The organism is Promicromonospora sp. NPDC052451, assembly GCF_044547525.1.
Lineage (GTDB): Bacteria > Actinomycetota > Actinomycetes > Actinomycetales > Cellulomonadaceae > Promicromonospora.
Map to the genome: position 1 here is coordinate 1 of NZ_JBIUAP010000008.1, position 55,163 is coordinate 55,163.

Annotated in this window: 55 protein-coding genes, 3 tRNA genes, 1 pseudogene and 1 riboswitch (1 of these 60 running past the window's edge); of the genes and pseudogenes, 28 read left to right on the forward strand and 31 right to left on the reverse strand. The window is 73.4% G+C overall.

The annotated features are described in order from the left end of the window. Together ACIG47_RS15265 and ACIG47_RS15270 are read left to right on the forward strand one after the other, a co-directional pair. Positions 1–693, forward strand: a 693-nt coding sequence (locus ACIG47_RS15265) for an HNH endonuclease (RefSeq protein WP_397431794.1), incomplete at its 5' end; no start/stop codon positions are given. Between the two features lie 22 nt (positions 694–715). After that, positions 716–1,303 carry an AAA family ATPase gene (locus ACIG47_RS15270; RefSeq protein ID WP_397431796.1) on the forward strand — a complete coding sequence of 196 codons (588 nt, stop codon included), beginning with the start codon at positions 716–718 and terminating at the stop codon, positions 1,301–1,303. 135 nt (positions 1,304–1,438) lie between these two features. Here ACIG47_RS15270 and ACIG47_RS15275 read toward each other — a convergent pair whose 3' ends face one another. Further along, a complete protein-coding gene (locus tag ACIG47_RS15275; protein WP_397431798.1) occupies positions 1,439–2,398 on the reverse strand; it encodes a zinc-binding dehydrogenase in 960 nt (319 codons plus the stop codon). 75 nt (positions 2,399–2,473) lie between these two features. On the opposite strand from ACIG47_RS15275, the gene ACIG47_RS15280 reads away from it, so the two are divergent. Continuing rightward, a complete protein-coding gene (locus tag ACIG47_RS15280) occupies positions 2,474–3,130 on the forward strand; it encodes a TetR/AcrR family transcriptional regulator (RefSeq protein WP_397431799.1) in 657 nt (218 codons plus the stop codon). 57 nt (positions 3,131–3,187) lie between these two features. Continuing rightward, on the forward strand, positions 3,188–3,955 hold the full coding sequence (locus ACIG47_RS15285; RefSeq protein WP_397431801.1) for a DUF899 family protein: 768 nt from the start codon (positions 3,188–3,190) through the stop codon (positions 3,953–3,955). A gap of 7 nt (positions 3,956–3,962) precedes the next feature. Here the strand turns inward: ACIG47_RS15285 and ACIG47_RS15290 are convergent, their stop codons facing one another. After that, on the reverse strand, positions 3,963–5,123 hold the full coding sequence (locus ACIG47_RS15290) for an ROK family protein (protein ID WP_397431802.1): 1,161 nt from the start codon (positions 5,121–5,123) through the stop codon (positions 3,963–3,965). A 43-nt stretch (positions 5,124–5,166) separates the two neighbouring features. Then, positions 5,167–6,375, reverse strand: a complete 1,209-nt coding sequence (locus tag ACIG47_RS15295; protein ID WP_397431804.1) for an MFS transporter — start codon at positions 6,373–6,375, stop codon at positions 5,167–5,169. A 59-nt stretch (positions 6,376–6,434) separates the two neighbouring features. Between ACIG47_RS15295 and ACIG47_RS15300 the strand changes: the two genes are divergently transcribed. From ACIG47_RS15300 to ACIG47_RS15310, 3 genes are read left to right on the forward strand one after another with little or no spacing between them, the layout of a single operon-like run. After that, complete coding sequence (locus tag ACIG47_RS15300) at positions 6,435–7,016, forward strand: sugar O-acetyltransferase (protein ID WP_397431805.1); 582 nt, start codon at positions 6,435–6,437, stop codon at positions 7,014–7,016. A 17-nt stretch (positions 7,017–7,033) separates the two neighbouring features. Continuing rightward, positions 7,034–7,585, forward strand: coding sequence for a TetR/AcrR family transcriptional regulator (locus tag ACIG47_RS15305; protein WP_397410893.1), 552 nt, complete (start codon positions 7,034–7,036; stop codon positions 7,583–7,585). A 57-nt stretch (positions 7,586–7,642) separates the two neighbouring features. Then, complete coding sequence (locus tag ACIG47_RS15310) at positions 7,643–8,761, forward strand: NAD(P)-binding domain-containing protein (protein ID WP_397431806.1); 1,119 nt, start codon at positions 7,643–7,645, stop codon at positions 8,759–8,761. A 183-nt stretch (positions 8,762–8,944) separates the two neighbouring features. Here the strand turns inward: ACIG47_RS15310 and ACIG47_RS15315 are convergent, their stop codons facing one another. After that, on the reverse strand, positions 8,945–9,595 hold the full coding sequence (locus tag ACIG47_RS15315; RefSeq protein ID WP_397431808.1) for a DUF1345 domain-containing protein: 651 nt from the start codon (positions 9,593–9,595) through the stop codon (positions 8,945–8,947). Positions 9,596–9,670: 75 nt separating this feature from the next. Beyond that, positions 9,671–9,734, forward strand: a riboswitch (guanidine-III (ykkC-III) riboswitch). An 11-nt stretch (positions 9,735–9,745) separates the two neighbouring features. Here ACIG47_RS15315 and ACIG47_RS15320 point away from each other — a divergent pair. Then, on the forward strand, positions 9,746–10,060 hold the full coding sequence (locus ACIG47_RS15320) for a DMT family transporter (protein ID WP_397410887.1): 315 nt from the start codon (positions 9,746–9,748) through the stop codon (positions 10,058–10,060). A gap of 40 nt (positions 10,061–10,100) precedes the next feature. Continuing rightward, entirely contained in the window at positions 10,101–11,018 is a 918-nt protein-coding gene (locus tag ACIG47_RS15325) for an alpha/beta fold hydrolase (protein ID WP_397431810.1), read from the forward strand. On the opposite strand, the gene ACIG47_RS15330 is transcribed toward ACIG47_RS15325, so the two are convergent. Genes ACIG47_RS15330 through ACIG47_RS15345 form a run of 4 tightly spaced genes read right to left on the reverse strand, consistent with a single transcriptional unit; the run spans position 11,000 to position 15,115 of the window. After that, positions 11,000–11,875 carry a GntR family transcriptional regulator gene (locus ACIG47_RS15330; RefSeq protein ID WP_397431811.1) on the reverse strand — a complete coding sequence of 292 codons (876 nt, stop codon included), beginning with the start codon at positions 11,873–11,875 and terminating at the stop codon, positions 11,000–11,002. The two genes, ACIG47_RS15325 and ACIG47_RS15330, sit on opposite strands and share 19 nt — an antisense overlap. A 2-nt stretch (positions 11,876–11,877) precedes the next feature. Continuing rightward, entirely contained in the window at positions 11,878–12,909 is a 1,032-nt protein-coding gene (pdxA, locus tag ACIG47_RS15335; protein WP_397431812.1) for a 4-hydroxythreonine-4-phosphate dehydrogenase PdxA, read from the reverse strand. Beyond that, positions 12,906–14,123 (reverse strand): four-carbon acid sugar kinase family protein, encoded by a 1,218-nt coding sequence (locus ACIG47_RS15340; protein WP_397431813.1) that lies wholly within the window; start codon positions 14,121–14,123, stop codon positions 12,906–12,908. The genes pdxA and ACIG47_RS15340 overlap by 4 nt, the downstream gene beginning before the upstream one ends. Next, positions 14,120–15,115: a 2-keto-3-deoxygluconate permease gene (locus tag ACIG47_RS15345; protein ID WP_397410877.1), complete on the reverse strand. Its 996-nt coding sequence runs from the start codon at positions 15,113–15,115 to the stop codon at positions 14,120–14,122. Before ACIG47_RS15345 ends, ACIG47_RS15340 begins: the two co-directional genes overlap by 4 nt. Before the next feature lie 167 nt (positions 15,116–15,282). Between ACIG47_RS15345 and ACIG47_RS15350 the strand changes: the two genes are divergently transcribed. Beyond that, positions 15,283–16,434: a VanZ family protein gene (locus ACIG47_RS15350; protein ID WP_397431814.1), complete on the forward strand. Its 1,152-nt coding sequence runs from the start codon at positions 15,283–15,285 to the stop codon at positions 16,432–16,434. Between the two features lie 4 nt (positions 16,435–16,438). Here ACIG47_RS15350 and ACIG47_RS15355 read toward each other — a convergent pair whose 3' ends face one another. The 8 genes from ACIG47_RS15355 to idi are packed head-to-tail and all read right to left on the reverse strand — an operon-like array spanning position 16,439 to position 23,282. Then, on the reverse strand, positions 16,439–17,785 hold the full coding sequence (locus tag ACIG47_RS15355) for a TIGR01777 family oxidoreductase (RefSeq protein WP_397431815.1): 1,347 nt from the start codon (positions 17,783–17,785) through the stop codon (positions 16,439–16,441). Beyond that, positions 17,782–18,651, reverse strand: coding sequence for a prenyltransferase (locus ACIG47_RS15360; protein WP_397431817.1), 870 nt, complete (start codon positions 18,649–18,651; stop codon positions 17,782–17,784). The genes ACIG47_RS15355 and ACIG47_RS15360 overlap by 4 nt, the downstream gene beginning before the upstream one ends. Continuing rightward, the gene (locus ACIG47_RS15365) at positions 18,641–18,946 is read right to left on the reverse strand and encodes a lycopene cyclase domain-containing protein (protein ID WP_397431818.1); all 306 of its coding nucleotides are present in this window, start codon (positions 18,944–18,946) and stop codon (positions 18,641–18,643) included. The genes ACIG47_RS15360 and ACIG47_RS15365 overlap by 11 nt, the downstream gene beginning before the upstream one ends. After that, positions 18,943–19,269, reverse strand: a complete 327-nt coding sequence (locus tag ACIG47_RS15370) for a lycopene cyclase domain-containing protein (protein ID WP_397431819.1) — start codon at positions 19,267–19,269, stop codon at positions 18,943–18,945. Before ACIG47_RS15370 ends, ACIG47_RS15365 begins: the two co-directional genes overlap by 4 nt. Continuing rightward, entirely contained in the window at positions 19,266–20,816 is a 1,551-nt protein-coding gene (gene crtI, locus ACIG47_RS15375; RefSeq protein ID WP_397431820.1) for a phytoene desaturase family protein, read from the reverse strand. The genes ACIG47_RS15370 and crtI overlap by 4 nt, the downstream gene beginning before the upstream one ends. Next, on the reverse strand, positions 20,813–21,694 hold the full coding sequence (locus tag ACIG47_RS15380) for a phytoene/squalene synthase family protein (protein WP_397431822.1): 882 nt from the start codon (positions 21,692–21,694) through the stop codon (positions 20,813–20,815). The genes crtI and ACIG47_RS15380 overlap by 4 nt, the downstream gene beginning before the upstream one ends. Further along, positions 21,691–22,740 carry a polyprenyl synthetase family protein gene (locus ACIG47_RS15385; protein WP_397431824.1) on the reverse strand — a complete coding sequence of 350 codons (1,050 nt, stop codon included), beginning with the start codon at positions 22,738–22,740 and terminating at the stop codon, positions 21,691–21,693. The genes ACIG47_RS15380 and ACIG47_RS15385 overlap by 4 nt, the downstream gene beginning before the upstream one ends. Beyond that, positions 22,737–23,282: an isopentenyl-diphosphate Delta-isomerase gene (idi, locus tag ACIG47_RS15390; protein ID WP_397431825.1), complete on the reverse strand. Its 546-nt coding sequence runs from the start codon at positions 23,280–23,282 to the stop codon at positions 22,737–22,739. Before idi ends, ACIG47_RS15385 begins: the two co-directional genes overlap by 4 nt. Before the next feature lie 77 nt (positions 23,283–23,359). Here idi and ACIG47_RS15395 point away from each other — a divergent pair, with 77 nt between their 5' ends. Beyond that, positions 23,360–23,911: a MarR family winged helix-turn-helix transcriptional regulator gene (locus tag ACIG47_RS15395; RefSeq protein ID WP_397431826.1), complete on the forward strand. Its 552-nt coding sequence runs from the start codon at positions 23,360–23,362 to the stop codon at positions 23,909–23,911. A 132-nt stretch (positions 23,912–24,043) separates the two neighbouring features. Here ACIG47_RS15395 and ACIG47_RS15400 read toward each other — a convergent pair whose 3' ends face one another. Beyond that, the gene (locus ACIG47_RS15400; protein WP_397431827.1) at positions 24,044–24,421 is read right to left on the reverse strand and encodes a VOC family protein; all 378 of its coding nucleotides are present in this window, start codon (positions 24,419–24,421) and stop codon (positions 24,044–24,046) included. 134 nt (positions 24,422–24,555) lie between these two features. Here ACIG47_RS15400 and ACIG47_RS15405 point away from each other — a divergent pair, with 134 nt between their 5' ends. Further along, positions 24,556–25,134 (forward strand): DapH/DapD/GlmU-related protein, encoded by a 579-nt coding sequence (locus ACIG47_RS15405; protein WP_397431828.1) that lies wholly within the window; start codon positions 24,556–24,558, stop codon positions 25,132–25,134. Positions 25,135–25,142: 8 nt separating this feature from the next. On the opposite strand, the pseudogene ACIG47_RS15410 reads toward ACIG47_RS15405, so the two are convergent. Continuing rightward, positions 25,143–25,392, reverse strand: a pseudogene (locus ACIG47_RS15410) (hypothetical protein). A 74-nt stretch (positions 25,393–25,466) separates the two neighbouring features. Here ACIG47_RS15410 and ACIG47_RS15415 point away from each other — a divergent pair. Further along, entirely contained in the window at positions 25,467–26,378 is a 912-nt protein-coding gene (locus ACIG47_RS15415; RefSeq protein WP_397431830.1) for an ATP-grasp domain-containing protein, read from the forward strand. Between the two features lie 44 nt (positions 26,379–26,422). Here the strand turns inward: ACIG47_RS15415 and ACIG47_RS15420 are convergent. Together ACIG47_RS15420 and ACIG47_RS15425 are read right to left on the reverse strand one after the other, a co-directional pair. After that, positions 26,423–26,498: transfer RNA gene (locus ACIG47_RS15420), tRNA-Asn, on the reverse strand. Positions 26,499–26,626: 128 nt separating this feature from the next. Beyond that, entirely contained in the window at positions 26,627–27,613 is a 987-nt protein-coding gene (locus tag ACIG47_RS15425; protein WP_397431831.1) for an aldo/keto reductase, read from the reverse strand. Between the two features lie 162 nt (positions 27,614–27,775). On the opposite strand from ACIG47_RS15425, the gene ACIG47_RS15430 reads away from it, so the two are divergent. Beyond that, positions 27,776–28,150 (forward strand): DUF2255 family protein, encoded by a 375-nt coding sequence (locus ACIG47_RS15430; RefSeq protein WP_397431832.1) that lies wholly within the window; start codon positions 27,776–27,778, stop codon positions 28,148–28,150. Between the two features lie 10 nt (positions 28,151–28,160). On the opposite strand, the gene ACIG47_RS15435 is transcribed toward ACIG47_RS15430, so the two are convergent. After that, complete coding sequence (locus tag ACIG47_RS15435) at positions 28,161–28,721, reverse strand: hypothetical protein (protein ID WP_397431834.1); 561 nt, start codon at positions 28,719–28,721, stop codon at positions 28,161–28,163. Between the two features lie 117 nt (positions 28,722–28,838). Between ACIG47_RS15435 and ACIG47_RS15440 the strand changes: the two genes are divergently transcribed. Together ACIG47_RS15440 and ACIG47_RS15445 are read left to right on the forward strand one after the other, a co-directional pair. Beyond that, complete coding sequence (locus ACIG47_RS15440) at positions 28,839–29,963, forward strand: M15 family metallopeptidase (RefSeq protein ID WP_397431835.1); 1,125 nt, start codon at positions 28,839–28,841, stop codon at positions 29,961–29,963. Positions 29,964–30,094: 131 nt separating this feature from the next. Continuing rightward, positions 30,095–32,782, forward strand: coding sequence for a polysaccharide lyase family 1 protein (locus ACIG47_RS15445; RefSeq protein ID WP_397431836.1), 2,688 nt, complete (start codon positions 30,095–30,097; stop codon positions 32,780–32,782). 49 nt (positions 32,783–32,831) lie between these two features. On the opposite strand, the gene ACIG47_RS15450 is transcribed toward ACIG47_RS15445, so the two are convergent. Further along, positions 32,832–32,905, reverse strand: a tRNA-Ile gene (locus tag ACIG47_RS15450). A gap of 185 nt (positions 32,906–33,090) precedes the next feature. On the opposite strand from ACIG47_RS15450, the gene ACIG47_RS15455 reads away from it, so the two are divergent. From ACIG47_RS15455 to ACIG47_RS15470, 4 genes are all read left to right on the forward strand, one after another. Next, positions 33,091–34,314, forward strand: a complete 1,224-nt coding sequence (locus tag ACIG47_RS15455; protein WP_397431837.1) for an RtcB family protein — start codon at positions 33,091–33,093, stop codon at positions 34,312–34,314. A gap of 116 nt (positions 34,315–34,430) precedes the next feature. Continuing rightward, entirely contained in the window at positions 34,431–34,964 is a 534-nt protein-coding gene (locus ACIG47_RS15460) for a potassium channel family protein (protein WP_397431838.1), read from the forward strand. Between the two features lie 46 nt (positions 34,965–35,010). Continuing rightward, positions 35,011–35,859, forward strand: a complete 849-nt coding sequence (locus tag ACIG47_RS15465; protein WP_397431840.1) for a DUF5819 family protein — start codon at positions 35,011–35,013, stop codon at positions 35,857–35,859. Next, positions 35,856–36,749: an HTTM domain-containing protein gene (locus tag ACIG47_RS15470; protein ID WP_397431841.1), complete on the forward strand. Its 894-nt coding sequence runs from the start codon at positions 35,856–35,858 to the stop codon at positions 36,747–36,749. The genes ACIG47_RS15465 and ACIG47_RS15470 overlap by 4 nt, the downstream gene beginning before the upstream one ends. 37 nt (positions 36,750–36,786) lie before the next feature. Here ACIG47_RS15470 and ACIG47_RS15475 read toward each other — a convergent pair whose 3' ends face one another. From ACIG47_RS15475 to ACIG47_RS15505, 7 genes are all read right to left on the reverse strand, one after another. Further along, positions 36,787–37,284 carry a DUF3145 domain-containing protein gene (locus ACIG47_RS15475; RefSeq protein WP_397410832.1) on the reverse strand — a complete coding sequence of 166 codons (498 nt, stop codon included), beginning with the start codon at positions 37,282–37,284 and terminating at the stop codon, positions 36,787–36,789. A gap of 277 nt (positions 37,285–37,561) precedes the next feature. Continuing rightward, entirely contained in the window at positions 37,562–38,047 is a 486-nt protein-coding gene (gene def, locus ACIG47_RS15480; protein ID WP_397410830.1) for a peptide deformylase, read from the reverse strand. 106 nt (positions 38,048–38,153) lie between these two features. Further along, positions 38,154–39,398 carry a beta-ketoacyl-ACP synthase II gene (gene fabF / locus ACIG47_RS15485; protein WP_397431842.1) on the reverse strand — a complete coding sequence of 415 codons (1,245 nt, stop codon included), beginning with the start codon at positions 39,396–39,398 and terminating at the stop codon, positions 38,154–38,156. Positions 39,399–39,484: 86 nt separating this feature from the next. After that, a complete protein-coding gene (locus tag ACIG47_RS15490) occupies positions 39,485–39,733 on the reverse strand; it encodes an acyl carrier protein (protein WP_119143615.1) in 249 nt (82 codons plus the stop codon). Between the two features lie 125 nt (positions 39,734–39,858). Further along, positions 39,859–40,860, reverse strand: coding sequence for a beta-ketoacyl-ACP synthase III (locus ACIG47_RS15495; protein ID WP_397410826.1), 1,002 nt, complete (start codon positions 40,858–40,860; stop codon positions 39,859–39,861). Next, the gene (locus ACIG47_RS15500; RefSeq protein ID WP_397431843.1) at positions 40,857–41,825 is read right to left on the reverse strand and encodes an ACP S-malonyltransferase; all 969 of its coding nucleotides are present in this window, start codon (positions 41,823–41,825) and stop codon (positions 40,857–40,859) included. The genes ACIG47_RS15495 and ACIG47_RS15500 overlap by 4 nt, the downstream gene beginning before the upstream one ends. A gap of 119 nt (positions 41,826–41,944) precedes the next feature. Beyond that, positions 41,945–43,201, reverse strand: coding sequence for a PucR family transcriptional regulator (locus tag ACIG47_RS15505; RefSeq protein WP_397410823.1), 1,257 nt, complete (start codon positions 43,199–43,201; stop codon positions 41,945–41,947). A 99-nt stretch (positions 43,202–43,300) separates the two neighbouring features. Here ACIG47_RS15505 and ACIG47_RS15510 point away from each other — a divergent pair, with 99 nt between their 5' ends. Further along, positions 43,301–43,975, forward strand: coding sequence for a hypothetical protein (locus tag ACIG47_RS15510; protein ID WP_397410821.1), 675 nt, complete (start codon positions 43,301–43,303; stop codon positions 43,973–43,975). A 94-nt stretch (positions 43,976–44,069) separates the two neighbouring features. On the opposite strand, the gene aceE is transcribed toward ACIG47_RS15510, so the two are convergent. Then, positions 44,070–46,820: a pyruvate dehydrogenase (acetyl-transferring), homodimeric type gene (gene aceE, locus ACIG47_RS15515; RefSeq protein ID WP_397431845.1), complete on the reverse strand. Its 2,751-nt coding sequence runs from the start codon at positions 46,818–46,820 to the stop codon at positions 44,070–44,072. A 436-nt stretch (positions 46,821–47,256) separates the two neighbouring features. Between aceE and ACIG47_RS15520 the strand changes: the two genes are divergently transcribed. The 6 genes from ACIG47_RS15520 to ACIG47_RS15545 all read left to right on the forward strand — a co-directional run bounded on the left by ACIG47_RS15520 (position 47,257) and on the right by ACIG47_RS15545 (position 51,540). Continuing rightward, positions 47,257–47,664 carry a DUF3052 domain-containing protein gene (locus ACIG47_RS15520; protein ID WP_397410817.1) on the forward strand — a complete coding sequence of 136 codons (408 nt, stop codon included), beginning with the start codon at positions 47,257–47,259 and terminating at the stop codon, positions 47,662–47,664. Continuing rightward, positions 47,661–48,119 carry a peroxiredoxin gene (locus ACIG47_RS15525; RefSeq protein WP_397431846.1) on the forward strand — a complete coding sequence of 153 codons (459 nt, stop codon included), beginning with the start codon at positions 47,661–47,663 and terminating at the stop codon, positions 48,117–48,119. Before ACIG47_RS15520 ends, ACIG47_RS15525 begins: the two co-directional genes overlap by 4 nt. Before the next feature lie 64 nt (positions 48,120–48,183). Next, positions 48,184–48,257: transfer RNA gene (locus ACIG47_RS15530), tRNA-Val, on the forward strand. A 69-nt stretch (positions 48,258–48,326) separates the two neighbouring features. Beyond that, complete coding sequence (locus ACIG47_RS15535; protein WP_397431847.1) at positions 48,327–49,607, forward strand: sensor histidine kinase; 1,281 nt, start codon at positions 48,327–48,329, stop codon at positions 49,605–49,607. Beyond that, positions 49,604–50,248, forward strand: a complete 645-nt coding sequence (locus ACIG47_RS15540; protein ID WP_397431848.1) for a response regulator — start codon at positions 49,604–49,606, stop codon at positions 50,246–50,248. The genes ACIG47_RS15535 and ACIG47_RS15540 overlap by 4 nt, the downstream gene beginning before the upstream one ends. Positions 50,249–50,379: 131 nt before the next feature. After that, the gene (locus ACIG47_RS15545; protein ID WP_397431849.1) at positions 50,380–51,540 is read left to right on the forward strand and encodes an amidohydrolase family protein; all 1,161 of its coding nucleotides are present in this window, start codon (positions 50,380–50,382) and stop codon (positions 51,538–51,540) included. A 95-nt stretch (positions 51,541–51,635) separates the two neighbouring features. On the opposite strand, the gene ACIG47_RS15550 is transcribed toward ACIG47_RS15545, so the two are convergent. Continuing rightward, positions 51,636–52,574, reverse strand: a complete 939-nt coding sequence (locus ACIG47_RS15550; protein ID WP_397431850.1) for a cation-transporting ATPase — start codon at positions 52,572–52,574, stop codon at positions 51,636–51,638. A 158-nt stretch (positions 52,575–52,732) separates the two neighbouring features. Here ACIG47_RS15550 and treY point away from each other — a divergent pair, with 158 nt between their 5' ends. Further along, positions 52,733–55,163: the 5' portion of a malto-oligosyltrehalose synthase gene (gene treY / locus ACIG47_RS15555; protein ID WP_397431851.1), read on the forward strand. It continues 116 nt past the right edge of the window; only the first 2,431 of its 2,547 coding nucleotides appear in the window; its start codon is at positions 52,733–52,735; the stop codon falls past the right edge of the window.

A 55,163-nucleotide genomic window follows, 5' to 3' on the forward strand; every position in this document is an offset into this window, starting at 1 on the left:
TGTGATGCGCCGATCCGGCACCTGGACCACATCACCCCCCACATTGAGGGTGGTGAGACGAGCCTGGACAACGGGCAAGGCCTGTGCGCGCGGTGTAACCATGCCAAGCAGGCACCCGGCTGGGTGCAGAAGACCACCCAGCACGACGGACGCCACGCCGTGGAGACCACCACCCCGACCGGACACACGCACCTCTCGGTGGCACCCATGCCACCAACACCCCTGCGCGCCGACCGGGCGGGCTCGGCCAGTACTGGGGCATTCACGGACGCGCCGGCCCCGGACAGTGTGCGGGATCGCGGCGGTCAGGGGCCGGTCCACGATCCGTCACCGACCGTCCTGACCGGCACGGCCGGCACAGCCGTCCCGGCGGTCCCGACCGCAGGTACCACCCCGGCCAACGCCCCCTCCACGGCGGGTGGCGGTGGCGCGCGCCCGGGCTGGACTCCCGCGGTCGGCATGACCGGCCCAGCACCCGGCCGCATCCCCCGCAGCCGCTACACGATCGGATGCCACACCACCCACCACCACGGCGCGATCGCCTACCGACCAAGCAAGCAACCCACCACCGGCAGCCGAACCAGCGCCGGCCGAACGAGAAGAGGATCGAAGAGCCCCAAGGGGCGGACAGCCTCTCGGGCCGATCTCTCCTGGGCACACGACCGGACCCTGTTCACCGCACAATCAGCTTGAGCCGTGCTGCCACGCTGGTGGCATGGCTCATCACGAGACCCTGCCGGGCTGCCTGCTGATCACCGGCACCCCCGGCGCGGGCAAGACGACCGTGTCCCGGCTCGTGGCCGAGCGGCTGCCGCGTGCCGCGCAGGTGGACGGCGACGTGTTCGGCCTGATGCTCATGAGTGGCCGGGCGAACATGCTCGACGAGCACGGCCGCTGGAATCCCGGGCCGGAGGGGCAGCGGCAGCTCCGCCTCCGGATGGTGAACCTGTGCTCTGTGGCGGACAACTTCGCCGCGGCAGGCTTCACTCCGGTCGCCGACTCCGTGGTCGAGACCCGGGAGGAGCTCGACTTCATCGCCGGACGCCTGCATGCCCGGCCGCTGATGCTGGTGGTGCTGTGCCCGCCGTTGGAGGTGGCTCGTCACCGGAACGCGACCCGCGCCGTAGAGACCCGTGTGGACTACGACGTCACGCCCCTGGCGCGCAACCAGCGTCGCGAGCTGGGCGGCCTGGGCTGGTGGCTGGACTCGGGTGACCAGACGCCCGAGGAGACCGCGGACCTGATCGTGGCGGAGGCGGCGCGGCGGGCTGTCGTGCACCGCGCGCCACCCTCACCCAGGTGAGCCAGCCACCAGCCCCCGCAGGGGCCGTTGGCTGATGGTGGGCACCTGGATCGTCCTCGGTGTGGTTCTCGTCGTCCTGCGGTAACCGTGGTGGTCGTGCCCCTGGCGGTGAACTGATCCGGACGGGCCCGCCCGTCACGGCACCAGCACCACTCTCCCGAACACCACCCCGTCGTCCATGAGCTGGTGCGCCGTCGAGGCCTGGTCCAGCGGCAGCACGTCGTGCACCACCGCGTGCAGGTCACCGCGGGCCGCCGCGGCGAGCTGCTCCGCCCGGACGGCGTTCCGGGCCGGCACCGGCACGGTGTCCAGGCTGAACGTCGCGAACGAGAGCGAGCGCCGGAACGAGCCGATCAGCCGCTCCCCGAAGTCGGCGGGTGGCATGCCGGCGATCGCACCGACCACGACCATCCGTCCGTTCGGTGCGAGCCGGTCGATGAACTCCGGGATGTCCGGGCCGCCGACGATGTCCACGATCACGTCGTAGGCGGCGGGGGAGTCCGGGCCCGCGCCGGACCGGTCGAGCACATGGGTGGCGCCGAACCCCCGCAGCCGCTCACCCCGATCGGCCGACGACGTCGTCACCGCCACCGCGCTCGCCCCGCCCTGGACGGCGAGCTCCACGGCCGCGACGCCGATGCTCCCGGCCGCACCCCGCACGAGCACCGACTCCCCGGGCGCGAGGTGTGCGTGCGCCAGCGCGAAGTGCGCCACCGGCCCCGAGCTCCCCAGCGTCACCGCGTCGACGGGCGAGAGGCCCGCGGGCAGCGGGGTCACGTCGTCCACCGCCGCCACCGCCTGCTCGGCGTAGCCGCCGCCCAGGCCGGTGAACGCCCAGACGCGGCGGCCCACCCAGGAGTCGTCGACCCCGGCGCCGACGGCCGTGACCGTGCCCGCCACCTCGCTGCCGGGGATCAGGCCGGGCTCGAAGCCCATGCTGCCGATCGTTCCCCGCCGGATGACGGCGTCGACACCGCCCACGCCGATCGCCTCGATCGTCACGGCCATCTGACCGGGTCCGGGGACGGGCTCCGGGGCCTCGCCGACCGCCATGCCGCTCGCGTCGCCGAACCGTTCGATCCGTACTGCTCGCATCGTTCACTCCTTGCTCGTTGCGCTACCGTGGCGACGCTAACGGACGCCTGCGTCCGGTTGGAGAAAGTGAGAGACATGGCTGAGACAGTGCCCCACAAGCTGCGTTCCGACGCTCAGGACAACCGCGACAGGATCCTGGCGGCCGCCCGGTCGCTGTACGCCGAGCACGGGCTCGAGGTGACCATGCGGCAGGTCGCCCGCCGCGCCGGCGTCGGGCCCGCCACCCTGTACCGCCGGTTCCCGGCACGGCAGGTGCTCCTGGAGGCGGTGTTCGCGGACGAGCTGCGAGCGTGCCGCAGCATCGTGGCCGAGGGCAGCGCCGACCCCGACCCGTGGCGCGGGCTGACCTCGGTGGTCGAGCGGATCAGCGTGCTGAACGTCGGGAACCAGGGGTTCGTCGACGCCTTCATGGGGGAGTACCCGCGGGCCGACGCGTTCACCGAGCACCGCACCGAGATGCTGGCGATGCTCGGGGGACTGGCGCGGCGAGCCCAGGCCTCCGGGCAGCTGCGTGCCGACTTCGTGCTCGACGACCTCGTGCTCGTCCTGCTGGCGGGCCGGGGGCTGGCCGCGACGCCGTCGGCCCGCACCGTCGTGGCGGCGCGCCGCTTCGCGGCCCTGGCCGTCGAGGCGTTCCGCGCGTCCGGGGCGAACGAGCCGCTGCCGCGCCCGGCGTCGCTGGCCGGACACCTGGCGCGTACCGGTGAGGACCTCCGGGTCGGGGGCCGATGAGTCCGGCACGGGCTCGTCGTCGGTCAGGGTGACGCAGGAACGAGACAGGAGCCCGACATGACCGAGAACCCCACCGTCACCAGGCCCGCCCGCCCGCGGGTCGTCGACCGGGCCGCGTGGCAGGCGGCGCGCGACGAGCTGCTGGAGCAGGAGAAGGCCCACACCCGCGCGGGCGACGCGCTCGCCGCCGCCCGCCGCCGGCTGCCGATGACCCAGGTCGACGGGACGGCCCGGGTGGTCGGGGCGGACGGCGCCGTGCCGTTCGTCGACCTGTTCCAGGGGCGCGACGAGCTCGTGGTCTACCAGCACATGTGGCACGACGGCGAGCCCGTCGCCGGTCAGTGCCCGGGCTGCACCGTCAACGCCTGGCACATCCAGCGGTCGGCCCCCTACCTGGCGGCGCGCGGTGTCTCGTTCGCGATGCTGACCGAGGGGCCCTGGGCGGAGGTCGCCCCGTTCCTCGAGTTCATGGGCTACACCGAGCCCTGGTACTCGGTCCGCGGCCTGGAGGCGCCGATCGGCGTCGACATGGGGCACATCGCGTGCTTCCTGCGCGACGGCGACCACGTGTACCTCACCTACCGGACCACGGGCCGTGGCAACGAGCCCGCCGCGGGCATCTTCGGGCTGCTCGACATGACGCCGTACGGCCGGGGCGAGGCCTGGGAGGACGTGCCGGACGGATGGCCGCAGGGCCGGGAGTCGTGCTGGTACTGGGCCGCCGACGCCGACGGCAACGCCACCTGGGGGCCGACCCGGCGCCCCGTGCCGCAGTGGGGCCGACCGGGCGCCACGCCGGTCGAGGCCTCGGAGCACCGGCACTGAGGGCCTGTCACGACCGCCCGAAGTGCGTCACGAAGTGCTCGACGGAGCACGCCGCCGCGCCGCGCGCCCAGTCCACGAACCGCAGCGGACGCAGCTCGATGCCCGACTTCGCCGCCGACCCGAAGGCGCGCTCCTCGAACGCCTGACGCACGTGGGGGTCCATGACGTCGTAGTCGCTGCCGAGGGCCTCGCCCGTGATGAGGATGTGCTGGGCGCCCAGCAGGTTCGCGATCGTGGCGATGCCGGTGCCGATGGCGCGGCCGGCGTCGGTGAGCACGCGGACGGCGTCGGGCTGGCCGGCGCGCGCGAGCTCCGCGACCTCGCCGACGCTCGCCGCGCGCAGCCCGGCGTCGGCCACGCGGGACAGGATGGCCGCGGATCCTGCGATCGCCTCGACGCACCCGCGGTTGCCGCAGTGGCACAGCGGACCCTCGGGGTCCACGAGCACGTGCCCCACCTCGCCGGCCACGCCGAAGCTGCCGTGCACCACCTGACCGTTGACCAGCAGCGCGCACCCGATGCCGGTGCCGACCGTGACGAGCGCGAGCGAGGACAGGCCCCGGCCCACGCCGTACCAGCGCTCACCCGTGAGCAGCGCGCGCACGTCGTTCTCCACCGTGGTGGTCAGCCCCGTGCGGCGGGCCACCTGCTCCCCGAGGGACACGTCGCGCCAGCCCAGGAACGGTGAGTAGGCCACGTGGCCCGTCGCGGCGTCGACGTCGCCCGAGACCGCCAGGCCGATGCCGCCCACCTCGGGCCGGCCCTCCCGCAGCCGCGTGGCGAGCTCCGCGACCTGGTCGACGACCGCCTCGGGGCGCAGGTCGGGGACGGGCACCGTGACCTCGGCCAGCACCTGGCAGCGCAGGTCGGCCACGACGCCGAACATCTGGTCGGCCGTGACCTTGACGCCGATCACCTGGTGCGCCCCCGCCCGCACCGTCACCATCGTGGCGGGCCGACCCAGGGCGCCCTCGCTGGACACCCGGTCGCCCGACTCGTCCAGCAGGCCCGCCTCCAGCAGCGGCCGCACGGCGCGGGTGATGGCACCCGGGGTCAGGCCGGTGTCACCGGCCAGGGCGGTGCGCGAGGCGTCTCCGGACATGACGAGCTGCTGGAAGACACGCGTCGCCGCCGGGCTCAGCGCCGGTGCCTGTGGTCTCGCTGGCATGACCCGACCCTAGCCCTCACCACCCACACCGGTGCGGCTGTCGTCAGCGGCGGGGCATCCGGCGAGCCAGGACCGGGGACAGGACCGCGACCAGCACACCCGCGACCGGCACCACGAGCAGGCCGGTGCGCAGCCCGACGGCGTCGGCGACCAGGCCGACCAGCGGCGGGGAGAGCAGGAAGCCGAGCCGCAGCAGCCAGGACACGATGGTCAGGCCGGTGCCGGGGCGCAGGCCGGGCAGCTCGTCGGCCTCGTGCATGGCGGCGGGGATGAGCGTCGCGCAGCCGAGACCCGCGGCGGCGAACCCCGCGATCGTGCCCGGCACCGTGGGCCAGGCCAGCGCCAGCCCCATGCCCAGCGCGATGACGACGCCGCCGGCGCAGGCGACGGTGCGCTGCCCGAACCGGTCGACGAGCCGGTCGCCCAGCAGCCGCCCCACGGTCTGGGCGCCCACCAGTGCCACGTACCCGGTGGCGGCCAGCGCTGCCGGGGCACCGAGCCCGGAGGAGAGGTAGAGGGTCGCCCAGGAGCTGCCCGCGTCCTCCACGAGGGCGCCGCCGATGCCGATGAGGACGAGCGCCGCGAGGATCGCCACGGTGCGCACGCTCAGGCCGACGCCGCGCGCACCGGCGCCCGCGGGACCGTGCGCGTCGTCGGCCGCGTCGTCGTCGGCGCCCCGCAGGCGGAACCGGAACGCCACGAGCGCCACCACGGCGAAGATCGCCAGCGAGATGCCGAGATGCACGTCCAGCGGCAGGCCGGCCGCGATGGCCGCGGCGGCCATGGACCCGCCCAGCACGGCGCCGATGGACCACACGGCGTGGAAGCCGTTGATGATCGACCGCCCGTACCGGCGCTGCACGCGCAGCCCGTGACTGTTCTGCGCGACGTCCGTGACCGAGTCCGACGCCCCGCCGAGGAACAGCGCGGCCACCAGGAGCGCGAACGTCGGCGAGAGCCCCGCCGCCAGCGTGCCCGTGCCCGTCAGGATGGTGCCGACCACGGCGACGCGCGCCGAGCCGAACCGGCGCACCATCCAGCCCGCCGCGAGACCCGAGGCGATCGCCCCGGCCGGGAAGGCGGCGACGGCCAGGCCGTAGGAGGCGTTGTCGAGGTCGAGCGCTGCCTTGATCTCCGGCAGACGGGGCACCAGGTTGGCGTACAGGGCGCCGTTGGTCAGGAACAGGGCGCCGACGGCGGCACGGGCGCGGCGGACGGCGAGCTCTGGACGGTCGCCCGGGGCAAGAGACATGCGCACGAGCGTACCCCGCGATGCGTACGATCGTACACATCGGTGGGTACGCTGTGCCCATGGCTCACGACTACTTCGCGGGCGACCCGCGGACCAACCACGAACGCATGGTCGCCGGGGACCTCTACATCGCCGACGACCCCGAGATCGAGCGCCGCGCCCGGCGCGCCGTGGCGCTCGCGGACGCCTACCACCGCGCCGTGGTGGCGGACGACGCCGGTGCCCGCGGCCTGCTCGCCGAGCTGCTCGGCACCCTGGGGGAGGAGGCCTTCGTGAAGCCGCCCCTGTTCGTGGACTACGGCGAGAACATCCACATCGGCCCGCGCACCTTCGCCAACTACAACCTGACCGCGCTGGACGTCGCGCCCATCACCATCGGCGCAGACTGCCAGATCGGCCCGGGAGTCCAGCTCCTGACGCCCACCCATCCGGTGGAGCCGGGCCCGCGCCGCGACAAGCTGGAGGCCGCGCTGCCGATCACGATCGGCGACAACGTCTGGCTCGGCGGCGGCGTCGTCGTGTGCCCCGGCGTGTCCATCGGGGACAACACCGTGGTGGGCGCGGGGGCGGTCGTGACGCGGGACCTGCCGGCGAACGTCGTCGCCGTGGGGAACCCGGCCCGCGTCGTCCGCGAGATCTGACCGGGCCCGGCCGCGAGATGACGGGACGACGGCACGACCCCGGCCGCAGGGACCACATCATCGACGCCTGCCTGGACCTGGTCGCGGAGGTGGGCGTCGCCGGCGTCTCGCACCGCAAGGTGGCGGCCGCGGCGGACGTGCCGCTCGGCTCGATGACCTACCACTTCACCGGCATGGACGAGCTGCTGCGCGAGGCGTTCGGCCGGTTCGCGCGGAGCGTCAGCGACGGGTTCGAGCAGCGGATGAGCGCTGCCACCGACCTGCCGAGCGCCCGGGCGGCCGTGGTCGCGATCATCACGCGGGACGTCTTCGGCACCCAGCGTGACCTCGTGCTGACCCACGAGCTCTACACGCTCGCGTCCCGCGAACCCGCCTACCGGGAGCTGACCAACGCGTGGATGGCACGCTCCCGGGCGGCCCTGGAACGGCACTTCGACCCGGTCACCGCGCGCATGCTCGACGCGCTGATCGAGGGCCTGACGATCCACCGTGCCCTGGACACCGAGGCGCCCCGCCCGGACACGGTGACGGAGGCGGTGCGCCGCATCACCACGCCGGCGCCCGCCTGATCGGTCACATCGGGTGGCTCGCCGGAACATCTGCCCGGGAGCGGTGTTGGGGCTGGTGTGGGCGAGACGAGACGGGTGACCGTGGTGGTGGTCGGGGGCGGGCAGGCCGGGCTGTCGGCGGCGTACCACCTGCAGCGCCGGGGCTTCGCGAGCGTGCTGGACCAGCCGGACGGCGAGCGCACGTACGTGGTCCTGGACGCCAACCCGGCACCGGGCGGTGCGTGGCAGCACCGCTGGGAGTCGCTGCGGATGGCGACCGTCAACGGCATCTTCGACCTGCCCGGGCTGGCCCAGCCCGCCGTGGACAGCAGCGAGGCCAGCCGGGACGCCGTCCCGCGCTACTTCGCCGGCTACGAGCGGGCGTTCGACCTGCCGGTCCTGCGGCCGGTCCAGGTCGTGGCGGTGCACCGGGCGGACGACGACCCCGACGGCGACCTGGTGGTGACGACCGACCGCGGGTCCTGGACCACGCGGTTCGTCATCAACGCGACCGGCACGTGGACCAACCCGGTGCTGCCGCGCTACCCGGGGCAGGACACGTTCGTCGGGCGCCAGCTCCACACCCGCGACTACGTGCGGGCCGAGGACTTCGCGGGGCAGCGGGTGGCCGTGGTGGGGGGCGGGATCTCGGCGATCCAGCTCCTGGAGGAGATCTCCCGCGTGGCCACCACGCGCTGGTACACCCGGCGGGAGCCGGTGTTCCGGGACGGTGAGTTCACCCCCGAGACGGTGGGCCGCGAGACGATCGCCAAGGTCATGGCCGACGTCGCCGCGGGCCGGCCCACCGGCAGCGTCGTGTCGTACACGGGGTTGATCTGGACGCCGTACGCGGTGGCCGCCAAGGCGCGCGGGGCCCTGGAGCGCCGCCCCATGTTCACGGCGATCGAGCCGATGGGCGTGCGGGAGGCGGACGGTTCGTTCACGCCCGTCGACACCATCCTGTGGGCCACCGGGTTCAAGGCCGACCTGACGCACCTGGACCCGCTCGGGCTGCGGGGCGAGCTGGGCGGCATCGCCCTGGAGGGCACGCAGGTGGCGGCCGAGCCACGGGTCCACCTCATCGGCTTCGGGCCGTCGCAGTCCACCGTCGGCGCCAACCGGGCGGGACGCGACGCGGTGTCGGCGGTGGTGCGCCGGCTCGGGGCGCCGGTGGGCAGCCGGAGCGTGGGTGGGTGATCGTAGGCTCCCGGCCGTGGCCGATGAGCGCGGCTCCGGGGAGCGCTGCGGCCGACGGAGGGTCCGGGGCAACAGAGGTAGGCGCAGGTGTGTTGCGCAGCGTAGACAACGTCTACCGTCGGCAACACAGCTGGGCGGGGCACCTTCCCGGGACACCGTTCGGAGCCGCCCGCCCGGCCGTGCTCAGGCGTTCGCCAGACCCGCGACGAGGTTGATCAGCAGCGCCACCACCACGGTGCCGAACAAGTAGGCCAGCAGCGCGTGCACCTGGGCGATGCGGCGCATCCCCGACGAGGCCAGGTCGGTGTCCGAGACCGCGAAGCTCATCCCGACGGTGACCGCCAGGTAGGTGAAGTCGGTGTACCGGGGCGGCTCGCTCTGGTGGAAGTCGATGCCGCCCGCGGGCTCGGAGTAGTAGGCGCGGGCGTAGTGCAGCGCGAAGACGGTGTGCACGCAGGCCCACGAGACCACGACGGCGGCCAGCACGGCGCCCATGGTGACGGTGCCCTCGCCGAGCCCGCCGCCCACGAGCGCCACCGCCACGCCGCCCAGGCTCGCGACGGCGGCAAGCAGCACGATCAGGTTCGCGATGGTCCGGGTCGGCTCCTCGCGCACGGCGTGCTCGCTGGTCGCGGCGGGGTCCATCGGCACGATCACCAGCACGGTCCAGCCCACGAACACGAGGCCCGCCCCGGCCCAGCCGCCGAGCACGGCGGCGACCGCGGAGTCCCACGCGAGCAGCCCGCCGAGCAGCACGCCCACCAGGAGGGCGACACCGATCCGCAGCCCGTGCGGGCCGTCCAGCACCTGGCTCACCTGCCGTGTCGCCGTCATGCGGACAGTCAACCAGCAGCCCCCGTGGTGAGCAGCGCCACCACCCGCACCGGCACCGGGTGTGCGAACATGGCGGCAGAGCCCCAGAGGGTTCCCGGACGAGGGTTGCCGTACCCGGTGTGCGACAAGACGGCATCGAAGGAGCACACCATGTCCTGGATCGTCCTCGTCGTCTCCGGTCTCCTCGAGGCCGTCTGGGCCACCGCGCTGAGCCGCTCCGAAGGGTTCAGCCACGTCGGCCCCACCATCGTCTTCGGCCTCGCGCTCGTCGCGAGCATGGGCGGGCTCGCGTTCGCGCTGCGGGAGCTGCCGGTGGGCACCGCGTACGCCGTCTGGGTGGGCATCGGCGCGGCCACCACCGTCGTCTGGGCGATGGTCACCGGCGCCGAACCCGTCTCCGTGGTCCGGGTGCTGCTCATCGCCGGGCTCATCGGCTGCGTCATCGGGCTCAAGCTGACGCACTGACCGCGGGCGGTCCGTCTCGGCGGGCGCGACAATGGCTGAGGTGACCGACCTCGACACCTGGACACCGACGACCTTCGCCCGCAACGGCGAGGTCGAGCTCGCCTACGACCGGTTCGGGCAGGGCGGCGACGTGCCCCTCCTGCTCATGATGGGCCTGGCCATCTCCCGGTTCTGGTGGCCGGACGGGCTCTGCCGGGCGTTCGCCGACCAGGGGTTCGACGTGGTCCGCTACGACCAGCGGGACGCGGGGGAGTCCACCCGGTTCGGCACCCCCCGCCGGAGGGGCCCGTGGAGCGGGCTGTTCGCCGGCGAGCCCGCGCCGTACACCGCGGAGGACGTCGTGGACGACGCCGCCGCCGTGCTCGACGCCGTCGGCATGGACCGGGCGGTCGTGCTCGGGCACTCGCTGGGCGGCATCGCGGCGCAGCGGTTGGCGCTGCGTCATCCCGGGCGGGTCCTCGCCCTGGTGTCGTGCGACGCCCCGCCCAGCGACGCCGAGGGGTACGCCGCGCTGCGGTACGTGCGTCCCGGGCTGCTCGCCCGGATGGTGACCCGGCGGTTCCCGCCGGGGCGGGAGGGCGACGTCGCCGCGTCGCTCGCGGTGGCGAAGAGCATGGCCTCACCCGCCAACCCGTGCGACGAGACCGCGGCCCGGGACCGGATCGAGCGGGGTCTGGAGCGGGGCCCGCGGGACACGCGCGCGCTGGGTCGCCAGCTCCGGGCGCGGTGGCGCGGGCCTGCGCTGCGTGACGTCGCCGTGCCGACGCTCGTGCTGCACGGCGAGGACGACCCGCTGATCCGGACGTCCGCCGCACGTGCCGTGGCGCGGGCGGTCCCGGGCGCCAAGCTGGTGCTGCTCGACGGGATCGGGCACGACCTGCCGCCCGCGTGCTGGACGACGGTGGCCCAGGAGACCCGGAGGCTCGTGGAGCCGCGCGGTCAGTCCCGCGTCGCCTGATCGTCGAGCGCCAGCTCCCGCGCGAGGTCCAGCATCTCGCGACCCAGGGCGTCGAGCCGGGCGCGGAGGTCCGGCGTGCCGCCCGCCGGCGCGGGCCGGCCGGCCGGGGCGGGCAGGGTGCCGGGCCCCGGGATGTCGGGCTCGCTGATCACCGCGATGTCGAACACCACCCGGTCGGCCCGGTGCCAGGTGCGGAACACCTCGACGGCCCGGGCGGACCCGTCGGTGCTGGTCCCCTCCAGGAGGAGCACCGGCGCGCCGACCGGGACCCGGAGGGCCTCGGCGGTGTCGGTGTCGGCCCCGACGGCGCGAACCTGGCGCTGCCCGGCCACGACGCGCGTGCCGAACCGGCGCTGGATGGTCGCGTGCAGGGAGGCGTCGGTCAGCTCCTCGGCGCTCAGGTCCCCGAACTCGGCGGGCAGCCAGGTCTCGATGACGGCCAGCGGCTCGCCGTCGGTGCTGCGCAGGCGGCGCATCCGCAGCACGGTGGGAGAGCCGAGCACGCCGGTGGCCTCGGAGGCCGGCTCGGGGCCGAGCTCCAGGACCTGGGTGCTGACGTGCACCCCGCCGTCCTCCACCTGGGTGGAGAGACCCGGGACGCGCTGCACCAGGCGGTGCAGCTCCCCGCGCTCCCGGACGGTGGTGCCGCGCCCGCGGCGGCGCTCCACCAGCCCCTCCTGCTCCAGCGAGGCCAGCGCCTGGCGCACCACGGAGCGCGAGACGCCGTAGCGTTCCTGGAGCTCGGCCTCGGTGGGCACGTGGGCGCCGGGTGCGAGCGCGCGGCCCAGGATCTGGGCGCGCAGCTCGCCCGCGAGCCGCCGGTGCAGGGGCGTGCCGTCGGGGCCGGGGAGGGTCATGGTCAGCTCGCGCTCTTCTGCGCCGTCTGCCAGACGTGGTCCCAGCCGGGCGCGAGCTCGGCGGCCCGCTCGATCGCCAGCACGAGGCTGGCCTCGCGGGCGATGCCCTGGCCGGCGATGTCGAACGCCGTGCCGTGGTCCACCGAGACGCGCACGACGGGCAGGCCCACGGTGATGTTCACGCCGTCGTCGCCGTACACGGCCTTGAACGGGGCGTGGCCCTGGTCGTGGTAGCAGGCGACCACCATGTTCCACTTCCCCTTGACGGCGGCGGGGATGAGCGCGTCGGCCGGGAGCGGGCCGTGGGCGTTGATGCCCCGGGCCCGGGCGGCCTCGACCGCGGGCGCCAGCACGTCGGCGTCCTCGTCGCCGAACAGCCGGTTCTCGCCGGCGTGCGGGTTCAGGCCGGCCAGCCCGATGGGCTCGTCCGGGCGGCCCAGGGCGGCGGTGAACGCGCCGGCCAGGTCGAGCACGTCGCGGGTGCGCTCGGGCGTCACGTCGTCGATCGCCTGCCGCAGCGACACGTGCGTGGTCAGGTGGAAGAAGTAGAGGTCGCCCGCGGAGAGCACGAGGCTGAAGTTCTTGACGCCGAACTCGTGCGCGAGCAGCTCGGTGTGTCCGGGCCACTTGTGCCCACCGGCGTGCATCGCGGCCTTGTTCAGCGGCGGGGTGACGATGCCGTCGACCAGGCCCTCGCGGGCCAGGCGGCACGCCTCGACGACGAACCGGTAGGCGCCGTCGCCGGCCGCGGGGCTGAGCTCCCCGAGGGGCACGTCGCCGAGCGACGGGCCGGTCTGGAGCAGCTCGATGGTGCCCGGCGCGTTGGTGGCCTCGGCCGGGGTGGCGATGACGTGCACCGCGGCCGGGTCGCCGCCGATGGCCGAGACGGCACGGCGCATCGCGTCGGCGTCGCCCACGACCACCGGGACGCAGCGCGCCCGCAGGTCGTCGTGGCCGAGCAGGGCCTTGGCGGTGATCTCCGGGCCGATGCCGGCGACGTCGCCCAGGGTGACGGCGAGGGTGGGGATGCTCAAGGGTTTACCTCCTGGTGGGAAGAGTACGATCTCAGGTTCTCGAGGACGTCGACGACGGTCCGGGCGGTGCCGAAACCACCGGCCTTGGTCACGACCGCGGTGCCGTCGAGGGGTCCGCCCTCGATGTGCCCGAGCGGTACGCCCTCGGCCACCGAGCCGACGACCCGCACGCTGCGGGCACCGAGCCGGGCGAGGACGGCGCGGGCTCCGTCGCCGCCCATGAGGACGAGGGCGTCGGGGCGGGAGCTGGTCGCGACGGCGGCGGTGAGCTCGGCCAGGGCGTGCGCCGCCCGGGCGGCGTGCTCGCGGCCGGTGCCGGTGGGTTCCGGGGTCCGGACCAGGACCGTGCGGGGCTGGCCGACCCCGGGCGCCGCCGTGCGCGGGTCGGCGTCCGCGGTGTGCACCTGCGTGCCCGGTTCGGCGCGGACCAGCTCGTCCGCCTGCCGCAGGGACACCTCGTGCAGCGAGCTGAGCACCACCAGCACCCGCTCGGCGCCGGTCCGGGGCGGTTCGGGTGCCGCGGTGCCGTCGCCCCAGCGCGGGGCGAGCGCCGCCGCGAGGCCCGCCGAGCCGACGGGCACCGCCAGCGGCCCGAGCAGCGCGACCGCCTCGGCCAGCGCGCCCAGGTCCGCGTCCTCGGTGGCGTCCACGACCACGGTGCCCCCGTCCCGGCCGGCGTCGGCCAGGCGGACGGCGAGGTCCTTCGCGTCGCCGTCGGACGGCACCCGGACGGCACCGGGCAGGAGCCTGGTCAGGTCGCTCTCGCGGACCGGCGTGACCGGGTCGCGCCCGGCCGCCGTCCCGGCGACGGGCGTGCCGTCCACGAGCAGCACGCCCTCACGCACGGTGCGTCCCAGCGCGGGATAGCTCGGGCAGACGACGGCGAACGCCGCCGGGTGCTGGGCGCGCCACGCGGTCAGCGCGCCGGCGACCTGCCCGGTCACGCTGCCGCGCATCGTCGAGTCGATCTTCACGTAGAGCCGGCCGGCCCCGGCGGACACCAGCCCGCGCACGGCACCGGCGGTCGCGCGGGCGGCGGCGTCGTCGTCGAGGGGGCGGGCGTCGGTGACGACGGCGACCGCCGTCCGCTCGCCCGCGGGCGGCCGGGTGCCCAGCACGAGGTGGCTGCGCCACCCGGCGCGGGCGAACTGCACCACGCAGTCGCCCGCTCCGGTGAGGTCGTCAGCGACGACCCCGACGGTGTCCTGGCTCATGCGGTGCCCCGCCCCTCGCCGTGCCCGTCGCCGGCCGGGACCGCCACGGGCTCGGCGTCGTCCGCCGGGGCGAGGCCGCCCTGGCGCTTGAGCACGATGGTGGCCAGGAGCGGGGCGAGGATCGCGCTGACCAGGACGGCCGAGGCGACCTGCGCCGTGGCGACCGCCACGTACGGCTCGAACGACGGGTCCACGCCACCGATGATCGCGGGCGTGGCGACGGCGTTGCCGGCCGTGGTCGCGGAGGCGATGGCGATGCCGGACCGCACCCCGCGCCGCAGGATGAACCGGTAGCCCGCGTAGGTCAGGGCGGCGGTCAGCAGCACCGCGAAGACGCCCACGAGGATGCCGCTCGCACCGCCGGTCACCACGTCGCGCAGGTCGATCCCGGTGCCCAGGGCGAACGCGAAGAACGGGATCACGATGTTCGGCACCGGCCGCATGATCTCGGTCCAGCGCGGGTCGAGGTTGCCGACCACGAAGCCGAGCAGCAGCGGGATGATCGCGGCGAGGAACGCCGTCAGGGGGATGTCCGCCAGGCCGGAGGCACCGAGGAACAGCATCGAGATGAACGGGCCGTCGTTCAGGGCCGAGGCCATGTAGGCGCCGCGGTCCCGCTCGTCACCGTACTTGCCGGTGAACGCGAGCCAGAGGCCGCCGTTGCTGTTGTCGACCGTGGCCATGAGCGCCAGGATCGACACCCCGAGGAAGCCCTCGATCCCGAAGAAGTGACCGGCGAGCGCCACCAGCGCCGCCGGGATCAGGGACTTGGTCAGCAGCAGCGTGCCCGTCGCGGCCAGCACGGGGCCCGACGTGCGGGCCGTGATCTGCATGCCCGTGGCGAAGATGAGCACCGCGATGAGCGGCAGCGCCGAGTCCTTGAACAGGGCGGTCGTGAAGGAGCCGAGCTCCAGGAAGCCCGGGAAGAAGGTGCCCACGACCGAGCCGAGCACGAGCGGCACGAGCATCAGCCCGCCCGGGATCCTGTTCATCCAGTCGTAGAGGGGGACGGGTGACTTCGGTGAGTGCCCGGCATCCATGGCGAACCTCTCGTTCGTACGCCGCCCGCGATGGCGGCGTAATTGTTAGGACAAGAAAGTACGGACGAAGTTACGCCACTGCGCGAGCGCGAGCAAGTCCCGGCCCGTAGCGTGACCGGGTGACCGACGTGTGGACCTGGCCGGCCCGAGTGGGCGTACTCCTCGGGACCGGCCTCTTCGTCGCCCTCCTCGTGCCGATCCTCGTGGTCCAGGTACGGCGGTACGGGGCCATCAACCTGGTCCGGCTCGTCGGCGCCGCGGCGCTCGCGGTCTACGGCACCGCGCTGCTGGCCTACACCCTGCTCCCCCTGCCCAGCGGCGACCTGGCCGCATGGTGCGCCCAGTACGGGTACGACGGCGCCCAGCTCCGCCCGCTCCAGATCGTCGCCGACGTCCGCGAGCGCACGGCCGGCATGTCCCTCGGTGCGGCGGTCCGGGACATCTCGGTGCTGCAGGGCGTCCTCAACGTCGTCCTGTTCGTGCCCTGGGGCGTCCTGGTGCGCCGCTACCTGGGCTGGGGACTGCTCGCCTCGGCGGCGTCCGCGCTGGCGGCGTCCCTGCTCATCGAGACGGTGCAGTACACCGGCATCTTCGGCGTCGTCCCCTGCTCCTACCGCCTGGCCGACGTCGACGACCTGCTCACCAACACCCTCGGCGGCGTGCTCGGGGCGCTCGTGGCGCCCTGGGTGCTGCGCTGGATGCCCGGGGCGCGCGCCCTGGCCGCCACCCGCGGCGAACCGCGACCCGTGACGGTCTGGCGGCGCTGGCTCGGCATGCTGGTCGACGCCGCCGCGTACAGCGTGCTGGGCGGCGTCCTGGCCATGGGCTGGGGCCTGGCGTCCTACCTCACGGTGGGCACCGTCCCGGCGGACACGCCCCTGCTGTGGCTGGGCACCAGCGTGCTGGCCTGGGTGCTCGTCTTCGGCCTGCCGCTGGTCACCGGCGGGGGCGAGTCGCTGGGCCAGCGCACCGTCTGGCTCGCCGTCGTCCCACCTGGGCCCGACGGCGCCGCGCGGCTCGGGGCCGGGGCCCGCCTGCGGCGCGGGCTCGCCGGGGGAGCGCTCTGGGGCCTGCTGCAGACCCTCGCCGACGCCGCCACGATGCTCGACGTCAGCGGGCTCACCTGGGCGGACGGCCTCAGCTCGCTGGTCGCCACGGTGCTGGTGGTCGCGGTCCCGTTCAGTGCCGGACGGCGCGGGCTCTCCGGGCGGGCGGCGCCCTACCGGCTCGTGGACGCACGGTCCCCGGAACCGGCCGTCACGGCCCGCTGAGCCGTCAGTCCTGCTCGACCCGGCCCAGCAGGTGCCGCAGGGCGGGCTCCAGCAGCGGGTGCCGGAACCGGTGGCCCGCCGCGAGCAGGGCGGCGGGGTAGACCTGCTGGCTCGCCTCCGCGAGCTCGGCCGCGCCCTGCCGGCCCAGCAGCAGGCGGGGTCCCGCGCCGGGCACGGGCACCAGGGCGGGCCGCCGCAGCACCCGCGCGAGGGTGGCGGCGTAGGCGTCGTCGCGCACCGGGTGCGGCGCGACGGCGTTGACCGGCCCGGACAGCGCGACGTCGTACAGGGCACGGTGGTAGACGTCCACCAGGTCGTCGATGCCGATCCAGGACCGCCAGGCCCGCCCGTCACCCAGCCGGCCGCCCAGCCCGGACGCGAACAGCGGGCGGTACAGGCGCAGCGTGCCGCCGCGCGGGGACTGCACCAGCCCGGTGCGCACGCTGACCACCCGCAGGCCGTCGCCGGCGGCGCTCGCGGCGGCCTGCTCCCAGTCGGCGACCACGTCGGCGAGGAAGCCGTCGCCCCGCGGGCTGCCCTCGGTGAGCTCCTCGTCGCCGCGGTCGGCACCGTAGTACCCGATCGCGGAGGCGGTCACCAGCACGGACGGCCCGTCCGTGGTGCGCGCGGCCAGCTCCGCCAGGGCGCGCGTGGGGCCGATCCGGGAGTCGCGGACGGCGGCGCGGTGCTCGGCCGTGAACCGGCCGGCGATCGACGCGCCGGCCAGGTGGACCACGGCGTCCACGCCGCGCAGCAGGTCCTCGGCGGGAGTGCGCGGGTCCCAGTGCCGTTCGTCCGGGCCGTGCGGGGTGCCGCGCACGAGCCGGACCACCCGGTGGCCCGCGGTGGTGAGGAACGGGGTGAGGGCGCTGCCCACGAGGCCGTGGCTACCCGTCATCGCGACGACCAGCGGCCGGTCGCCCGCCTCCCGGGCCGTGGCCTGCGCCGCCAGGTCCAGCCCGAGCTGCCGGTGCCGGTAGGCGAACATCGGGCGCAGCAGAGTCTCGGGTACGTCGGTGTCCACGGCGTCCGTGACGCGGGTGCGCGCCCCCTCGTCGCGGAAGTCGTGCGTGTGGCGCCACCGCACGGCCCAGCTCAGGGGCGGCGAGACCAGCTCGTCCACGAACCGCCGCGGCGGGTCGTACGCCGAGTGCCGGGCCACCCAGCGCAGGCCGAGCGGCAGGCCGAGCACGGCCTCGCCGTCGGCCAGGGACGTCGCCTCCCGCAGCACGCGCACGGGCTGCCACGGGGGCGTGAGGCGCTCGATGGCCCCCGGTCGCTGGTGCCAGGCGAAGACCTCGGGTCGTGGGTGCCCCACGACGCCGGAGAAGGTGTGCGGTTCCTTGGTCACGAGAACACTCCGTCCCGGAGGGCGTAGCCGATGAGGATCATGGTCACGGCGGTGCCGACGGCGTAGTTGACCCACAGGAAGTGCCGCCAGCCGCCGTTCGCCCGGGCGGAGTCCTCGTCGCCCACCCGCGCGTAGGGGAGTGCCAGGGCGAGGTAGGGGAGCACCAGCAGCCCGGCCAGCGCGCCGGGCAGGCCGACCGTCGCGACCAGCACGCCGGCAGCGCACCAGGCCAGCAGGGCCAGGCGCACCGTGCGGGCCGCGCCCAGCGCCGTCGCCACGGAGGCGATGCCGGCCGCGCGGTCGGGGACGACGTCCTGCACCGCCCCGAAGGCGTGGCTCGCCATGCCCCACAGCAGGAACGCGCCGAGCACCGCGAGCGTCCCGGCGGTGGGGGCGGCGCCGGCCAGCGCGAGGCCGTAGACCGCCGGGCTCACGAAGTGCACGCTGGAGGTGAGCGAGTCCAGCACGGGCACCTCCTTGAACCGGAACGGCGGGGCGGAGTAGGCCACCAGGGCGAAGAGGCTGACGGCGAGCGTCGCCCAGGAGGCCGGCGGGCCGAGCAGCACCAGGGCCGCGACGAACGGCGCGCAGCTCACGACGGAGGCCACCAGCACGGGCCGGTGCCGGCGCGGGGTCAGGAGCGCTCCCTCGACGCCGCCCTTGCGCGGGTTGGTGAGGTCGGAGGCGTAGTCGAAGACGTCGTTGATCCCGTACAGCGCCAGGTTGTACGGCACGAGGAAGAACACGGTGCCCACGACCAGGGCGGCGTCCACCCGGCCGGCGGTCAGCAGGTAGGCCGCGGCGAAGGGGTAGGCGGTGTTGATCCAGCTCAGGGGGCGCGAGGCGCGCACCAGGTCAGCGAGCACGGCCACCTCCCAGCAGCGACCACAGGGCGGGCAGCAGCACCACGGCGGCCAGCGGGTAGGAGAAGTCCTCGACCGGCACGAGCCCGATCCGCAGGCCGGAGACGTGCTCGCCCGCGTAGGTGAACAGTCCGGCGGCGATCATCGCGGCGTCGAACACGGCGGTGAGCACCAGCAGCGCACCCGCGGCGAGCGCGAGCGCACGCCATCCGGCGGCGGGGGCACCCGCGCGGCGGGCCACGACGGCGACCGCGGCGGCCAGGACCAGGAAGCCGGCGGCGAGCAGCACGTAGGTCATCGGGTGCGCTCCGTCCGGGTCAGGAGCCGCTGGGCGCCGAGCACGAGCACCATGGTCAGCTCGCACAGGAACGCGAGGAACACGAGCTCCTCCAGGGGGAGCTGCGGGGCGAGCAGGATGCCGGTCTGGTAGGGCCCCGGGCCGTGGAGGAACACGCCCAGGGCGATGCCCGTCAGGTCCCAGGCCAGGAAGAACGCCGTACCCAGGACGAGGACGGCGGCGGCGCGCAACGGGTCCCGCCAGAGGAAGAGGCCGAACCGCCGGTCGACCGCCAGCACTCCGGCCGCGGACACGAGCAGGGCGACGAGGTAGGCGAGGCTCACGGCACCTCCAGCGGTCCCGCGCTGGTGTCCCCGCGCAGGCGCTTGACCACGAGCTCCGCGCTGATCAGGCACATGGGCAGGCCGATCCCGGGGATGGTGGTGGCGCCCGCGTACAGCAGGTTCGCCACCCGCGGGGACGCGTTCGGACCCCGGAACACCGCGCTCTGGCGCAACGTGTGGCCGGGGCCGAGCGCGCCGCCGCGCCAGGCGCCGAAGTCCCGCTCGAAGTCGGCGGGCCCGATGGTGCGCCGCAGCACCACGCGCTCGGCGAGGTCGGGCGTGCCCGTCCACGACGCGATCTGGGCGATCGCCTGGTCCACGACGCGTTCCACGCCCACGTCGCCGGACCCGTCCACGCCGCCGGCGCCGATCGTGGTGTCCGCCGGTGCGGGCACCAGCACGAACAGGTTCTCGTGCCCCGGCGGGGCCACGTCGTCGGTGGCACTCGGGCGGCACACGTACAGCGACGCCGGCGAGGGCACCCGTGGCGAGTCCCCGAAGATCGCCTCGAAGCCCTGCTGCCAGTCGCGGGCGAACAGGAGCGTGTGGTGGGCCAGGCGGGGCAGCTCGCCGCGCACGCCGAGCAGCGCCAGCACCGCGCCGGGCCCCGGGTCGCGGTGCCGCCACCAGCGGTCGCTGCGGCTGCGGTGCGCCGGGTCGAGCAGGCGGCGCTCGGTGACGTGCAGGTCCGCCGTCGACACCACGACGTCGGCGGCCAGGTGGTAGGTGCCGCCCGTGCCGTCGGCGACCTCGACGCCGGACGCGGCCCCGTCGGCCACCGTGATCCGATCGACGCGGCGCCCGGTGAGCAGCTTGGCGCCCGCGCGCTCGGCCAGCCGGGCGACGGCGTCGATCACCGCGCCGAACCCGCCCCGCGGGTACAGCACGCCCTGGGTCACGTCGAGGTGGCTCATCAGGTGGTACATGCTCGGTGCCGCGGTGGGCGACGTGCCGAGGAAGACCGCGGGGTAGCCGAGCACGCGGCGCACGCGGTGGTCGGCGGTGTGCCGGCCGATGAAGTGGTCCAGCGGTTCGGCGAGCAGGCGCATCAGCCGCGGGGAGCGCTGGACGAGGTCCTGGTCCAGCAGCGGCCGCAGCGAGGCGTACGTCGCATACAGGAACCGTTCGGTGGCGATCCGGTAGGTCTCGCCCGCGGAGTCGAGGTAGGCCCCGAGTCGCGGCGCGGACGCCGGGTCGAGGGCCAGCAGCGCCTCGCGGGCGCCGTCCGCGGGCAGGTCGAAGGGTTCGGCCTCGCCCTCGAACCAGACCCGGTAGGACGGGTCGAGCCGCACGAGGTCGAGCTCGTCGCGGGCGGTGGTGCCCATGAGGCGGAAGAAGTGGTCGAAGACCTCCGGCATGAGGTACCAGGACGGCCCGGTGTCGAACCGGAAGCCGTCGCGCTCCCACCGTCCGGCCCGGCCGCCGAGCTCGTCGCGCGCCTCCAGCAGCGTGACGGACGCGCCCTCGCGGGCCAGCAGGGCCGCGGTGGCCAGCCCGGAGATGCCGCCACCGACCACCACGACGCGCCGGCCGTCCGTGCGGCTCATGCGCGGGCTCCCGCCTGCGCGCCGGCCAGGACGGTCGCCACGATGCGCAGCTTCACCGCGGGCGGCACCGAGACCCGACGGGTCCGCAGCCCCGCGGCGGGAGTGTTCCGCAGCCGTTCGTTGAGCTCGCCGAACAGGCCCGCGGCCAGCGCCGTCGCCCTCCGCGGGCCCGGCGGCAGCAACGGGATGACGGCGCGGGCGGCGGCCAGGTCCGCGTCGATGTCGGCCACGACGGCGGCCTTGCTCGCGTCGTCGAACACCTCGGGTACCCCGGGAAAGTAGGTCCGGCCCAGGCGGTCCTGGTCGTCGCCGAGGTCGCGCAGGAAGTTGATCTTCTGGAAGGCCGCGCCGAGCCGGCGGGCCCCCTCCTCCAGCCGTGCGCGCACCGCGGGGGTGACGGGTGTGCCGTGCAGGAAGGCACGCAGGCACATGAGGCCGACCACCTCGGCCGAGCCGTGCACGTAGGTGCGGTACTCGTGCTCGCTGAGGGCGGCCACGGGGTCCAGGTCGCGGCGCATCGAGGCGAAGAAGGGCCGCAGCAGCGTCTCGTCGATGCCGACGGTGCGGGCGGTCGCCGCGAAGGCGTGCACCACCACGTTCGCGCTGAACCCGGTGTGCAGGGCCGTGCAGGTCTCGGCCTCCAGGGCGTCCAGCGTGGCCCGGCACTGGGCGGGCGCGAGCCCCGCCTCGTGCGCGGGGCCGTCCACGATCTCGTCGGCTACGCGCACCAGCGCGTAGACGTCCTCGATCATGGCGCGCGTGGTGGGCGGCAGCAGCCGCGTGGCCAGGCTGAACGACGTCGAGTAGGCGGGCAGCACGTGAGCCGCGGCCGCGTGCGCGGTGTCGGAGTAGAGGGCGAGCGAGGAGGACGGTCTCATGAGTCGCGGTCCACGATCCGGTCGGCGAGGTCGGTCAGGTGGTGCCGCAGCGCGGTCGGCAGCGCCGTGCCGCCGATCAGGTCGACGACCTCCCGGCGCCGGCTCTCGACCAGCCGCTCGGTGGCGTCCCGGGCACCGCTGGCGACCAGCGCGGCCCGCAGGGCGTCGGCGTCGTCCGCGTCGAGGTCCGGGGCGCCCCAGCGGTGGCGCACCGCGGTCCAGGCCGGGTGCCCCTCGGCGAACGCCACGAGCAGCGTCCGCTTGCCCTCGCGCAGGTCGCCCGTGGTGCTCTTGCCGGTCCGGCGGGCGTCGCCGAAGACACCGAGCAGGTCGTCCCGGAGCTGGTAGAGCACGCCCAGGGCAGTGCCCACGCGTTCCAGCTCCGCGTCGGCCTGCTCGCCGGCGTCCGCGAGCGCCGCGCCGGCCCGCAGCGGGGCGGCGAAGGAGTAGCCGCCGGTCTTGTCCTCCATCATGCGCACCAGGCCCTCGGGCGTGGCCGGGACGGTGCCCAGCGCGAACGCGACGTCCGCGTGCTCGCCGGCCGCGGCGCGGAACAGGCACTCGTCGACGAGGGCGCTCAGTGCCTCGTACGCCGCGGGGCGCACGCGGGCCAGGAGGGCGTGGGCGGCGCTGAGCAGCAGGTCACCGCCGAGGATGCCCGAGGCCTCGCCCCAGGCGTCCGCGGTGCGCGGCGGAAGGTCGGCCTGCGCGTCCTGCGTGAACTCGCCGGTCAGGTTGAGGCGGCCTCGCCGGCTCCGGTCCTGGTCCAGCACGTCGTCGTGCAGCAGCAGGGCGGTGTGGAGCAGCTCGAAGGCGGCGCCCGCCACGGCGGCGTCCTGCGGGTGCGGGTCGCCGAAGGCGCGGTGGGTGTCGAGCAGCAGCCGGGGGCGCAGTCGCTTGCCGCCCTCGGCGGACCGGGCGAGCCGCCGCCACAGCAGGGCGTACTGCTCGCCGTGCCGGGCGGCGCGGCGCACGCGGTCCTCGAACAGCTCCGCCAGGACCACGTCGACGGCGTCGACGGCGTCGCGGGCGAGGGTCCCGGTCATCGCGGTGCCTCCGGGGCGGACGGCGTGTACAGCGGCATCTGCCCGGCCTGGAGCACGAACCACGGCGAGAAGGCCCAGGGTGCCGCCCGCAGCGCGTCGCCGAGGCCGGCGGGGTCCGTCCAGCGGGTCTCCATGACCTCGTCCGGGTGGGGGCGGGGCGCCTGGTCGGTGACCGCGAGGTAGACGGGGCACACCTCGTTCTCGACGATCCCGGACGCGTCCGTGGCGCGGTACCGGAAGTGCGGTAGCACCACGCGGACGTCGCGGACGGTGAGGCCGAGCTCGTCCTGAGCGCGCCGTGCGATCGCGTCCTCGTGGGGCTCGTCCGGCTGCGGGTGGCCGCAGAACGAGTTGGTCCAGACGCCGGGCCAGGTGAGCTTGCCGAGCGCGCGCCGGGTGACCAGCACCTGCCCGGCGGCGTCGAGCACGTGGCAGGAGAACGCCAGGTGCAGGGGTGTGCTCGTGGAGTGCACGAGGCGTTTGAGCTCCGTGCCGACGGGCCTGCCGTCGTCGTCCAGCAGGACGACTCTCTCGGTCACCACGGGTCCTCCTCCGTCGATTTACTAGCCAGGCTATATTCAAGCACAGTAACTATCTATCTAGGGAGGGATATTGTGTCATGAATCCTGAGCCCGGTCCCCAGGACGCGCCCGACCCGTCGATGCTCGACCCCCGGTTCCTCGACCCGCACCAGGAGATCGTCCGGCGTGACGGCCTCGACGACCACGACATCGACCAGGTCGTCCGGGTCATGGACGGGCTCCGGCGCTGGCGGGAGACCGAACGCCGGCTCGGCGAGGCCGCCCGCCGTCACATGCGGCTCAGTTCCACCGACATGCGCGCGCTGCGGTACGTCATCGCGCTCACCCACCGCGGCGAGGTCGCGACACCGGGCACCATCGCCGCGCACCTGGGCATCTCGTCCGCGTCGACCACGAAGATGCTGGACCGGCTGGCCGCCGGGGGACACGTGAGGCGGCTCCCGCACCACACGGACCGGCGCAGCCTCGCCATCGAGGTCACCGAGGAGACCCGCCGGGCCGCGCTGGAGGTCGTCGGCCGTGGTCAGGCGCGGCGGTTCGAGGTGGCCGCGCGCCTTGCGCCCGCGGAGAGGGAGGTGGTGGCCCGGTTCCTGCACGAGCTCGCCGACCTGGGCGAACCGCCGCTCTGACCAGCCGTCAGCCCACGCGGACGAGGGCCTGCGCGCCGGCCGCCCGCACCGGGCGGCGGTCGAACGCAGACCTGGTCGCTCTATGAAGTGTCAGAGTGCGACCAACTCTGCGTTCGCCGGTGGTGCTCGGGGTCAGAGCGGGTCCAGGCGGCGGCGGAGCAGGCAGAACTCGTTGCCCTCCGGGTCGGCCAGCACGTGCCAGGACTCCTCGCCGGTCTGCCCCACGTCGGCCGGGCGCGCCCCGAGGGCCAGCAGCCGCTCCAGCTCGGCGTCCTGGTCGCGGTCCACGGCGTTGATGTCGATGTGCAGGCGCAGCAGCCCGTTGCGCGGCTGGTCGTCGCGGGCCAGGATGATCGTCGGCTGCGCGCCGCCGAACCCCTCGCGCGGCCCGATCTCGATGTCGTCGCCCTCCCGGTCGAGCTCGACGAAGTCCAGCACCTCGCACCAGAACCGCGCGAGAAGCTCGGGGTCACGGCACTTGAGGATGAGCTCGCTGATACGGCTGGCCATGATCGGTTCCTGCTCTCGGGTTGGACGAGCCGGCGCGCGGCCGACGGGATGCCCGGGACGTTACCGAGCCCGGCCGGCGGCAGCGAGGTGATTCGCGGGTGCGACGCCGTCCACCGCTGCGCGACAATCGCGGCGTGACCAGCGACCGATTCATGCGCATCCACGACGAGGAGCTCCTGGCCAGGGGCGAACGGGTGCTCGGACCCGAGTTCCGCGCGATGCACCAGCGGGTCATGGAGGTCACGGCCCTGACGTCACGGCTCAACGTGCTCCCGTTCGAGGACGAGGACGGCAAGGCGGCACTGTTCGAGCAGATCCTGGGCCGCCCGCTCCCCGCCGGGGTGACCATCTACCCGCCCTTCTTCACCGACCACGGCCTGCGGCTGGACCTGGCCGAGCGCGTGTTCGTCAACCAGGGCTGCACGTTCCTGGACTACGCGGGCATCCGGCTGGGCAGGGGAGTGATGGTCGGCCCGAAGGCCACGTTCATCACGATGGGCCATCCTGTGGACCCGGACGAGCGGCGTGCCTGGCTGACCGGCGCACCCATCGACGTCGCCGAGAACGTGTGGATCGGCGCAGGCGCCACGATCCTGCCGGGCGTGAGCATCGGGCGCGACGCCGTCGTCGCGGCCGGGGCGGTCGTGGCGGACGACGTGCCGGAGGCGAGCCTGGTCACCGGGCCGAAGGGGACGGTGCGGCGGCGGTGGTAACCGGACCGTCAGTCGACGACGGCCGCGACCGCCTCGAGCTCGACGAGCTGGTCCTCGTACCCGAGCACCGTCACGCCCAGCAGCGTGCTGGGCACGTCGTGCTCCCCGAACGCGTCGCGCACTCGCCCCGTCCTCGTCCAGCGGGCACGCTCCTGCCAGGAAGACGAGGCGGGCGTCCTTCGGCGCGGTCGCGGCGTACGCGTACTCGGCGACGTCGGAGAGGTCAGGGGCGCGGATCAGCTGCACGGCGCTCGGCATGCCTGCATCCTCTCCGGCTGGCGCCCGCACCCCCAACCATTTCTTCCCGGCCGATGGGCCGGTACGGTCCGGGCATGGCCCTGCCGCTTCTCCTGGTCCCGTCCGACCCGCTCACCCCGCGCCTCCCTGACCCGCACTTCAGGCGCGAGGCCGACGCCGCAGACGGCGCGGGCCTGGATGTCGCGGTGATCGACCACGACGCGATCCTCGCGGGGGACGTCCCGGCCGCGGTGCGCCGGGTCCTGAGGTCCGATGCCCCACGGCCCGCGTGGTACCGCGGCTGGATGCTTCCCGCGGCGGCGTACGCGCTGCTCGCCACCGCGCTGGAGGCCAAGGGAGTCCGGCTGCTCACCAACCCGGACGCGTACCGGACCGCGCACGAGCTGCCCGGCTGGTACGACAGGTTCACGAGCCTCACCCCGGCGACCGTCTGGTCGCCCTGGGGGCCGGGTCGCCTGCCGACGGCGGCCGACGTCGGACCGCTGGTCGAGGCACTCGGCGGGGGACCCGGCGTGGTGAAGGACTACATGAAGTCCCGCAAGCACGAGTGGTACGAGGCGTGCTACATACCGGAGCTCACGGACGTGGCGGGTGCCACCCGGGTGGTCGCGCGGATGGTGGAGCTGCAGGAGGACGCGCTCGCCGGAGGGATCGTCGTGCGGGCCTTCGAGCAGTTCGAGGCCGACGCCGGTGGTCGCAGCCGGGAGGTGCGTGTCTGGTGGGTCGAGGGTGCGGCGGTCCTGACCACGGCGCACCCCGACGCGGTCTCGGCCGATGCCGAACCGGTGCCGGGCGAGGTGTACGACGCCGTCGGCGCGAGCGTGCAGGCGCTCGGGGCACCGTTCGTGACAACCGACGTCGCGCCCCGCACGGACGGCGCGTGGCGTGTGATCGAGGTCGGGGACGGGCAGGTCAGCGAGCTGCCCGCCGGTCAGGATCTGGCGCCGCTGCTGGGGGCGCTGTCCGCAGTGCGGGTGACGCCGTGACCTGGAAACAGCAAGGCCCGGAACCGTTGAGGTTCCGGGCCTGGTGGCTCCCGCGGTTGGACTTGAACCAACGACCGTCCGATTAACAGTCGGATGCTCTGCCAGCTGAGCTACGCGGGATCGCGTTCGCCCGTCCCGTGCACCGGGTGGGCGACCGGTGAAAACTCTAACAGGTTCCGGCGGGTTGTCCTGACGCATTTGCGATCCACCGGACAGGGGCATCGATCACACCCGGCCGCCCGCGGGTGCTACCGCCCCACCAATCCCAGACCCGCCGCGTTGTAGCGGTCGCCCCGCACCCCGACCCGCGCGGCCAAGCCGTTCAGGTCGGCCACGTCGTCCGCCGACAGAGCCACCCGGGTCGCGCCCACGTTCTCCTCCACGCGCTCCAGCCGGCGCGTGCCCGGGATCGGCACGATCCACGGCTGCTGGGCCAGCAGCCAGGCGAGCGCCACCTGGCCCGGCGTCGCGCCCTGGGCCTCGGCGAGGGCACGCACGTGGTCCACCAGCGCCTGGTTGGCCGTGCGGTTCGACGCCGTGAAGCGCGGGATCGAGGCGCGCATGTCGTCGGCGGTGAACGACGTCGACGCGTCCACCGCCCCGGTCAGGAACCCCCGGCCGAGCGGGCTGAACGGGACGAAGCCGATGCCGAGCTCCGCGAGCGTCGGCAGCACCTCCGGCTCCGGGTCGCGGGTCCACAGCGAGTACTCGCTCTGCACGGCCGTGACCGGGTGCACGGCGTGGGCCCGCCGGATGGTGTCCGGGCCCGCTTCCGACAGCCCGAAGTGGCGCACCTTCCCGGCTTCGACCAGCTCCTTGACCGTGCCGGCCACGTCCTCGACCGGCACGTCCGGGTCCACGCGGTGCTGGTAGAACAGGTCGATCACGTCGGTGCGCAGGCGGCGCAGGGCGGCGTCCGCGACCTCCCGGATGTGCTCGGGCCGGCTGTCCAGGCCCACCGAGGTGCCGCCCTCGATGCGCCAGCCGAACTTCGTGGCGATCACCACCTGGTCGCGCACCGGCTCCAGGGCCTCGCCCACCAGCTCCTCGTTGACGTACGGCCCGTAGACCTCCGCGGTGTCCACGAGCGTGACACCCCGTTCGACGGCGCCGCGCAGCACGCCGATCATCTCCTCGCGCGTGCCGGGGTTGGGGCCGTAGCCCTGCGACATGCCCATGGCGCCGAGCCCCACGGCGGAGACCTCGAGGCCCTGACCGAGCGTGCGGGTGTGCATCGTGAATCTCCTTCGTCGCGGGGGCGTCCCACCCCACGCTAGCGCCGCGGGAGCGCACCAGAGGTGTCCTGCCGGTACACGTCACGGCAGGGACTGGCAGGCGCCCGCGTGGCGTTGCACCGTGGGAGCGATCAAGGGCGCCGGGCGCCCGGAGGGAGCACCATGAGCAGCTGGACCGAGCACGAGCTGGAGCAGGCCGAGGTCAGCGACGAGCTGCACGTCTCGTCCTACCGGCAGGACGGCACCCTGCGCCCGTACGTCACGATCTGGGCCGTGCGGCTCGGCGACGCCGTGTACGTGCGCTCCGCGTACGGCCCCGGGAACGGCTGGTTCCGGCGGGCCAGGGCGTCGGGTACGGGACGCGTCCGGGTGGGTGACGTGGAGCGCGACGTCCGCGTCGAGGTCCCGGCCGACGACGTCCACCCGTCCCTGGACGACGTCTACCGTGCCAAGTACGGCAGGTACGGCAAGCGGATGGTCGACACGGTCGCCGGCCCGGAGCTGACCGGTGCGACGCTGCGGGTGGTGCCGGCCTGAGCCGGGCGGCTCAGGCCGGCAGGCCCGCCGCGTTGCGCACCCGCGCCTCGGCCGCGTCGATCGCGCCCGCCACCTCGGGGTCCGTCAGGTCGACGTCGCCGCCACCGATCACCTGCGAGAACAGCTCGCCGTCCACCCGGCGCCGGACGGCGACGCGGGCAGAGCCCCCGCCGGGCAGCCGGACCGGTTCGGCGAGCACCACCGACCACTGCACCCGCTCGCGCAGCACCTGGGGCAGCACGGAGCGGCGGCCGTCGAGCGTCAGCGGCGTCGGCTCGTCGCCGTCGACCCAGTGCACCCGGATGACGTTGGACTCCGTGTCGTAGGTGGCACGGTCGACGTCGGCCCACTCGCGGTGCACCACGACGGCCGGCGCGCCGCGGGACTCCGCCTCGCCCTGGCCCGCGGGCGTCCCGGGCGCGGAGATCATCAGCAGCTCGGCGCGCGTGGCGAACGCCCACGCCTCGCCCGAGGAGGTGACCAGGGGCGCCTGGGCCAGCACCGTGTCGGTGCGGTGCGAGCGCGCGGCGCGCCGGACCGCCGTCGTCGGCCGCGGTGAGAAGAAACCCATGGCCCCACGGTAGTCGCCGGCACCCGGCACGCAGCCCGACCGGTGTCGCGCGAGTCACCACAGTTCACCCGCTGACAGGTCGGCGCCTGGCCGTGCGGTGCCGTAGGTTCTGGCCACGTGACCTCGACAGACATCGCGCCGATCGCGGACCCCTCCGGCCAGCGGACCGGCGGCACGGCGCGTGAGCGGCGCGAGGCGAAGGCCCGCCGCCGTCGCGCCACGCGGACGACGGTCGCGGTCACGGTCGTGGTGGCCGTCACCCTGGGCGGGGGCGGGCTCGCCTGGTACGCGACGTCGACCACGGAGGACCTCGCCGACCAGAACGCCGCCGCGAAGGCGTTGCTGACGGAGTCCGACGGCAAGGTGGCGGAGCAGTCCCCGCGGGACGCGCTCTCGGTGCAGATCGAGGCGACCGAGGCCCTGCTGGACGAGCCGTTCCTCACCCGCCTCGTCAGGGGGACGTCGGGCCGGCGTGACGCCCTGGCGGCGGCGTCGGACGGGGTGCGTGCCTCGATGGTCGAGCTCGCGCGCGCCCAGGTGGTCCAGGCCCGGGCGGGTCTGGAGACGGCCGAGGCCCGGGCGCAGAAGTACTACGACGCGAGCGAGGGCCTGGGCGTCGACGCCGGCGTCCGCGCGCAGCTGCGGGGCGCCCTGGACACGACGGCGAGCGCCGACGAGGCCGCGGACCGCAGCCTGGCCGGCACGGACCTCGCCGAGCTGGAGAAGGCCGCGTACGACCTGAGCGCCAACCGGTCGGTGGTCACCCTGGCGACGGACACGCTGGCCGAGGCGCAGGACGCGATCACCTGCCCCGAGGTGGACCAGGTCTGGCACCCGGACAGCGGCAGGGTGCCGGCCGAGGACCTGGCCCCGATCCCGTGGGCGTCTGACCACATGGTCCGGGCCGACGTGCTGGACGGCCTGATCGAGCTGGACGCCGCGTACCGCGAGGCGTTCGGTGAGCACCTGACCATCAACTCGTCCTACCGGTCGTACGAGGCGCAGGCGTCGCTGTACGACCCCTCGTCGCCGATCGCCGCGGCGCCCGGCTGCTCGAACCACGGTCTCGGTCTCGCCGTCGACATCGGCGGGGGCGTGGAGACGTTCGACACCGAGCAGTACACGTGGCTCAAGGAGAACGCCCGGGCGTTCGGCTGGATGCACCCGGCCTTCGCCGAGCCCGACGGCCGCGTGCCCGAGCCGTGGCACTGGGAGTCGGTGCTCGCCCGCGAGGACGCCTGAGGCGATTTCACCCCGGTCGCCCGAAAGGGTTGCTATCCGAGAAACCGGTTACTAGGATCCGGGAAACCGGTTCCCCGCGCGTACGAACCACGCAATGTCCCGCATTCAACGACGAACGTGAGGCACAGACGATGAGACGACCACGACCAGCTCAGATGCTCTCGGCGGCAGCGGCGGTGACCCTGGCGGTCACCGCGGGGCTGATGGCCCAGGCCCTGCCGGAGGCGGCGGCCGCCACCGGTCCGGCCACGGGTTTCGCCACCCAGAACGGCGGCACCACCGGCGGCGCCGGCGGTCAGACCGTCCGGGCCACGACCGGCACCGCGATCCACGCGGCGCTGTGCGGCCGCACCAGCAGTGACACCCCGATCGTCATCGAGGTCGAGGGCACCATCAACCACGGCAACACCAGCCAGGTCTCCGGGGACAGCTGCAGCACCGCCGACGACGTCATCGAGCTCAAGCAGATCAGCAACGTGACGATCGTCGGCGTCGGCAGCGGTGCGGTGTTCGACCAGATCGGCATCCACATCCGCGAGGCCAGCAACATCATCATCCAGAACGTGACCGTGCAGAACGTCAAGAAGTCGGGCTCGCCGACGTCGAACGGCGGCGACGCGATCGGCATGGAGAGCGGCGTCCGCAACGTGTGGGCCGACCACCTGACCCTGCTGGCCTCGGGCGGCGAGTCGGAAGGCTACGACGGCCTGTTCGACATGAAGAACGACACGAAGTACGTGACGCTGTCGTACAGCATCCTGCGCAACTCGGAGCGCGGCGGGCTGATCGGGTCCAGCGAGAGCGACCTCTCGAACGGCTTCGTCACCTTCCACCACAACCTGTACCAGAACCTCAACTCGCGCACGCCCCTGCTGCGCGGCGGTGTGGCGCACATGTACAACAACCACTACGTGGGGCTGGTCGAGTCGGGGATCAACTCGCGGGCCGGCGCCCGCGCGAAGGTGGACAGCAACTACTTCGAGGACTCCAAGGACGTGCTCGGTACGTTCTACACCGACCAAGCCGGGTACTGGCAGGTCGCCGGGAACGTGTTCGACAACGTGACGTGGTCGAGCCCGGGGGAGGACAACAACCCCGCAGGACCCAACCCGACGTCGAACACCTCGGTGAGCATCCCGTACTCGTACCCGCTGGACGCCGCGAGCTGCGTGCCGGGCGTCGTGGCCGAGACAGCGGGCGCGGACACGGGGCTGCGGGTCTCGGACGGGAGCTGCGCGCCGACGGACCCGACCGACCCCACGGACCCGACCGACCCCACGGACCCGACGGATCCGACTGACCCGCCCACCGGGGCCAACCTGAGCCTCGGCGCCGGCGCCGACGGTTCCAGCAAGGCGAGCGGCACGAGCTACGGCAACGTGCTCGACGGCGACGCCGGCACCTACCGGTCCCCGGCGAGCGCGACGGGCCGGATCTCGGTCAAGTGGGGCAGTGCCACGACGATCTCGTCGGTCAACGTGGTCGAGGCGGCCGGGGCCGCCGGGAACATCGGGTCGTGGCGGCTGGTGAACAACGACAACGGCACCGTGCTGGCCACGGGGAGCGGGGCCGGTGTCATCAGCTTCGCGGCCACCTCGCTGAGCAAGGTCAACTTCGAGATCACGTCGTCGTCGGGCACGCCGCGGGTCGCGGAGCTCGAGACGTACGCGGGCGCCGCGCCCGGTGGGGAGGAACCCGGCGGTGAGGACCCGGGCGAGGAGCCCGGCGAGCAGCCGAGCGCCGACGCGCTCTTCGTGGCGCCGGGCGGTACCGACGGCGCCTCGGGGACCGAGTCCGACCCGACCACGCTGGCCTCGGCGATCGACCGGATCGAGCCCGGCGGCACCATCTCCGTGCGCGGCGGTACCTACAACCTGTCGCAGACGCTCGACATCGCGCCGGGCAACAGCGGCACCTCCGGCAACCGCACCAAGCTGTTCGCCTACCCGGGCGAGACCCCGGTGCTCAACTTCTCGGCCCAGAGCGAGGACCCGGCCAACCGCGGCATCGCGATCGGCGGCGACTGGTGGCACCTGCGCGGGCTCGTCGTCGAGCACGCCGGCGACAACGGCATCCTGCTGGGCGGCGACAACAACGTCATCGAACGGGTCGTGACCCGGTTCAACCACGACTCCGGCCTGCAGGTCTCCCGGTACACCGCCGGGGCGCCGAGCAGCGAGTGGCCCTCGAACAACCTCGTGGTCTCCACGGAGTCGCACGACAACGCCGACTCCGACGGGGAGGACGCCGACGGCTTCGCACCCAAGCTCACCGTCGGTACCGGCAACGTGTTCCGGTACACCGTGTCCCACAACAACATCGACGACGGCTGGGACCTGTACACCAAGGACGACACCGGCCCCATCGGCGCCGTCACCATCGAGGACTCGCTCTCCTACGAGAACGGCACCCTGTCCGACGGCTCGCAGGCCGGCAACGGCGACCGCAACGGCTACAAGCTCGGCGGCGAGGACATCGCCGTCAACCACGTCGTGCGGCGCAACATCGCCTACGACAACGGCAAGCACGGGTTCGGCTACAACCGGAACCTGGGGTCGCTCACGGTGTCGGACAACCTCAGCATCGGCAGCGCCGAGCGGAACTTCAACTTCGACGGCGGCTCGTCGACGTTCCGCGACAACACGTCCTGCGACAGCGGGTCGAACGACCGCATCATCGGCACCGACGCCGGTGGCAACCAGTGGTGGTCCGGCTCGAACGGGTCGCGGTGCGCGCAGTACTCGGGGGCGCTGGACTGGTCCTTCGCGTCCGACGGGAGCCTCGTGGTGACCATCGGGGGTGACGTGGTCGACCTCTGACCCGATACGCGACGAGGCCCGGGATCCGGCGGATCCCGGGCCTCGGCCGTGCCCCGTGCAGGACTTGAACCCGCGACCGAGAGATTATGAGTCTCCTGCTCTGACCAGCTGAGCTAACGGGGCCCACGGCAGCACGCCGCGGGAGGATCTTACTGCCTGGGCCCGCCGATCCCGCTGCGGCACACCTGGCCCCGCCCGCCGCACGACGCCGAAATGCCCTGGCGCGCGTTCGCCGTCGGCCCGTAGGTTCTGCGAGCCCTCCACCGGAGGCGCACCACACCATCCGCACGGAGAACAGGAGCACTCCCATGTCCTCGAACTTCCCGGTCGCCCTCTCGGGTGCCCGGGCCCGGACCCTCATGTGGGCGCACGAGCACGACGTCGACCACGCGGCCCTGAACCAGCTGCGCAACATCTCCGCCCTGCCGTGGGTCGAGGGCGTCCGCGTGATGCCCGACGTCCACCTCGGCAAGGGCGCGACCGTCGGCTCGGTCATCGCCATGCGTGACGCCGTGTCGCCCAACGCCGTCGGCGTCGACATCGGCTGCGGCATGATCGGCGTGCGCACCTCGCTCACCGCGAGCGACCTGCCGGACGACCTCTCCCGTCTGCGGACGCGGATCGAGGCCGCGATCCCGGTGGGGTTCCACGCGCACGACGAGCAGGTGGACCTGCGCCGGCTGCGGCCCGTCAAGGGCTCCGGCGGCCAGGAGCGGCTGCGCGGCGAGCAGGGGTTCTGGGACCGGTTCGAGACGCTCCACCCGAAGGTGCGGCAGCTCGAGACCCGGGCGCGCAAGCAGCTCGGCTCGCTCGGCGGCGGCAACCACTTCGTCGAGGTCTGCCTGGACCAGGACGACCAGGTCTGGCTCCAGCTCCACTCCGGCTCCCGGAACATCGGCAAGGAGCTCGCCGAGCACCACGTCCGCGTCGCCAAGGACCTGGAGCACAACAAGGGGCTCGTCGACCGGGAGCTGGCCGTGTTCCTCGCCGGCACGCCCCAGATGGACGCCTACCTCAACGACCTGTGGTGGGCCCAGGAGTACGCGGCGCGCTCGCGCGCGGTCATGATGGCGCTCGCCGTCCAGGCGGTCCGGGACGAGTTCACCGGCCGGGACATCACCTTCGACGAGGGCGTGAACGTGCACCACAACTACGTGGCGCGCGAGCAGGTCGACGGCGCGGAGCTGATCGTCACCCGCAAGGGCGCGATCCGGGCCGGCCGGGGCGACCTGGGCCTGATCCCGGGCTCGATGGGCACCGGCTCGTACGTGGTGCGCGGCCTGGGCAACCCGGAGTCGTACTGGTCGGCGTCGCACGGCGCGGGCCGGCGGATGTCGCGCACCCGGGCCAAGAAGGAGTTCACGGTCGAGGACCTCGCGGCGCAGACCGCGGGCGTCGAGTGCCGCAAGGACTCCGGCGTGCTCGACGAGATCCCGGGCGCGTACAAGGACCTCGACGCGGTGATCGCCGCGCAGTCCGACCTCGTCGAGGTCGTGGCCCGGCTGCGGACGGTGCTCTGCGTCAAGGGCTGAGCGCGCGGCCGGCCACCGTGGTCCCGACGAGGATCACGGTGGCCGGCCGTGCGTGGGGTGGCCGCCGGGTGCCGCCCGGGCCAGAGTGGAGAGGTCCGCTCGGGGAGGTGGTCCGCGTGACGGTAGCTGCGCCGCGGCACGACGGCGGTACCGGGCCGCGTCCGGCCGGGGTCGCGCTCGGCCTCCTGCGGGCCGCCGCCACCTCGGCGGTCCTGGTGGTGCTCTACTACGTGCTGCCCCTCGACCGGGACTCGGTCCTCGGGTCGGCCGTCGGGCTCGGCCTCGGCCTGGTCGTGTTCGCCGTGGCGGTGTACCGGGAGGTGCGGGCGATCGTCCGGTCGCGGGCGCCCGCCGTTCGCGCGATCCAGGCGCTGGCCTGGCTGGTCCCGTTCTTCCTGCTCCTGTTCGCCTCCACCTACTACATGCTCGGCATCCAGGTGCCCGGGGCCTTCAGCGAGACCCTCAGCCGGTCCGACGCGCTCTACTTCACCGTCGTCACGTTCGCCACGGTCGGGTTCGGCGACGTCGTGCCGCGGGCGGAGGGGGTCCGCCTGCTCGTGTCCGGCCAGGTGCTGCTCGACCTCGTGATCCTCGGGCTCGGGGTGCGCGTCATCCTCGAGGCGGTGCGCCGGGGCCGGACGACGGGCTGACCGCGCGGCTGGATCAGGCGGCCCGACCTCTGGCACCCTGTGCGCGGTGAGCGACGCGCGAGACGGGACCGGCGACACGGCTCCCGCGGTCTCGCGACGGCTGCGGGGCCTCGTGCTCGCCGTCTGGGCGCTGCTGATCGCCCATCTCGCCGCCACGCTGCTGTGGACGGCGCCCGGCTGGGTGACCGGACGGCCCCAGGAGGGTCCGCTCTCCGCGGAGCCGTCCGGTACGGCTGGGTACGGTGCGCTGGAGACCTGGATGACGCCGGTCTTCGACCAGGGGTGGTCGCTCTTCGCACCTGAACCGCTGCACGTGGACTACACGCTGCGGGTACGGGGCGTGTACCGGGGCGGTGGCGGCGCCCCGGTGCCCGGCCCCTGGATCGACGCGTCGGCGGTCGAGCTCCGCGCGCTGACCGGTCACGCGCTCCCGGCCGCGACCGAGCGGCCCGCCCGCCGTGTCGCCGCCGAGGCGCGCGAGGCGTACCTCGCACTGCCCGAGGCAGGCCGTGGCGTTGTTCTCCGGTCGACGGCGGCCGCGCCGGACGTTTCCGGCCACCCGGTCGCCTGGGCGGAGCTGCGCGCGGCGCTGCTCGGCACCGGCGCGGCAGCCGGCGTCGTCGACCGGTACCTCGCGGCGGACCGGGCCCTGGCCGCCTACGCGACGCAGGTGGTACGGGCGTCGGGCTCTGACCGGACGCACCGCCGGCCGGTGTCCGTCCAGGCGGAGGTCGTGCGCCGCCCGGTCCCGCCGTACGCCTCTGCCGAGCGGCCCCGCCCCACGACGCTCACCTTCGGTGCCCGCCCGCTCCTGCGGCTGCCTGGGCAGGACGACGCCGCGTTCGGCGCCGTGTGGGCGCGGCTCCAGGAGCTGGGTCACGAGGCGGGGCGGTGACCCGGCTCCTGGACGCCGTCGTCCGCTGGAGCACCCGGTCCGCCCGTGCCACCCACGGCATCGCGCTGACCCGCATCGTGCTGGGCCTCGCCGTCGGTGCCTACGTCGCGGTGAACGTCCCGGCGCGCCACGCCCTGTGGGGCGCCGGGGCCCGCTGGACGACGCCGCTCGGCGGGCAGGTGCTCGCCACCGGCCCCGTGCTCACGGCGGTCTGCGTGGCCGTGATCCTGGCGTCCGCGCTGGTGGCCCTGGGCTGGCACGCCCGCTGGACCGTGCCGCTGCTCCTGATCGGCTGGTCCGGCCTGACCGCCGTGAACCCGCTCGTCGCGGACCAAGGGCTGAATCTCGCCCGGATCCTGCTGGTGTACCTCTGCTTCGCGGACACCTCGGCGCGGTGGTCGCTCGACGCCCGGCGCCGACGGAGGGCGGCGAGACCGCCGGCGGGCGGTGCCCCGGTGCGCACCCTCCTGCACAACGCCGCCGTGGTCGCGGTGGGCGCGCAGGCCTGCCTGGTGTACGTGCTGTCGGGGCTGTTCAAGCTGGAGGGGGAGCAGTGGCGTGACGGCTCGGCCGTGTACTACCCGCTGATGCTGCCGCAGTTCCGGCCCTGGCCGCCGCTGGCCGACCTGATCGCGGGCAGCGGCTGGCTCGTCGCAGCGGTGACGTGGGGAACCGTCGCGCTGCAGCTCGCCTTCCCGCTCCTGCTGCTCCATCCGCGCCTGCGGATGGCCGCCGTCACCGGCGCGTTGCTGCTGCACGCGGGCATCGGCGTCGTCATGGGGCTGCCGTTCTTCTCGCTCTTCATGCTGGCCGCCGACTGCGTCTTCCTCGATGTCGCGGCGCTCCGGCGCGCCGGGCCGGGTGCGCGGCCGCGCCCGGAGCCGGGGTGAGCTCCGGGCGCGGCCGACGGCCAGGGGACCGGGTGGGTCAGCCCACCTGGTGGAGCCAGCGGACCGGGGCGCCCAGGCCCGCGTAGCGGAACGGCTCCAGCTCGTCGTCCCACGCGGCGCCCAGCGCCAGGTCGAGGGCCTCGCGCATGGCGCGCGGGTCGGCGAGCTCCAGGGCGGCACGGACCCGGTCCTCCGGCACCACCACGTTGCCGTGGACATCCGTCATGGCGTGGAAGATGCCGAGGTCCGGGGTGTGCGACCAGCGGGCGCCGTCGGCCCCGTTGCTCGGGTCCTCGGTGACCTCGTACCGCAGGTGCGACCAGCCGCGCAGGGCGGACGCCAGCTTGGCGCCCGTTCCCTGCGATCCCTGCCACGAGTACTCGGCGCGGTACAGACCGCGCCCAGCGGGCTGCGCGGTCCAGTCCATGGAAACGCGCACGCCAAGAACGTTCCCCGCGGCCCACTCGATGTGGGGACACAGGGCACGTGGCGCGGAATGCACGAAAAGTACACCCCGCGTGATGACACCGGCCATGTCTTCCTCCCTGGGTCGAGGTACGTCTTCCCCTACGTCCTCACCAGGGCGGTGACGCTGTGGCCGGCTGCACAGCGGTGCTCCGGACCACATCCTGCCCGATCCTGCGGCGACATGCGAGGCGAACCGGCGCACATGTCGCCGAAAGAATCACTTCGTACGACGAGTTCGTGCGGCACATTCTTGCCTAAAGGGACGTACCGCCACTAGTGCTGGAACGAATCTCCTGATGATTCATCCCACATGGGCGATATGTACGAAAGGAGGTGCTGCTCCCTCAGAGGCGGGCCCGCAGCTCCCGCATCGCGGCCCGGCGCGTCTCCTTCTGGAGGCGGTCCAGGTAGACCATGCCGTCGAGGTGGTCGCACTCGTGCTGCAGGCAGCGGGCCATGATGCCGGTGCCCTCCACGGTGACGGGCTTGCCGTCCAGGTCGATGCCCTCGACCCGCGCGTAGTTGGCGCGCACCGTCGGGTACCAGAGCCCGGGCACGGACAGGCAGCCCTCGCCGCCGTCCTGCAGCTCCTCGCCCAGCTCGACGATGCGCGGGTTGATCACGTACCCGATCTCGCCGTCGATGTTCCACGAGAAGGCCCGCAGCGAGACCCCGATCTGGTTGGCGGCCAGCCCGGCGCGACCTTCGTCGTCGACCGTCTCGACCAGGTCGGCGACGAGACCGCGCACGCGGTCGTCGATCGTCGCCACGGTGTCGCACGGGGTGCGCAGCACGGGGTCGGGAACCACTCGGATCTCACGCATTGCCATGCGTACATTCTCCCATGTCACGACCCGGGGGCGCCGTCGGCACACCCCGGACATGCCAGACGCTCAGGCCACGCGGGTGACCTGAGCGTCCGACGAGGCCTGTGGCTCAGGCGTTCTGGATCAGCAGCGCCACGTTGTGCCCGCCGAAGCCGAACGAGTTGTTGATCGCGGCGACGTCGCCGCCCGGCAGCTTCGACGGCTCGTCGCGCACCAGGGGCACCTGGAGCTCGGGGTCCGGGTTCTCCACGTTGATGGTGGGCGGGGCGAGCCGTTCGGCCACGGCCTTGACCGCGAACACCGACTCGATGGCCCCGGCACCGCCCAGCAGGTGGCCGGTCATCGACTTGGTGGCCGAGAGCTGCACGTGGTCGGCGTCCGACCCGAAGAGCTTGCGGATCGAGGCGGTCTCCGTGAGGTCGCCCACCTTGGTGGAGGTGGCGTGCGCGTTGACGTGCACCACGTCGGCCGCGGTGACCCCGGCGTCCTGGATCGCGAAGCGCATGGCCGCGACCTGGCCGGTGCCCTCGGGGTCGGGGGAGGTGATGTGGTACGCGTCGGACGACAGGCCGACGCCGCCGATCTTCGCGTAGACCCGGGCGCCGCGGGCGGCGGCGTGCTCGGCGCTCTCCAGCACCAGGACCGCCGCGCCCTCGCCCAGCACGAAGCCGTCGCGGTCGACGTCGTACGGCCGCGAGGCGTGCTGCGGGTCGTCGTTGCGCAGCGACAGCGTGCGCGACGCCGCGAACGCGGCGAGCGGCATCGGGTGGATCGACGCCTCGGTGCCGCCCGCGACCACGACGTCGGCGCGGCCGGACCGGATCATCTCGACGGCGTAGCCCACGGCCTCGGCGCCGGACGCGCAGGCGGAGACCAGCGCGTGGGTGCCGGCGCGCGCGCCGAGCTCCAGCGACACGTAGGCGGACGGCGAGTTCGGCATGAGCATGGGGACGGTCATCGGCAGCATGCGCCGGGCGCCGCGCTCACGCAGCGTGTCCCAGCCGTCCAGGATGGTCTGGATGCCGCCGATGCCGGAGGAGACCACGGCGCCGAGCCGCTCGCCCGGGACCTCGGGGCTGCCCGCGTCGGCCCAGGCCTCGCGGGTCGCGACGATCGCGTACTGCGCGGACGGGTCCATGCGCTTGGTCTCGGGGCGGGACAGGACCTCCGCCGGGTCCACCTTGATGGTGGCGGCGAAGTTCACGGGGATCCCGTACTTCTCGGCCCAGTCGTTCTCGAGGGTGCGCGCCCCCGAGACACCGGCGAGGGCGGCCTCCCACGTGGATGCCACGTCTCCGCCGAGCGGGGTGGTGGCGCCGAGGCCGGTGACGACGACGTCGCGTGCGGAGGTCATGATGATGCTCCCGGGGGTGGTGGAACGAATGACTGGAGTGCCCGGCGGCGGCGCGGGACCGGCCCGCGGCCGCCGCCGGGGGCGGATCAGGCCTGGGCGCTCTTGATGAAGCTCACGGCGTCGCCGACGGTGGCGAGGTTCTTGACCTCCTCGTCCGGGATGCGAACCCCGAACTTGTCCTCGGCGTGCGTGACGATCGTCATCATCGACAGGGAGTCGATGTCGAGGTCGTCGGTGAAGGACTTCTCGAGCAGGACGTCGGCCGTGTCGAGGCCCGTCTCCTCGGCGACGATCTCGGCGAGGCCCGTGAGGATCTCCTGGTCCGTGTTGGCCATGGGACTTCCTTATCTTTCGTAACGGTCACCGGCGCCGTCGGGCACCGGAGTCTTGCTGGTCAGATCTTGGCGCATCCTGTGACCGGAATGCACAACAGGCCGTCCTGCGGCCCTGCCGGCACCGGTTACGGCAGCACCACGACCTGCGCGGCGTAGACGAGGCCCGCGCCGAACCCGATCTGGAGGGCGAGGTCGCCGGACCTCGCCTGCCCCTCGGCCAGGAGCCGCTCGGCGGCCAGGGGGATCGACGCGGCGGACGTGTTGCCGGTCTCGGCGATGTCCCGCGCGACCACCACCGTATCCGGCAGACCGAGCTGCTTCTTCATCTGGTCGATGATGCGCATGTTGGCCTGGTGCGGGATGAAGACCTGGATGTCCTGCGCGGTGACGCCGGCCTCGGCCATCGCCTTCTCGGCGACGGGGGCCATCTGGAAGCTCGCCCACTTGAAGACCGTCTGGCCGTCCTGGCGCAGCGTGGGCCAGCCGAGCGAGGGGTCCTCGCGCAGCTCGGTCCAGGAGTGCGTCTGCCGGATGGCGGTCGCCTTGGAACCGTCCGAGCCCCACACCGTCGGGCCGATGCCCGGCGTGTCCGAGGGGCCGACGATCGCGGCGCCCGCGCCGTCGCCCAGCAGGAACGAGATGGAGCGGTCGGTCGGGTCGATGATCTCGCTGAGCTTCTCGGCGCCGATCACCAGCACGTTGCGCGCCAGGCCCGCGCGCACCAGGGCGTCCGCCTGCCCGATGCCGTACGCGTAGCCCGCGCAGGCGGCCGAGACGTCGTAGGCGGCAGCGGGCGTCGCACCGATGCGGTCGGCCAGGACCGCGGCGGCCGACGGCGTCATGTGCATGTGGGTGATCGTCGAGACGATGATCGCGTCGATGTCCGCGCCGGTCAGGCCGGCGGCGTCCAGCGCCTTGCGCGACGCGGCCTCGGCCAGGTCGAGCATGTCCCGGTCGGCGCCGGCCCGGCGCCGCGTGATGATGCCGGTGCGCTGGCGGATCCACTCGTCGGAGGAGTCGATCGGGCCCGCGATGTCGTCGTTCGTGACGACGAGCTCACCGCGCTCCGCGCCGATCGCCAGGATCCGCGAGAACTGGGTGGGCTGGGCCTGCTGCAGGATGGTCACTGGTCTGCTCCGGATGTGCTCGTGCTGTGGGCCGCGATCAGCTCGCGGGCCGCGTCGAGGTCGGCGGGCGACTTCACGGCCACCGTCTCGACACCCTTGAGTCCGCGCTTGGCCAGACCGGTCAGGACGCCGCCCGGGGCGAGCTCGAGCAGGCCGGTGACGCCGCGCTCGGCGAGGCTCGTCATGATCAGGTCCCAGCGCACCGGGGCCGTGACCTGGCCCGCGAGGTTGCGCAGCACGTCGGCGCCGGTGCCGTGCCCGTGGGCGCCGCCCGTGTAGGCCGTCCCGTCGAGGTCCGCCAGGAACGGCAGCGTCGGGTCGGCGGCGTCCCAGGCGAGGGCCACGGGCTCGAACTCGGCCCGGGCCGCGTCCATGAACGGCGTGTGGAAGGCGCCGGCCACCTGCAGCGGGATCACGCGGGCCCGGGTGGGCGGGTTCTCCGCGAGCTTGGCGAGATTCTCCAGCGCGCCGGCGGCGACGGTCTGGCCGGCACCGTTCACGTTCGCGGGCCACAGCCCGGCGGCCTCGATGGCGGCCAGCACCTCGTCCGGGTCACCGCCCACCACGGCGCTCATGCCCGACGGCGCTGCGGCCGCGGCGGTGGCCATGGCCCGGGCGCGGCGTGCGACCAGGCCGGCGGCGCCGTCGTCGGACAGCGCGCCGGCGACGGCGGCCGCAGACAGCTCGCCGACGGAGTGGCCGGCGGTGACGTCGATGACCTCCGGCGCCTCGCGCCCGTCCAGGACGGCGCGCAGCGCGAGCAGGGAGGTCGCGACGATCAGCGGCTGGGCCACGGCGGTGTCGCGGATCGTGTCCGCGTCCGACGTCGTGCCGTGTGCCACGAGGTCCAGGCCCGCGGCCTCGGACGCCGCCGCGAGGCGTTGGTCGGTTCCGGGCAGCTCGAGCCAGTCGCTGAGCATCCCGGGGGTCTGAGAGCCCTGTCCAGGGCAGACGACGGCGAGCACGCTTCCACTCTGCCAACCCTGGCGGCGGATCTGACGTCGCGACCCGTACCAACCTGGTCGGGGGGCCTTGTGCGGAATCTACAAGGCGCCGCCCGGGGCGACGGGTTAGGGCGAACGGGTCAGCCGCGGCCGAGCTGGCCGAGCGCCAGCGCCACCTGCAGCACGAACGACTCCCGGGCGTCCAGCGGGTCCCACCCGGTGATCTCGGAGACCTTGCGCAGCCGGTAGCGCACGGTGTTGGGGTGAACGTACAGATGGCGTGCGGCGGCCTCCAGGGACCGGCCGGTGCCGAGGTAGGCGGAGAGCGTCTCCAGCACGGCACCCCCGGCGTCCTGCAGCGGGGTGAAGGCCTGGGCGATCAGGGTCGCGCGCGCCGTGTAGTCGCCGGTCAGCACGCGTTCCGGCAGCAGGTCGTCGGCCATCACGGGGCGCGGCGCCTGCGGCCAGGCCGGGGCCGCCGTCAGGCCCGCGAGGGCCGACCGGGCCGACCGCGGGGCCTCGGTCAGGCTCGGCACCTGGGTGCCGATCACCACCGGGCCGGCGCCGAACCGGCTCAGCAGCGACGTCGCGGCGGCGACGAGGTCGCCCTCGCCGCCGAGCACGAGCACGAGACGGTCGCCGTGGATGCCCACGAGGGCGTCTCCGGCGGCGCGGCGGGCCACCCGGCGGATCTCGGCGGTGCGGATCTCGTCCAGCTCCTCGGTCGCCAGGCCCACGACCACGAGTGCGTTACCGCGGCCGCTCCAGCCGAGGGCGGAGATCCGCGAGCGCAGCGAGTCGTCGCCGTCGCCGCGCACCAGGGCGTCGACCACGAGGGCCTCGAGCCGGGCGTCCCAGGCTCCGCGCCACTCGGCGGCGCGCGCGTAGACCTCGGCCGCGGAGAACGCGACCTCGCGGGAGTAGCGCAGCACGGCCTCGCGCAGGTCGCGCTCGCCGCCGGGGGCGGCGATGCGGTCGGAGTGGGTCTCGACGACGTCGACCACGACGCGGACGAGCTGCAGGGTGTGCTGGAGCGAGATGGACCGGGTCAGCTCCGTGGGCGCCGCGGCGAAGATCTCGCTGACGCCGTGGGGCGGCCGGTCCGGGTCGGTGAACCACGAGGTGAACGCGTTGATGCCGGCCTGGGCCACGAGGCCGACGTACGAGCGGTCCTCCGCCGGCAGGTCGCGGTACCAGTTCAGGTCCTCGTCGAGCCGGCGCATGGCGGCGGCGGTGAGCAGGCCGGTGGCCTCGCGGACCCGCTGGAGGTTCATCGGGAATCCGGCAGGGTCGGTGCCGGTCTCCTGCGTCTCGTCCGTGGGCCGGTCCACGGACGGCTCCGCCCCCTGGTCGTCCTGGGGGGCGTCGTTCCGCGCGGCCCGTCGTGTTGCTGGCACCCCGGCAGCATACGAGCCCGGGTTGTGGGGAGTCCACAAACGGACTTCTCCGGCAGCGTCGGTCCAGTGTGCGGGTGCGGAAAACTGTAGGGTCGAGGTATGGCCCTGATGCAACGGCTCCGCCGCCTCATCCGTCGGCCCCCGTCCGCGTCCACGGTCGGCACGCGCCGCCTGTCGCCGTCGGCGCCCCGGCGGGGGGACGACGGGCACGAGGACGCCCTGCGCGCCCAGCTGACCGACGATCCCAACAACGAGGAGGCGTTCCGCGCGCTGGCGGAGATCGTCCGCCGTCGGGCCGCCGAGGACCCGACGCTGGAGGACCCGCTGCGGGACTCCGACGAGATCCCCGAGTCGAAGCAGCGCGAGGCGGACCTGGCGGTGTGGGCCCTGGCCGAGGAGCTGGCCGGCCACCCCCGCGGGTGGTACCCGCTGATCGAGCTGGGTCGGCTGTCGCTGGCCGACGACCCGGAGGGCGCCGTCCGCCGGTTCACGACCGCCGCCGAGCGGGACCCGGACGGCCACGCGCTGGTCGAGGGGCTCGCGATCCTGCGGGACGCGGGCATGCCCGTGGAGGCGCTGGGGCTGGGCGTGGGGCAGTGGCGGGTGCGGGAGCACCCGCCGGAGGTCGGCCGGCATCTCGTGCTGGCGGCGCTGGAGGCGGACCGGCCGCACGAGGCCAGGCAGCACCTGCGCTCGCTGGAGACCCACCCGGACGCGAAGGCGACGGCGCCGCTCCGCGCGGAGCTGGCGAAGGCGATCGCGGAAGCCGTCTGACGCCGCGCGACGCAAAGTCACGCTCTACCCAGTCATCGGGCCCGGAACTCGCGTGAGTTCCGGGCCCGATGACTGGGTAGAGCGTGACCTGGGGTCAGCTGTCGCCGCCTGCCACGCCCGACGTGCCGGCGTTGACGTCCAGGAGGCGGTACTTCTCCACGGCCTTGGCCACGACGTCGTTCGGCACCTCGCCGCGGCGGGCGAGCGACTGCAGCGTCTTGACCACCATCGACGGACCGTCGATGAGGAAGTGCCGGCGCGCGGCGGCGCGGGTGTCGGAGAAGCCGAAGCCGTCCGCACCGAGCACCGCGTAGTCGCCGGGCACCCACGCACGGATCTGGTCGGGCACCAGGTGGTCGTAGTCGCTGGTGGCGACGAACGGGCCCTGGGCGCCGGACAGCTTCTCGGTCACGTACGGCGTGCGCACGGGCGCGGCCGGGTCCACGAGCGCGTCGTGCTCGGAGGCGAGCGCGTCGCGGCGCAGCTCGTTCCAGCTGGTCACCGACCACACGTCGGCCGAGACGCCCCAGTCCTCCTTGAGGAGCTGCTGCGCCTCCAGCGCCCACGGCACGCCCACGCCGGAGGCGAGGAGCTGGGCCTTGGGGCCGTCCGCGTCGGACACCGAGATGCGGTGGATGCCGCGCTTGATGCCCTCGACGTCGACGTCCTCCGGCTCGGCCGGCTGGACCATCGGCTCGTTGTACACCGTGAGGTAGTACATGACGTCCTGGTCCCGGCCGTCGGAGCCGTCGCCGTACATGCGCTCGATGCCGTCGCGCACGATGTGCCGGATCTCGTAGCCGTAGGCCGGGTCGTACTGCACGACGGCGGTGTTGGTCCCGGCGATGAGCGGCGAATGGCCGTCCGCGTGCTGCAGGCCCTCGCCGGTCAGCGTGGTGCGGCCCGCGGTGGCACCGATGATGAAGCCGCGCGTCATCTGGTCGCCGGCCGCCCAGAACTGGTCGCCCGTGCGCTGGAAGCCGAACATCGAGTAGAAGATGTAGACCGGGATCATCGGCTCGCCGTGCGTCGCGTACGACGTGCCGACCGCCTGGAACGCGGCGGCGGAGCCGGCCTCGTTGATGCCGGTGTGCATGATCTGCCCCGACTCGGACTCCTTGTAGCTCAGCATGAGCTCGCGGTCCACGGCGAGGTAGTTCTGGCCGAGCGTGTTGAAGATCTTGGCGCTCGGGAAGATCGAGTCGAGGCCGAAGGTGCGCGCCTCGTCCGGGATGATCGGCACGATGCGGTGGCCGAAGTCCTTGGCCTTGAAGAGGTCCTTGAGCAGGCGGACGAACGCCATGGTCGAGGCGACCTGCTGCGTGCCGGAACCCTTCTTCAGCAGCTCGTAGGACTTGTCCTCGGGCAGCGTCAGGGTGGTCTTCGCCGTCGTGCGGCGCTCCGGGACGAACCCGCCGAGCTGACGGCGGCGCTCCAGCATGTACTGGATCTCCGGCGCGTCGGCACCCGGGTGGTAGTACGGCGGCAGGTACGGGTCCTTCTCGAGCTCGGCGTCCGAGATCGGGATCCGGAGCGAGTCGCGCAGCGTCTTGAGGTCGTCGCCCTTGAGCTTCTTCATCTGGTGCGTGGCGTTGCGCCCCGCGAAGCCGGCACCCAGGCCGTAGCCCTTGACGGTGTGCGCCAGGATGACGGTCGGCTGGCCGGTGTGCGCGCGCGCCGCGGAGTAGGCCGCGTAGAGCTTGCGGTAGTCGTGGCCGCCGCGCTTCATGTTCCAGATGTCGTCGTCGGTCATGTTCTCGACGAGGGCCTTGGTGCGCGGGTCGCGCCCGAAGAAGTGCTCGCGGATGAACGCGCCCGACTCGGCGCGGTAGGTCTGGTAGTCACCGTCGGGGGTGACGTTCATCAGGTTGACCAGCGCACGGTCCTTGTCGGCGTTGAGCAGGGCGTCCCACTCGCGGCCCCAGACGACCTTGATGACGTTCCAGCCGGCGCCCTTGAACTGGGCCTCCAGCTCCTGGATGATCTTGCCGTTTCCGCGCACGGGGCCGTCGAGGCGCTGCAGGTTGCAGTTGACCACGAAGGTCAGGTTGTCGAGCTGCTGCTGCGCGGCGAGCTGCAGCATGCCGCGGCTCTCCGGCTCGTCCATCTCGCCGTCGCCGAGGAACGCCCAGACGTCCTGCTGGCTGGTGTCCTTGATCCCGCGGTTGTGCAGGTACTGGTTGGTCCAGGCCTGGTAGATCGCGGATGCCGGGCCCAGGCCCATGCTGACCGTCGGGAACTCCCAGAAGTCCTGCATGAGGCGCGGGTGCGGGTAGGACGGCAGGCCGCCGCCCGGGTGCGACAGCTCCTGGCGGAACCCGTCGAGCTGGTCCGCGGACAGGCGGCCCTCGAGGTACCCGCGGGCGTAGACGCCGGGGGAGGCGTGGCCCTGGAAGTAGATCTGGTCGCCGCCGCCCGGGTGGTCCTTGCCCCGGAAGAAGTGGTTCAGGCCCACCTCGTACAGCGTCGCGACGGACGCGTAGGAGGAGATGTGCCCGCCGACGCTCAGGCCCTCGCGCTGGGCGCGGGTCACCATGACCGCCGCGTTCCAGCGGATCCACGAGCGGTAGCGGCGCTCCATGGCCTCGTCGCCGGGGAAGTACGGCTCCTCGTGCACACCGATGGTGTTCACGTAGGGGGTCGCCATCGACGCGGGGATGCTCACGTTCCGCTCGCGCGCACGGCGCAGCAGGTTGAGCATGACGTACCGGGCGCGGGGTCCGCCCTTCTCGTCGATCAGCCCGTCGAAGGACTCGACCCACTCCTCGGTCTCGGCCGGGTCGATGTCAGGTACGGCGCTGAGCAGACCGTTGATCAGCGGTCCGGTCTCGTCAAACGAAGCCACCAGCTACCTCTCTCGGTGTCGCGCGGCGTGGTCGCGGTTCGCGCTCCCCGCCGCCTCGTCAGGCCCCGTCGCGTCGGCGGCAGCGTCACCACAGCTGGGGTTGCGGCTGTGCACGCCCACGCACAGGTGGTCAGAGCCATTCTGTCCCCTTCCAGCGTGCGCTCACACCATAGGGCGGTCAAGAGTGCGTGATCTGCGTTACGTCGGTGCTGGATCACGTCCGTATTGATACGCGGTATCGCAATGATGAGACTGAGTGCATGACCTCCTCGTTGCCGAGGGCTCATCGATTCATCAAATGGACACCACGCGACCTGGTTGCGAGGCATGGCCGGGGTGCGTGCACTACCTTTGGCGACGGAGAGCCCGACGACGGGCCAGAGAGCACCAGGACGACCCGGCTCCAGGCCGGACAGAGAGAGGGACGATCAACCAAGTGAGCACGGACACCCAGGGCGCGGGGCGCCTCGGTTTCGAGGCCGGCCAGGTGGTGCAGGAGTTCGGCTGGGGCGACGACGTCGACGAAGCACTGCGGGCCGACATCGAGGAGATCATCGGTGGCGAGCTGGAGGACGAGGACTACGGCGACGTCACCGACGGCGTCATCCTCTGGTGGCGGGAGGGCGACGGCGACCTCACCGACGCCCTGGTCGACGTCCTGACGGTCCTCGACGACGGCGGGCTGATCTGGATCCTCACGCCCAAGCCCGGTCGCGACGGCGAGGTGGGCCACGGTGACATCCAGGAGGCCGCGACCACGGCCGGCCTGCAGACCACCAGCACGTTCGCGATCGCGGAGGACTGGTCGGCGACGCGTCTGGGCTACCGCGGCCGCGGCAAGTGACCGTCCTCGCACCGGGGGACCCCGCACCCGACTTCACGCTCCCGGACACGCACGGCACCCCGACCACGCTGTCGGACCTGCGCGGGACGCCGGTGCTCGTCGTCTTCGTGCCGTTCGCCTTCTCCGGGACGTGCACGGGGGAGCTGTGCGAGCTGCGGGACAACATCGAGGACTTCGAGACGGCGGGCGTGCGGCTGCTCGTCGTCTCCACGGACGCCGTGTTCACGCTCAAGGCGTGGCAGGCGGCCGAGGGATATCAGTTCGACCTGCTGTCGGACTTCTGGCCGCACGGCCAGGTGGCGCGCGACTACGGGGTGTTCGACGAGGAGTCCGGGATCGCGCTGCGCGGGTCGTTCCTGATCGACGGGGACGGGATCGTCCGGTGGAGCGTGGTCAACCCGCGGGGGCAGGCGCGGGACCTGGAGGACTACCGCCGGGCGGTCGCCGAGGTCTGACGCCGTCCGGTCGGAAAATCAGGACCTGTGTGCGGCGTGGGCCAGGTATTGTGGACCGCTGCCGGGGCTCGTAGCTCAGCTGGTTAGAGCGCCACGTTTACACCGTGGATGTCGGGGGTTCGAATCCCTCCGGGCCCACTCGCTGCAGAGCGCAGCCTGTCCGTGGCAGGTGCGCAGTGCGGCGCCCGCGACCGAGGAGCCCGCGTCGTGCCGGCGGCGACGCTCGTGGTGCTCGTCGGCACGCGGCCCGGCAAGCTCTGGCGCGCGCGAGAGGGCCAGGAGGAGGGCCGGGTCGATGTCCCTGTGCGAACGATGACGGCGCTCCGTCCGCGAGTAGCCGATCGCCTGCTGGCGGCGGGGTCTTTCGCGCTCGGCGTCGGTGCCGCGCTCACGCTCCAGGTGGTCGACTTCGACGGCGAGCGCCGTGTCGACCTGTGGGCGATCCTGCTCCTGGGCGCGACGTCCGTGCCGTTGCTGGCCCGTCGGCACCGGCCGATCCTCGTCGTCCTGGCCGTCCTCGCCGTGTCGATGCCCTACCACCTGCTCGACTATCCCCACGAGGCCACGCTGCCGGCCTCCCTCGTCGCGGCGTTCGCGGCGGCCCGCTACAGCGACCCACGGCGGCGGCCCGTCGCCGCCCTGGTGGGGGTGGCCGCGGTGACCGTGCCTGTCCTCGCCGACGAGACGTCCGGGGCGCTCGGCGATGTTCTCCTCGGCGTCGGCTGGTTGTTCATGGCCTTCTTCGCCGGGCTGGCGGTCCGCTTCCGGGAGAGCTGGAAGGCCGCCGTCGCCGCGCGGCTGGAGCAGGAGCGTGCCAACGAGGTGGAACGGCGGGTCGCCGAGGAGCGGGTCCTGATCGCGGCCGAGGTGCATGACGTCCTGGCCCACGGTCTCGCCGTCGCCAACGTCCAGGCGTCCGTCGCCGCGCACCTGATCGACCAGCTGCCGGACCGTGCCGATACGTCCCTGCGGGAGCTGTCCGGCACGCTGCACGACCTCTCGGACACGAGCGGGGCCACGCTCCGTGAGCTGCGTGCCGTGCTGGCCGTACTCCATGGTGGCGGGACCGAGACGACCGAGCCGGCGCCCCACCTGGGCGAGCTGCGGCGACTCGTGGACATGGCGGAGGCCACCGGTGTCCGGGTCGACCTGGAGGCTGGCGGGCTGCCGGACGATCTACCTTCGACGGTGTCGGTGGTGGCCTATCGGATCATCCAGGAGGCGCTCACCAATGTCGCTCGGCATTCCATGGCCGGGCAGGCGACCGTCCGGCTCGACCAGGACGGCCACCGGCTGCGGATCACGGTCGTCGACCACGGGCCCGCGCAACCGGGCTCGATCGTGACACCGGCCGGCTTCGGTATCGCCGGGATGACAGGGCGGGCACAGGCCGTCGGCGGCGAGCTGTCCGCCGGCCCGGGCGAGTCCGGAGGATTCGAGGTACGGGCCAGCCTGCCGTTGCCGGAGACCTGGAGGGTCTCCACGTGATCCGGGTCCTGCTCGCCGAGGACCAGGCACTGGTGCGTGGCGCCTTCGCGCTCCTGGTGAGCTCGGCCGACGACCTGGAGGTCGTCGGGGAGGCAGGCACCGGCGAGGAGGCGGTGACGCTGGCCAAGGACCTGCGGCCCGACGTCGTGCTGATGGACATCAGGATGCCGGGTACCGACGGCATCGAGGCGACGCGGCAGATCTACGCCGACGACGCATCGGCCGGCAGCAAGGTCCTCATCCTGACCACGTTCGAGACGGACAGGAACGTGCTGCGCGGCCTTCGTGCGGGGGCATCCGGATTCCTGCCCAAGGACACCCGCCCCGACGCCCTCCTGAGCGCCATCCGCACCGTCGCCGCGGGAGAGTCGCTGCTGTCGCCCGGCGCGACCAGGGCGGTCATCACCCGTGCGCTGAGCCGCCCGGAGGCGCCCGCACCCGAGCGGCTCGCCCGGCTGACAGCGCGCGAGCGGGAGGTGCTCGGGCTGATCGCCGCCGGCCGGAGCAACCAGGAGATCGCGGACGAGCTGGTCGTCAGCCCCCTGACCGCCAAGACGCACGTGGCCCGCATCCTCGCGAAGCTGGGCGCCCGCGACCGCGTCCATCTCGTCATCGCCGCCTACGAGGCCGGGCTCCGCTGACGCAACCCTCGGCGTGGACCACCCTCCCGTACTCCGCGCGGAGTACGGGGAGGTGTCTTCCGTGGGCCGACGATCCGGGCGGGCGGACCTGGAAACGTGCTCCACAACGCAACGAAGGAGCACATGCAGACATGGGACCGAACGAACAAGACCGACGGCGACCGCTCGGGCGCCGCGGGTTTCTCGCCGGCGCGGCCGGGCTTGTCGCCGGCGCAGGACTGTCCGCGGCGGCACTCGCGGGACGCGACGACGGCACGGAGGAGCGGGGAGTCTCGCTCACCAGGAAAGACATCGCGCTGCGCGACCAGGACCTGAAGTTCATCGGCACGGAGGAGACCTTCTCGACACCCGCGCTGCTGAAGCTGAACTCCATCAACCAGGATCACATCGACTTCCTCGAGGAGATCGGTCTCTCGGATCTCGGGGGACGCCGCATCGGCGACATGGACGAAGGGGGACTCGACGTCCAGATCCTCTCCGCGCACACGCCGTCCGTGCAGAACGTCCCTGGGCAGCAGGGGATCGACCTCGCCTACGGCCTCAACCGGCAGCTCGTCGAGGGGCCGATGGCCGGCTATCCCGGCCGCTTCCAGGCGTTCGCCACCCTGCCGTTGCAGAGCCCGGAGGCGGCGGCGGACGAGCTGGAACGCTCGGTGCGCGAGGACGGCTTCCTGGGCGCCCTGACCAACGGGCACATCACGAAGAAGTACCTCGACCATCCCGACCTCGAGCCCGTCCTGGCGCGTGCCCAGGCTCTCGATGTGCCGATCTACCTGCATCCCGGGTACCCGGCCGACGAGGTCTTCGACATCTACTACCGCACGACGCGGTCGGAGTACACGAACGAGTTCCAGGACTACATCTTCAGCGGGTCCGGCTACGGCTGGCACCAGGAGGTGCTGACCCAGTGCATCCGGCTGATCGCCTACGGGGTCTTCGACAGGTTCCCCCGGCTGAAGATCATCGTCGGGCACATGGGCGAGGGCCTTCCGTTCTACTACGAACGGATCGCCAACGACATGGGCGAGCCGACCGAGAGCTCGCTCGAGAAGCCCTTCGAGCAGTACTTCCAGGACAACTTCTGGTTCACGACCAGCGCGTTCTTCCAGGACGACCTGCTCCACCTGCTGCTGAAGTACATCAGTGTGGACCGCGTGATGTTCGCGACCGACTACCCCTTCGCGAGCATCAAGGACGGGACCGACTGGTTCCGAGGGGTCGATCTTCCGCGTGCGGACAAGGAGAAGATCGCGTTCCGCAACGCCGAGACCCTGTTCGGCATCACGGTCTGACGCCGCTCCGGGGACGCAGCAGGCCTGGCTGACCTCTGGCGAGCGGGGCAGCGCGACGACGGACAACCTCGCCGCCGTCGTCGCGCTGGAGCCTCCTAGAAGAAGTTGCGCGGGTCGAACTTCTCCGCGATGTCGGAGAGCGTGCCGCCGGCCTCCGACACCTGGTCGCCGAGGCCGGACACCGCGCCCTCGGCCGTGCCGGTGAGGTCCTCGACACCGGCCGTGGCCTGGTCGACGGCGCCCGCCCCGAGCTCCTCGACGCCGGCCGTGGCCTCGCCCAGCGCGCCGTCCCCGTACTCCCCGAGACCGGCAGCCGCCTGGTCCAGGGCTCCTGCTCCGGCCTCGCCGGCCGCCGCCGTCAGGCCCTCGACGTCGACGCCCGCCGCCAGCGACTCGAAGTCGACCCCGAGGTTCGCCGCATTCTCCAGGAGCGGGCCGGCGACGCTGCTGACCGCCGCACCTGCCGCGACGGCGCTCAGGACGCCCACCGCGCCCACGGCGACGCCGGCGACGGCCCCACCCGTGCCGACCTTCGCGAGCATCGACCGCATGGAGCCCGGCCGCCGAGCCTCCGTCCGGGCAGCCGCCCGGGCGAGCTCGGCATGGTCGGCGGAGCGGGGCTGCTCGTGCGGCGGAAGCTCTGCCTGCATGCGCTGCAGCACCGCCTGGCGCTGCGCCGGTGTCAGGCGGGCGAAGGACTCGGCGTGGATCCGCTCGACCTGGTGCGGGTCGGCGGTCTGCATGAGGTAGTCGTAGCGGGCGATGGCCCGCCGGTCGGCGTCGGCGGTCGCCGGGGCGGGCCGTGCGCCCGGGTGGCCCTGCGGCGTCGTCGGGTAGCCCGGCTGTCGGCCGGCCGGGTAGCCCTGGCCCGGCGCGCCCTGCTGCTGGTCGCGCCCGGTCACCGCTCCGGCGATGTCCTGGAGCGCGGACTGCCAGGATCGCTGGCCCGTCGAGCCGCCCTGCTGTTGCTGCTGCCCGGACTGGGACTCGAGCACCTTCTTGGCGAGGCCGATCATGTTCGAGAGCTTGGACATGCGGTCCGTTCCTTCCGTCGGGGCGGATGGGCCACACTTCCAGGCCAGCATGAGAACTACGTGAGACCAGGATGAGAGATTCACCCGGTGGCCTGGCGGGACACCCCGAGATCAGCCAGGGTGTGAACCGCGAGCCACCACCGAGCGACGGAGGCACAGTGCATTCCCATCTCCCCGGACCCGGCCGCCGCACCCCGGTCAGCACGTACCGCCTCCAGCTCGGTCCGGACCTGACGTTCGCGGATGCCGAGAAGGCGCTCCCGTACCTCGACGCCCTCGGGATCACGGACCTCTACCTCTCGCCCGTGCTGCAGGCCGCGCCCGGGTCCACGCACGGCTACGACGTCGTGGACCACACCCGGATCAGCGACGTCATGGGCGGCCGGGACGGCCTCGAACGGCTCGCGGCGGCGGCACACGCGCGGGGGGTGGGCGTCGTCGTCGACGTGGTGCCGAACCACATGGCCGTGCCGACGCCGGCCTGGCACAACCGGGCCCTGTGGTCCGCGCTCAAGCACGGCCACGAGTCCCCGTACGCGACGTGGTTCGACCTCGACATCGCCCCGGGCGAGGGACTGCTCATGCCGGTGCTCGGTGCGCGGATCGGCACGGTGCTCGCGGCGGGGGAGCTCGTGCTCGACCGCGTCGTCGTGCCCGGCGAGGACGGCGAGCAGCCGGTGCTGCGCTACTACGACCACCTGTTCCCCGTGCGGCCCGAGACGGAGGACCTGCCGCTCGCGGAGCTCGTGGGCCGCCAGCACTACCGGCTCGCGTACTGGCGCGTGGCCGACGAGGAGCTCAACTACCGGCGCTTCTTCGACGTCGGCACGCTGGCGGGCATCCGCGTGGAGGACGACGACGTCTTCGACACCACGCACGCCCTGCTGCTGGAGCTCTTCCACGCGGGCGTGATCGACGGCTTCCGCATCGACCACCCCGACGGGCTGGCCGACCCGCGCGGCTACCTGCGGCGCCTGAACGAGGCGACCGGCGGGGCGTGGGTCGTGGCCGAGAAGATTCTCGAGGAGGACGAGGCGCTGCCCGACGACTGGCCCGTCGCCGGCACCACCGGCTACGACACGGCCTGGCGGCTGCACGGCCTCCAGGTCGACGCCGACGGCGCCGCCCCGCTCGCGGCCCTGATGCAGGAGCTGACGGGCGAGCAGACCAGCCTGGACGACGTGATCGAGCAGGCCAAGCGGCAGATCGTCGAGACCTCGCTGTACGCGGAGACCCACCTGCTGACCACCATGCTGGCCGACATCTGCCGCGAGGACGTGCGGCTGCGCGACCATACGTTCCGGTCGCTGCAGGACTGCGTGGTCGAGCTCGTCGTCGCGTTCGGCCGGTACCGCGCGTACGTCGTGCCGGGGGAGGAGGCCCCGGCGGAGGCGGAGCGCGTGGTGCGGGAGGCGGCCGACGTCGCCCGGTCGCGCCTCGACCCGGACCGGCACGACACCTTGGACCTCGTGGTCGACCTGGTGCTCGGTCGCGAGGCCGGGTCTGCTGGGCGGCGGGACGAGGAGCGGCGTGCCGAGCTCGTGGTCCGGTTCCCGCAGGTGTGCGGCGCGGTCATGGCCAAGGGCGTCGAGGACACGGCGTACTACCGGTGGACCCACCTGGTCAGCCTGTGCGAGGTGGGCGGGGCGCCTTCGCGCTTCGGTGCGGGACCGGACGAGCTGCACGCGCACGCGCGGCACCTGGCCGAGTCGTGGCCCGCGACGATGACCGCCGGGTCCACGCACGACACGAAGCGCGGCGAGGACGTGCGCTCGCGGATCGGGGCCGTCTCCTCGCACGCGGAGGCCTGGGTCGCGCTGGTGCGGCGGCTGCGGGAGGCGACTGCTGATGTGCGGCCTGCCGACCTCGACGGGCGCACCGAGAACCTGCTCTGGCAGACGCTCGCCGGGACCTGGACGCCGGAGGGGCCGATCGAGGCCGAGCGGCTCGCCGCGTACCTGGTCAAGGCGTCGCGGGAGCAGAAGGCGTGGACCACGTGGACGGCGCCCGACGTCGCCCGGGAGGACGCGCTGGTCGAGTACGCGACCGGGCTGCTGACGCACCCCGAGGTCGTTGCCGGGTTCGACGGGTGGGTGGCCGAGGTGACGCCGACCGTCCGGCGGTCGGTGCTCGCGACCAAGCTGCTGCAGCTCACCGTGCCCGGCGTCGCCGACGTCTACCAGGGCACCGAGGTGACCGGGACGTCGCTCGTCGATCCGGACAACCGGCGGCCCGTGGACCTGGAAGGGCTCGCGGCTGTTCTCGGGTCGCTCGACGCCGGGCGGACGCCGTCGGGGCTCGCGGAGGAGAAGCTCGTCGTGACGGCCGCCGCGTTGCGGCTGCGGCGGGCGTATCCCGAGACGTTCGTCGGGGAGGACGCCGGGTACGAGCCGCTGCCGGTGACCACCGGGCGGGCGGTGGGGTTTGTTCGGTCGGATGCTGCCGGGCCTCGGGTCGTGGTGGTCGCGACGCGGCTCGGGGATGCACCGGGGCTGTTGGACGCGTCCGTCGTGCTGCCGCAGCCTGCGCCGGGGGAGGTGTGGCGGTCCGTGCTGACCGGGGTCTCGGCCGACGCCGGGGCGGTGCGGC

What these genes read in the sequence shown, in the direction of transcription:
- ACIG47_RS15270 (WP_397431796.1), top strand. Translation starts at nt 716, where the DNA reads ATGGCTCATCACGAGACCCTGCCGGGCTGCCTGCTGATCACCGGCACC.
- ACIG47_RS15275 (WP_397431798.1), bottom strand. Translation starts at nt 2,398, where the DNA reads ATGCGAGCAGTACGGATCGAACGGTTCGGCGACGCGAGCGGCATGGCG.
- ACIG47_RS15280 (WP_397431799.1), top strand. Translation starts at nt 2,474, where the DNA reads ATGGCTGAGACAGTGCCCCACAAGCTGCGTTCCGACGCTCAGGACAAC.
- ACIG47_RS15285 (WP_397431801.1), top strand. Translation starts at nt 3,188, where the DNA reads ATGACCGAGAACCCCACCGTCACCAGGCCCGCCCGCCCGCGGGTCGTC.
- ACIG47_RS15290 (WP_397431802.1), bottom strand. Translation starts at nt 5,123, where the DNA reads ATGCCAGCGAGACCACAGGCACCGGCGCTGAGCCCGGCGGCGACGCGT.
- ACIG47_RS15295 (WP_397431804.1), bottom strand. Translation starts at nt 6,375, where the DNA reads ATGTCTCTTGCCCCGGGCGACCGTCCAGAGCTCGCCGTCCGCCGCGCC.
- ACIG47_RS15300 (WP_397431805.1), top strand. Translation starts at nt 6,435, where the DNA reads ATGGCTCACGACTACTTCGCGGGCGACCCGCGGACCAACCACGAACGC.
- ACIG47_RS15305 (WP_397410893.1), top strand. Translation starts at nt 7,034, where the DNA reads ATGACGGGACGACGGCACGACCCCGGCCGCAGGGACCACATCATCGAC.
- ACIG47_RS15315 (WP_397431808.1), bottom strand. Translation starts at nt 9,595, where the DNA reads ATGACGGCGACACGGCAGGTGAGCCAGGTGCTGGACGGCCCGCACGGG.
- ACIG47_RS15320 (WP_397410887.1), top strand. Translation starts at nt 9,746, where the DNA reads ATGTCCTGGATCGTCCTCGTCGTCTCCGGTCTCCTCGAGGCCGTCTGG.
- ACIG47_RS15330 (WP_397431811.1), bottom strand. Translation starts at nt 11,875, where the DNA reads ATGACCCTCCCCGGCCCCGACGGCACGCCCCTGCACCGGCGGCTCGCG.
- ACIG47_RS15340 (WP_397431813.1), bottom strand. Translation starts at nt 14,123, where the DNA reads ATGAGCCAGGACACCGTCGGGGTCGTCGCTGACGACCTCACCGGAGCG.
- ACIG47_RS15345 (WP_397410877.1), bottom strand. Translation starts at nt 15,115, where the DNA reads ATGAACAGGATCCCGGGCGGGCTGATGCTCGTGCCGCTCGTGCTCGGC.
- ACIG47_RS15365 (WP_397431818.1), bottom strand. Translation starts at nt 18,946, where the DNA reads ATGACCTACGTGCTGCTCGCCGCCGGCTTCCTGGTCCTGGCCGCCGCG.
- crtI (WP_397431820.1), bottom strand. Translation starts at nt 20,816, where the DNA reads ATGAGCCGCACGGACGGCCGGCGCGTCGTGGTGGTCGGTGGCGGCATC.
- ACIG47_RS15380 (WP_397431822.1), bottom strand. Translation starts at nt 21,694, where the DNA reads ATGAGACCGTCCTCCTCGCTCGCCCTCTACTCCGACACCGCGCACGCG.
- ACIG47_RS15385 (WP_397431824.1), bottom strand. Translation starts at nt 22,740, where the DNA reads ATGACCGGGACCCTCGCCCGCGACGCCGTCGACGCCGTCGACGTGGTC.
- ACIG47_RS15395 (WP_397431826.1), top strand. Translation starts at nt 23,360, where the DNA reads ATGAATCCTGAGCCCGGTCCCCAGGACGCGCCCGACCCGTCGATGCTC.
- ACIG47_RS15400 (WP_397431827.1), bottom strand. Translation starts at nt 24,421, where the DNA reads ATGGCCAGCCGTATCAGCGAGCTCATCCTCAAGTGCCGTGACCCCGAG.
- ACIG47_RS15415 (WP_397431830.1), top strand. Translation starts at nt 25,467, where the DNA reads ATGGCCCTGCCGCTTCTCCTGGTCCCGTCCGACCCGCTCACCCCGCGC.
- ACIG47_RS15425 (WP_397431831.1), bottom strand. Translation starts at nt 27,613, where the DNA reads ATGCACACCCGCACGCTCGGTCAGGGCCTCGAGGTCTCCGCCGTGGGG.
- ACIG47_RS15430 (WP_397431832.1), top strand. Translation starts at nt 27,776, where the DNA reads ATGAGCAGCTGGACCGAGCACGAGCTGGAGCAGGCCGAGGTCAGCGAC.
- ACIG47_RS15435 (WP_397431834.1), bottom strand. Translation starts at nt 28,721, where the DNA reads ATGGGTTTCTTCTCACCGCGGCCGACGACGGCGGTCCGGCGCGCCGCG.
- ACIG47_RS15445 (WP_397431836.1), top strand. Translation starts at nt 30,095, where the DNA reads ATGAGACGACCACGACCAGCTCAGATGCTCTCGGCGGCAGCGGCGGTG.
- ACIG47_RS15455 (WP_397431837.1), top strand. Translation starts at nt 33,091, where the DNA reads ATGTCCTCGAACTTCCCGGTCGCCCTCTCGGGTGCCCGGGCCCGGACC.
- ACIG47_RS15475 (WP_397410832.1), bottom strand. Translation starts at nt 37,284, where the DNA reads ATGGCCGGTGTCATCACGCGGGGTGTACTTTTCGTGCATTCCGCGCCA.
- def (WP_397410830.1), bottom strand. Translation starts at nt 38,047, where the DNA reads ATGGCAATGCGTGAGATCCGAGTGGTTCCCGACCCCGTGCTGCGCACC.
- fabF (WP_397431842.1), bottom strand. Translation starts at nt 39,398, where the DNA reads ATGACCTCCGCACGCGACGTCGTCGTCACCGGCCTCGGCGCCACCACC.
- ACIG47_RS15490 (WP_119143615.1), bottom strand. Translation starts at nt 39,733, where the DNA reads ATGGCCAACACGGACCAGGAGATCCTCACGGGCCTCGCCGAGATCGTC.
- ACIG47_RS15510 (WP_397410821.1), top strand. Translation starts at nt 43,301, where the DNA reads ATGGCCCTGATGCAACGGCTCCGCCGCCTCATCCGTCGGCCCCCGTCC.
- ACIG47_RS15545 (WP_397431849.1), top strand. Translation starts at nt 50,380, where the DNA reads ATGGGACCGAACGAACAAGACCGACGGCGACCGCTCGGGCGCCGCGGG.
- ACIG47_RS15550 (WP_397431850.1), bottom strand. Translation starts at nt 52,574, where the DNA reads ATGTCCAAGCTCTCGAACATGATCGGCCTCGCCAAGAAGGTGCTCGAG.